65 protein-coding genes, 5 tRNA genes and 1 riboswitch (2 of these 71 only partly in view) are annotated in these 55,548 nt (G+C 54.3%); of the genes, 8 read left to right on the forward strand and 62 right to left on the reverse strand.

Annotated features, from left to right (window positions below; all coding sequences use genetic code 11):
* The 3 genes in view from E308F_RS08975 to E308F_RS08980 are tightly spaced (at most 17 nt apart) and all read right to left on the reverse strand, a layout consistent with a single transcriptional unit that may run on beyond the window.
* Positions 1-609, reverse strand: the 5' portion of a protein-coding gene (locus tag E308F_RS08975) for a hypothetical protein (protein WP_141264605.1). It extends 39 nt beyond the left edge of the window; the window shows 609 of its 648 coding nt (coding positions 1-609); it begins with the start codon at positions 607-609; its stop codon lies off the left edge, out of view.
* Between the two features lie 17 nt (positions 610-626).
* Positions 627-794 (reverse strand): hypothetical protein, encoded by a 168-nt coding sequence (locus tag E308F_RS15840; RefSeq protein WP_172613634.1) that lies wholly within the window; start codon positions 792-794, stop codon positions 627-629.
* Positions 784-1,125, reverse strand: coding sequence for a hypothetical protein (locus E308F_RS08980; protein WP_141264606.1), 342 nt, complete (start codon positions 1,123-1,125; stop codon positions 784-786). The genes E308F_RS15840 and E308F_RS08980 overlap by 11 nt, the downstream gene beginning before the upstream one ends.
* A gap of 128 nt (positions 1,126-1,253) precedes the next feature.
* Here E308F_RS08980 and E308F_RS15845 point away from each other — a divergent pair, with 128 nt between their 5' ends.
* Positions 1,254-1,424, forward strand: coding sequence for a hypothetical protein (locus E308F_RS15845; protein ID WP_172613633.1), 171 nt, complete (start codon positions 1,254-1,256; stop codon positions 1,422-1,424).
* A gap of 40 nt (positions 1,425-1,464) precedes the next feature.
* Here E308F_RS15845 and E308F_RS16730 read toward each other — a convergent pair whose 3' ends face one another.
* The 22 genes from E308F_RS16730 to E308F_RS09090 form a co-directional block, all read right to left on the reverse strand.
* Positions 1,465-2,166, reverse strand: coding sequence for a 3D domain-containing protein (locus E308F_RS16730; protein WP_141264607.1), 702 nt, complete (start codon positions 2,164-2,166; stop codon positions 1,465-1,467).
* Positions 2,167-2,287: 121 nt separating this feature from the next.
* Positions 2,288-2,926: an ATP-binding protein gene (locus E308F_RS08990; protein ID WP_141264608.1), complete on the reverse strand. Its 639-nt coding sequence runs from the start codon at positions 2,924-2,926 to the stop codon at positions 2,288-2,290.
* Positions 2,916-3,251 carry a hypothetical protein gene (locus E308F_RS08995; protein ID WP_141264609.1) on the reverse strand — a complete coding sequence of 112 codons (336 nt, stop codon included), beginning with the start codon at positions 3,249-3,251 and terminating at the stop codon, positions 2,916-2,918. The genes E308F_RS08990 and E308F_RS08995 overlap by 11 nt, the downstream gene beginning before the upstream one ends.
* The gene (locus E308F_RS09000) at positions 3,220-4,683 is read right to left on the reverse strand and encodes an ATP-binding protein (protein WP_141264610.1); all 1,464 of its coding nucleotides are present in this window, start codon (positions 4,681-4,683) and stop codon (positions 3,220-3,222) included. Before E308F_RS09000 ends, E308F_RS08995 begins: the two co-directional genes overlap by 32 nt.
* Before the next feature lie 23 nt (positions 4,684-4,706).
* Positions 4,707-4,973, reverse strand: coding sequence for a DUF3467 domain-containing protein (locus E308F_RS09005; RefSeq protein WP_141264611.1), 267 nt, complete (start codon positions 4,971-4,973; stop codon positions 4,707-4,709).
* Positions 4,974-5,006: 33 nt separating this feature from the next.
* Positions 5,007-6,503: a TROVE domain-containing protein gene (locus tag E308F_RS09010; protein ID WP_141264612.1), complete on the reverse strand. Its 1,497-nt coding sequence runs from the start codon at positions 6,501-6,503 to the stop codon at positions 5,007-5,009.
* Positions 6,504-6,626: 123 nt separating this feature from the next.
* A tRNA-Ile gene (locus tag E308F_RS09015) sits at positions 6,627-6,702 on the reverse strand.
* A gap of 535 nt (positions 6,703-7,237) precedes the next feature.
* Positions 7,238-7,312: transfer RNA gene (locus tag E308F_RS09030), tRNA-Trp, on the reverse strand.
* 5 nt (positions 7,313-7,317) lie between these two features.
* A tRNA-Arg gene (locus E308F_RS09035) sits at positions 7,318-7,394 on the reverse strand.
* Positions 7,395-7,431: 37 nt separating this feature from the next.
* On the reverse strand, positions 7,432-8,424 hold the full coding sequence (locus tag E308F_RS09040; protein WP_141264613.1) for a metallophosphoesterase family protein: 993 nt from the start codon (positions 8,422-8,424) through the stop codon (positions 7,432-7,434).
* A gap of 42 nt (positions 8,425-8,466) precedes the next feature.
* On the reverse strand, positions 8,467-8,769 hold the full coding sequence (locus E308F_RS09045) for a hypothetical protein (RefSeq protein WP_141264614.1): 303 nt from the start codon (positions 8,767-8,769) through the stop codon (positions 8,467-8,469).
* 103 nt (positions 8,770-8,872) lie between these two features.
* A complete protein-coding gene (locus tag E308F_RS09050; RefSeq protein ID WP_141264615.1) occupies positions 8,873-9,223 on the reverse strand; it encodes a hypothetical protein in 351 nt (116 codons plus the stop codon).
* Positions 9,207-9,368, reverse strand: a complete 162-nt coding sequence (locus tag E308F_RS15850) for a hypothetical protein (protein WP_172613632.1) — start codon at positions 9,366-9,368, stop codon at positions 9,207-9,209. Before E308F_RS15850 ends, E308F_RS09050 begins: the two co-directional genes overlap by 17 nt.
* Before the next feature lie 678 nt (positions 9,369-10,046).
* A complete protein-coding gene (locus E308F_RS15855; protein ID WP_172613631.1) occupies positions 10,047-10,190 on the reverse strand; it encodes a hypothetical protein in 144 nt (47 codons plus the stop codon).
* A 65-nt stretch (positions 10,191-10,255) separates the two neighbouring features.
* Positions 10,256-10,468, reverse strand: coding sequence for a hypothetical protein (locus E308F_RS09055; protein ID WP_141264616.1), 213 nt, complete (start codon positions 10,466-10,468; stop codon positions 10,256-10,258).
* Between the two features lie 15 nt (positions 10,469-10,483).
* Positions 10,484-11,059: a hypothetical protein gene (locus E308F_RS09060; protein ID WP_141264617.1), complete on the reverse strand. Its 576-nt coding sequence runs from the start codon at positions 11,057-11,059 to the stop codon at positions 10,484-10,486.
* On the reverse strand, positions 11,046-11,426 hold the full coding sequence (locus tag E308F_RS09065) for a hypothetical protein (protein ID WP_141264618.1): 381 nt from the start codon (positions 11,424-11,426) through the stop codon (positions 11,046-11,048). The genes E308F_RS09060 and E308F_RS09065 overlap by 14 nt, the downstream gene beginning before the upstream one ends.
* A gap of 19 nt (positions 11,427-11,445) precedes the next feature.
* A complete protein-coding gene (locus E308F_RS09070; protein WP_141264619.1) occupies positions 11,446-12,075 on the reverse strand; it encodes a hypothetical protein in 630 nt (209 codons plus the stop codon).
* Between the two features lie 85 nt (positions 12,076-12,160).
* Positions 12,161-15,331 (reverse strand): DNA polymerase, encoded by a 3,171-nt coding sequence (locus E308F_RS09075; RefSeq protein WP_141264620.1) that lies wholly within the window; start codon positions 15,329-15,331, stop codon positions 12,161-12,163.
* Positions 15,332-15,356: 25 nt separating this feature from the next.
* Entirely contained in the window at positions 15,357-17,375 is a 2,019-nt protein-coding gene (locus E308F_RS09080) for an ATP-dependent helicase (protein ID WP_141264621.1), read from the reverse strand.
* 15 nt (positions 17,376-17,390) lie between these two features.
* Positions 17,391-17,897 carry a hypothetical protein gene (locus E308F_RS09085; protein WP_141264622.1) on the reverse strand — a complete coding sequence of 169 codons (507 nt, stop codon included), beginning with the start codon at positions 17,895-17,897 and terminating at the stop codon, positions 17,391-17,393.
* 1,042 nt (positions 17,898-18,939) lie between these two features.
* Complete coding sequence (locus tag E308F_RS09090) at positions 18,940-21,987, reverse strand: DUF927 domain-containing protein (RefSeq protein WP_141264623.1); 3,048 nt, start codon at positions 21,985-21,987, stop codon at positions 18,940-18,942.
* 364 nt (positions 21,988-22,351) lie between these two features.
* Between E308F_RS09090 and E308F_RS09095 the strand changes: the two genes are divergently transcribed.
* Together E308F_RS09095 and E308F_RS09100 are read left to right on the forward strand one after the other, a co-directional pair.
* Positions 22,352-22,588: a ribbon-helix-helix protein, CopG family gene (locus tag E308F_RS09095; RefSeq protein ID WP_141264624.1), complete on the forward strand. Its 237-nt coding sequence runs from the start codon at positions 22,352-22,354 to the stop codon at positions 22,586-22,588.
* A gap of 15 nt (positions 22,589-22,603) precedes the next feature.
* Positions 22,604-23,020 carry a putative toxin-antitoxin system toxin component, PIN family gene (locus tag E308F_RS09100; RefSeq protein WP_172613630.1) on the forward strand — a complete coding sequence of 139 codons (417 nt, stop codon included), beginning with the start codon at positions 22,604-22,606 and terminating at the stop codon, positions 23,018-23,020.
* A gap of 489 nt (positions 23,021-23,509) precedes the next feature.
* Here the strand turns inward: E308F_RS09100 and E308F_RS09105 are convergent, their stop codons facing one another.
* The 6 genes from E308F_RS09105 to E308F_RS09130 form a co-directional block, all read right to left on the reverse strand.
* Positions 23,510-23,929 (reverse strand): hypothetical protein, encoded by a 420-nt coding sequence (locus tag E308F_RS09105; protein ID WP_141264626.1) that lies wholly within the window; start codon positions 23,927-23,929, stop codon positions 23,510-23,512.
* A 30-nt stretch (positions 23,930-23,959) separates the two neighbouring features.
* Positions 23,960-24,475 (reverse strand): hypothetical protein, encoded by a 516-nt coding sequence (locus tag E308F_RS09110; protein ID WP_141264627.1) that lies wholly within the window; start codon positions 24,473-24,475, stop codon positions 23,960-23,962.
* Positions 24,476-24,498: 23 nt separating this feature from the next.
* Positions 24,499-24,846, reverse strand: a complete 348-nt coding sequence (locus tag E308F_RS09115) for a hypothetical protein (protein ID WP_141264628.1) — start codon at positions 24,844-24,846, stop codon at positions 24,499-24,501.
* Between the two features lie 4 nt (positions 24,847-24,850).
* A complete protein-coding gene (locus tag E308F_RS09120; protein ID WP_141305178.1) occupies positions 24,851-25,411 on the reverse strand; it encodes a hypothetical protein in 561 nt (186 codons plus the stop codon).
* 318 nt (positions 25,412-25,729) lie between these two features.
* A complete protein-coding gene (locus tag E308F_RS09125) occupies positions 25,730-26,431 on the reverse strand; it encodes a hypothetical protein (RefSeq protein ID WP_141264630.1) in 702 nt (233 codons plus the stop codon).
* 22 nt (positions 26,432-26,453) lie between these two features.
* Positions 26,454-26,684 (reverse strand): helix-turn-helix transcriptional regulator, encoded by a 231-nt coding sequence (locus tag E308F_RS09130; RefSeq protein ID WP_069588148.1) that lies wholly within the window; start codon positions 26,682-26,684, stop codon positions 26,454-26,456.
* Positions 26,685-26,827: 143 nt separating this feature from the next.
* Between E308F_RS09130 and E308F_RS09135 the strand changes: the two genes are divergently transcribed.
* From E308F_RS09135 to E308F_RS09145, 3 genes are read left to right on the forward strand one after another with little or no spacing between them, the layout of a single operon-like run.
* Entirely contained in the window at positions 26,828-27,310 is a 483-nt protein-coding gene (locus E308F_RS09135; protein ID WP_069588146.1) for a helix-turn-helix domain-containing protein, read from the forward strand.
* Between the two features lie 46 nt (positions 27,311-27,356).
* Complete coding sequence (locus tag E308F_RS09140; protein WP_141264631.1) at positions 27,357-27,815, forward strand: ImmA/IrrE family metallo-endopeptidase; 459 nt, start codon at positions 27,357-27,359, stop codon at positions 27,813-27,815.
* A 48-nt stretch (positions 27,816-27,863) separates the two neighbouring features.
* Positions 27,864-29,075 (forward strand): tyrosine-type recombinase/integrase, encoded by a 1,212-nt coding sequence (locus tag E308F_RS09145; protein ID WP_141264632.1) that lies wholly within the window; start codon positions 27,864-27,866, stop codon positions 29,073-29,075.
* Positions 29,076-29,210: 135 nt separating this feature from the next.
* Here E308F_RS09145 and E308F_RS09150 read toward each other — a convergent pair.
* The 8 genes from E308F_RS09150 to E308F_RS09185 form a co-directional block, all read right to left on the reverse strand.
* Positions 29,211-29,286: transfer RNA gene (locus tag E308F_RS09150), tRNA-Lys, on the reverse strand.
* A 5-nt stretch (positions 29,287-29,291) separates the two neighbouring features.
* Positions 29,292-29,368, reverse strand: a tRNA-Arg gene (locus E308F_RS09155).
* Positions 29,369-29,563: 195 nt separating this feature from the next.
* Positions 29,564-29,758 carry a hypothetical protein gene (locus tag E308F_RS09160; protein ID WP_172613629.1) on the reverse strand — a complete coding sequence of 65 codons (195 nt, stop codon included), beginning with the start codon at positions 29,756-29,758 and terminating at the stop codon, positions 29,564-29,566.
* A gap of 5 nt (positions 29,759-29,763) precedes the next feature.
* Complete coding sequence (locus E308F_RS09165; RefSeq protein WP_141264633.1) at positions 29,764-30,090, reverse strand: hypothetical protein; 327 nt, start codon at positions 30,088-30,090, stop codon at positions 29,764-29,766.
* An 8-nt stretch (positions 30,091-30,098) separates the two neighbouring features.
* Positions 30,099-30,764, reverse strand: coding sequence for an ABC-2 transporter permease (locus tag E308F_RS09170; RefSeq protein WP_216364500.1), 666 nt, complete (start codon positions 30,762-30,764; stop codon positions 30,099-30,101).
* A gap of 9 nt (positions 30,765-30,773) precedes the next feature.
* Complete coding sequence (locus E308F_RS09175; protein WP_141264635.1) at positions 30,774-31,682, reverse strand: ABC transporter ATP-binding protein; 909 nt, start codon at positions 31,680-31,682, stop codon at positions 30,774-30,776.
* A 118-nt stretch (positions 31,683-31,800) separates the two neighbouring features.
* Positions 31,801-32,190: a GntR family transcriptional regulator gene (locus tag E308F_RS09180; RefSeq protein ID WP_011392679.1), complete on the reverse strand. Its 390-nt coding sequence runs from the start codon at positions 32,188-32,190 to the stop codon at positions 31,801-31,803.
* 118 nt (positions 32,191-32,308) lie between these two features.
* Positions 32,309-32,872: a Uma2 family endonuclease gene (locus E308F_RS09185; protein ID WP_141264636.1), complete on the reverse strand. Its 564-nt coding sequence runs from the start codon at positions 32,870-32,872 to the stop codon at positions 32,309-32,311.
* 202 nt (positions 32,873-33,074) lie between these two features.
* On the opposite strand from E308F_RS09185, the gene E308F_RS09190 reads away from it, so the two are divergent.
* Complete coding sequence (locus E308F_RS09190) at positions 33,075-33,893, forward strand: SPL family radical SAM protein (RefSeq protein ID WP_256370597.1); 819 nt, start codon at positions 33,075-33,077, stop codon at positions 33,891-33,893.
* Between the two features lie 265 nt (positions 33,894-34,158).
* Here E308F_RS09190 and asrC read toward each other — a convergent pair whose 3' ends face one another.
* The 23 genes from asrC to E308F_RS09300 all read right to left on the reverse strand — a co-directional run bounded on the left by asrC (position 34,159) and on the right by E308F_RS09300 (position 55,263).
* Positions 34,159-35,142 (reverse strand): sulfite reductase subunit C, encoded by a 984-nt coding sequence (asrC, locus tag E308F_RS09195; RefSeq protein WP_025774651.1) that lies wholly within the window; start codon positions 35,140-35,142, stop codon positions 34,159-34,161.
* Positions 35,143-35,156: 14 nt separating this feature from the next.
* Positions 35,157-35,957, reverse strand: coding sequence for an anaerobic sulfite reductase subunit AsrB (gene asrB, locus E308F_RS09200; protein ID WP_141264638.1), 801 nt, complete (start codon positions 35,955-35,957; stop codon positions 35,157-35,159).
* Entirely contained in the window at positions 35,954-36,976 is a 1,023-nt protein-coding gene (gene asrA, locus E308F_RS09205; RefSeq protein ID WP_141264639.1) for an anaerobic sulfite reductase subunit AsrA, read from the reverse strand. The genes asrB and asrA overlap by 4 nt, the downstream gene beginning before the upstream one ends.
* Before the next feature lie 454 nt (positions 36,977-37,430).
* Positions 37,431-38,216 carry an ABC transporter permease gene (locus E308F_RS09210; protein ID WP_141264640.1) on the reverse strand — a complete coding sequence of 262 codons (786 nt, stop codon included), beginning with the start codon at positions 38,214-38,216 and terminating at the stop codon, positions 37,431-37,433.
* A gap of 2 nt (positions 38,217-38,218) precedes the next feature.
* On the reverse strand, positions 38,219-38,851 hold the full coding sequence (locus E308F_RS09215; protein WP_172613929.1) for a phosphate ABC transporter ATP-binding protein: 633 nt from the start codon (positions 38,849-38,851) through the stop codon (positions 38,219-38,221).
* Between the two features lie 264 nt (positions 38,852-39,115).
* Positions 39,116-39,219: riboswitch (SAM riboswitch) on the reverse strand.
* A 258-nt stretch (positions 39,220-39,477) separates the two neighbouring features.
* Positions 39,478-40,845 carry an adenosylmethionine--8-amino-7-oxononanoate transaminase gene (gene bioA, locus E308F_RS09220; protein ID WP_141264641.1) on the reverse strand — a complete coding sequence of 456 codons (1,368 nt, stop codon included), beginning with the start codon at positions 40,843-40,845 and terminating at the stop codon, positions 39,478-39,480.
* 26 nt (positions 40,846-40,871) lie between these two features.
* Positions 40,872-41,609, reverse strand: coding sequence for a dethiobiotin synthase (gene bioD, locus E308F_RS09225; RefSeq protein ID WP_141264642.1), 738 nt, complete (start codon positions 41,607-41,609; stop codon positions 40,872-40,874).
* A complete protein-coding gene (locus tag E308F_RS09230; protein ID WP_172613626.1) occupies positions 41,579-42,445 on the reverse strand; it encodes a 6-carboxyhexanoate--CoA ligase in 867 nt (288 codons plus the stop codon). Before E308F_RS09230 ends, bioD begins: the two co-directional genes overlap by 31 nt.
* A gap of 60 nt (positions 42,446-42,505) precedes the next feature.
* The gene (gene bioF, locus E308F_RS09235; protein ID WP_253260434.1) at positions 42,506-43,711 is read right to left on the reverse strand and encodes an 8-amino-7-oxononanoate synthase; all 1,206 of its coding nucleotides are present in this window, start codon (positions 43,709-43,711) and stop codon (positions 42,506-42,508) included.
* 121 nt (positions 43,712-43,832) lie between these two features.
* A complete protein-coding gene (gene bioB / locus E308F_RS09240) occupies positions 43,833-44,819 on the reverse strand; it encodes a biotin synthase BioB (RefSeq protein ID WP_141264644.1) in 987 nt (328 codons plus the stop codon).
* A 74-nt stretch (positions 44,820-44,893) separates the two neighbouring features.
* Positions 44,894-45,019, reverse strand: coding sequence for an ATP-binding cassette domain-containing protein (locus E308F_RS16910; RefSeq protein ID WP_172613734.1), 126 nt, complete (start codon positions 45,017-45,019; stop codon positions 44,894-44,896).
* A gap of 147 nt (positions 45,020-45,166) precedes the next feature.
* The gene (locus E308F_RS09250; RefSeq protein WP_141264645.1) at positions 45,167-45,859 is read right to left on the reverse strand and encodes a class I SAM-dependent methyltransferase; all 693 of its coding nucleotides are present in this window, start codon (positions 45,857-45,859) and stop codon (positions 45,167-45,169) included.
* Between the two features lie 138 nt (positions 45,860-45,997).
* A complete protein-coding gene (locus E308F_RS09255; protein WP_172613625.1) occupies positions 45,998-46,324 on the reverse strand; it encodes a hypothetical protein in 327 nt (108 codons plus the stop codon).
* A gap of 96 nt (positions 46,325-46,420) precedes the next feature.
* Positions 46,421-47,203, reverse strand: a complete 783-nt coding sequence (locus tag E308F_RS09260; RefSeq protein ID WP_253256494.1) for an IclR family transcriptional regulator — start codon at positions 47,201-47,203, stop codon at positions 46,421-46,423.
* A 121-nt stretch (positions 47,204-47,324) separates the two neighbouring features.
* A complete protein-coding gene (locus tag E308F_RS09265) occupies positions 47,325-48,965 on the reverse strand; it encodes a glutamate synthase-related protein (RefSeq protein ID WP_141264647.1) in 1,641 nt (546 codons plus the stop codon).
* A gap of 219 nt (positions 48,966-49,184) precedes the next feature.
* Positions 49,185-49,994 carry an IclR family transcriptional regulator gene (locus tag E308F_RS09270; protein WP_141264648.1) on the reverse strand — a complete coding sequence of 270 codons (810 nt, stop codon included), beginning with the start codon at positions 49,992-49,994 and terminating at the stop codon, positions 49,185-49,187.
* 147 nt (positions 49,995-50,141) lie between these two features.
* On the reverse strand, positions 50,142-50,339 hold the full coding sequence (locus tag E308F_RS09275; RefSeq protein ID WP_141264649.1) for a hypothetical protein: 198 nt from the start codon (positions 50,337-50,339) through the stop codon (positions 50,142-50,144).
* 146 nt (positions 50,340-50,485) lie between these two features.
* Positions 50,486-51,100, reverse strand: a complete 615-nt coding sequence (pduL, locus tag E308F_RS09280; RefSeq protein WP_141264650.1) for a phosphate propanoyltransferase — start codon at positions 51,098-51,100, stop codon at positions 50,486-50,488.
* Positions 51,101-51,233: 133 nt separating this feature from the next.
* The gene (locus E308F_RS15860; protein ID WP_172613624.1) at positions 51,234-51,398 is read right to left on the reverse strand and encodes a hypothetical protein; all 165 of its coding nucleotides are present in this window, start codon (positions 51,396-51,398) and stop codon (positions 51,234-51,236) included.
* Positions 51,399-51,434: 36 nt separating this feature from the next.
* A complete protein-coding gene (gene feoB / locus E308F_RS09285) occupies positions 51,435-53,279 on the reverse strand; it encodes a ferrous iron transport protein B (RefSeq protein ID WP_141264651.1) in 1,845 nt (614 codons plus the stop codon).
* The gene (locus tag E308F_RS09290; RefSeq protein WP_141264652.1) at positions 53,260-53,538 is read right to left on the reverse strand and encodes a FeoA family protein; all 279 of its coding nucleotides are present in this window, start codon (positions 53,536-53,538) and stop codon (positions 53,260-53,262) included. Before E308F_RS09290 ends, feoB begins: the two co-directional genes overlap by 20 nt.
* Positions 53,539-53,682: 144 nt before the next feature.
* Positions 53,683-54,435: an ATP-binding protein gene (locus tag E308F_RS09295; protein ID WP_253256493.1), complete on the reverse strand. Its 753-nt coding sequence runs from the start codon at positions 54,433-54,435 to the stop codon at positions 53,683-53,685.
* Positions 54,436-54,522: 87 nt separating this feature from the next.
* Positions 54,523-55,263, reverse strand: coding sequence for a DnaD domain-containing protein (locus E308F_RS09300; protein WP_141264654.1), 741 nt, complete (start codon positions 55,261-55,263; stop codon positions 54,523-54,525).
* A 147-nt stretch (positions 55,264-55,410) separates the two neighbouring features.
* On the opposite strand from E308F_RS09300, the gene E308F_RS09305 reads away from it, so the two are divergent.
* Positions 55,411-55,548 carry the start of an Asp23/Gls24 family envelope stress response protein gene (locus tag E308F_RS09305; protein ID WP_141264655.1) on the forward strand. The gene runs 696 nt beyond the window's last position, so 138 of the gene's 834 nt are visible here — the first part of the coding sequence; it begins with the start codon at positions 55,411-55,413; the stop codon falls past the right edge of the window.

The following is a 55,548-nucleotide window of genomic DNA, read 5'->3' on the forward strand; positions in this document are numbered from 1 at the left end:
GGCCGCCTCCCGCGAAGACAAAATATCCTCTATACCTATACCATTTAATTGTGGTGCTATGTTGAAATCTACAGCATACAAATGACCCGCAGGAAGAAAATCGATGGCAAAAAGGGGGTATTTTATTGTGGGGTGATAACCGTCTTTTTCTTTACTTAAAATTTTAATCTCAACCTGACCGCAATTGGAACGCCAATCGTTACTACTAAAGTATTGAAGCCAAAAACGTTTATCCCCTACTTGCAAATACCGCCAACTATAACCGGCAAATGCTGGTAAAACTTGTATATATTCAATAGCTAAATGATCAGGATATTTTTCCAGAGCGTCCATGAGAGGCATCTTGATCTTTCCTTCTCCTCTGTGAGCCGTTTCGTCTAAATAAATTACGACGTCTGCTACTTGGGGATAGTTATCGATAAGCCTTGGCAAATCCTTAACTCTACCGAAAATTGGGACCCTCAGTCCCAAAGAACTCAGGTATTTAAGTGCTTCGCCCCGTTTCATACCGCTGTACGAAAACCGATTAAATGTTATACCTTCCAGATCAAACCAGTGATCATAGTAATCTACAAAATCGCTTAACAACTTAATTTTTACAAATTCCACCCTAATACCCCCTTGTTTCATCCGCTGTACCACTCGACAGCCAGCCGCTCTAATTGCCTGACGGCTTCGCGGTTGTCGAACGGAAAACAGGTCTTTTCCCAAACAAGAAATTCGATGGTAAAATCCGACACGTCCGGGAAAAGCTCGCGAGCTATTTCCCAGATATTATCTGATTTATATCGCATCACGCCGCGCCTCCTTTCCCGGAAAATAGAAAACAGGTTGAAAAGTGTCCAACCAAACTTCTCTGCCGCAATGCCAGCAGTATTCTTCTATTTCCCGCTCGGGACGTTTAGCCGTTGTTTTGATCAAACTGAAACATTCGGGACACGTGATTTCCCACTCTACGTTCAACCTGCCTTCGGCAGCCAGAGACAACAGAATTTCTTCTACCTCTTTTTTTGTAGCGCCCGGCACGGCTTTGCGCACGGCCGAGGGGCGGAAACCTGCGACAGCCGTCTTTTCTTTAGAACGGAGCCACGCTTCGATTTTCTCTTTTAGTTCTTCGTTACTCATTAGCCGAACACCACCTTCGCCAGACGGTCATCCGCTCCCCCACCGCGCCGCTGCGCCGCCTGAGACGCCGGGATCCGCACCACCGCCCCCTCGAGCACGTCGGCCCGCGAGACGCAGAAGGTAAAACCGTGAATGCCCTGCAGGGTAAGGTAGCTGTGCCCGACGTAAACCACCTCGCCGGCGGCGCCGTAACACGGTTTCGCTTCGTTGTCCGTGAGTTTTTTCGGCTAATCGACGCGGACCCAATCGCCGGGGCGGAAGCTGGAGAAAAATTCGCGGTCGCGAGGTATGGCATTTGAAATATCGATATATTTAGGCATAAGTCAACCAACTCCTAAATCAGTTTTTTCCAAATCGCTCGATCACTACTTTAACTTTCTTTACACCCCACCGCAGCGCCTCTTCCCGCGACGGGAAAAACAGGTCGACGCGGCGGCCTTTGATGGCCCCGCCGGTGTCTTCCGCCCTGGCCCAGCCGTAGCCCGGGACGTACATCTCGGAGCCGAGCGGTATCACCCTCGGGTCGACGGCGGCCACGCCCCTGCGGACTCTCGTTCCCGTCGCCGTGACGCCGTCTTCGGTGCCTTCCTCGCGGCTGGCCGAATAGCCCGTGGCCACTATTTCCATTTCCACCGGGCCGTCCCCCAATCCGCGGCCCGACGGCACGCCGCGGGAAGCGGCGGCTATGGCGACATGCTGGCCGTAGGCGTCGGCGTAATTGCGGCCGCCCGCCGGAGACGCTTCCGGCTTCCCGGCCTTTTCCGTGCCGCCCGTGCTCTCCGGGCGGTATCCCCCTTGTGCCGTTTCTCCCGCCCCACGCTGGCCGCAGGGAAAACTTTCGACGCTGACGACGGGCGAGCATGCCCCAGCACTGGGGCTGCCGACGAAAAACGAAGCATCGTATTGTTTTCCGCCGCCAGCCGAAAATAAAAGTGCCGCCGAAACGGCTAGGACGGCGATGCCTGCGATCTTCCGGCGTTTGGAATAGCCGCTGGTCCCCGGCCCGCTTCTTCGGGCCGGGGTTGGGTGGCTGTCCAGCATTTCCTCACTCCTTAAAAAACGGGTAAGACGGGTAAGGTCCTTGATTTTATTGGGTTTTTTAACGGGTAAGGAACGGGTAAGGAACGGGTAAGACGGGTAAGATCTTTGATTTTGCTATCCTTCAAACCGCCCTTACCCTGCTCTCGCCGCCCTCGATCTCCACCCGGAAAGTCCGGTCCGCCGCCTCGGCCACCCGCGGGTCGTGGGTCACGACGATAAACTGGCGTCCAGTCTCGTCCGCGATGGCTTTCAGCAATTGCCCCAGCGCCCGGCTGTAGCCTTCGGACAGGTGCTTGCCCGGCTCGTCCAGCACGACCGGCGCGCCGGGCGGCGTAACGGCGGCGGCCACGGCCGCCCGCAGCGCCAGGGACGCCACGTCGACCACGCCCCCGCCGCGGGCGTCCAGGACGGGCGTCTTTAGCGTGTCTCCGCCGTACTCGGACACAATGTAAAACTCGGCTTCCGGGCGGCCGCGCCGGTCGCCCACCTCGACGGCGAAAGAAACGCCGGGGCCGAAGACCGCACGGAGGGCGGACGTGACGGCCCGCTCCAGCCGCGCCCGGGCGTTCTCCCGGGCCGCCGCCGAAGCGGCGTAGAAGACGCGGGCCGCCGCTTCCACGGTCTCGGCCTTGCGCCGCGTCTCCTGAAGCCTCGCTTCCCGTTCCGCCTTTAGTTCCAGCAATTGGTCGCGCCGCCCCCGCCGCCGCTCGTACTCGGCGCGGACGGCTTCGAGGAGGGTGACCACGTCGTTAACTGGCATTATTTAACAGCTCCTCAAAGGGCCGGAGCAGTTCTTCCGCCCTGGCCAGGTTTTCGTCGATCTCGGCCTCCAGCCTTTCGATCTCGGCGTCGACGTTTTCAGGCTCGACGCCCATCTCCCGGATCTGGGCCTCGATCTCGGCTTTACGCTTCAGCGCCATCTCCCGCCGGGCTTCGGCCGCGGCGCGGGCGCGCTTTGCTTCTTCGAGCCGTTCCCGGAGCCGGGCCACCCTGGCCTCGACGTTGCCCGGCCCGGCCTTTGGGGGTACAGGAGAAGCCGGATTGACGGATGTTTTAGCGGTCGACAAAGTTTTTAATGATGCCATCGATTTCGCCCCTTTCAATCGTTCTGAAGCACACCGGGCACCGGCCCAGTTCGGCCAGGGCCGCCGCCAGGTCTTCCGTGGCCCGCCCCGCCAGGGACGCGGCTTTTTCCACCTCGCTTTGGGCTTCCGACGCTTCCCATACCGCCGCGGCGGACCCCTTGACTAAAGCGTAGAGGGAATCCAGGCGGCGAAGAGTCTTCAACGTGCCGTCCAGGAGCTCGCCGGCCTCCCGTAGCCCTTTGGTTGCTTCTGCCGCCCGTTCCGCGGACGACAATTCGCGGGACGCCTCCTTGACGGAGGCCGCCAGGGAGCGCAATACGCCCAGCCGGGACAGAGTTTCAGCCGCCGCCGCAAGCGCCCGCCCGGCCTCACCGGCCCCGGACGTAGCCCGCAGCCGCGCTTCGGCCGCCGCGAGTTCGGCCGCCGCGTCCCGCCGCCCGCGCCGCAATTCTTCCAGCCGCTTCATCCGGGCAAGGGCTTCCGCGGCGTCCCCGCACGTCCGGGCGGCTTCTCCCACGCGGAGCGTCCGCTCGAGGACCGCTTCAGATTCTCCTAACGCGGCCTCGTTCTCCATGTATGCCGCCCGTAAAGCCTTCAATGCCTTAAGATGCGCGGTCTTGCCCCCCATAGCCACTACTATCACGGCGGCCACGCCCACCCCCGCGGCGGCGTCCAGGACGGCTTCCGCAGCGACGATTTCCGTCAGGGCGTCCCGCCGGGCGGCGGCCAGGGCGAGGAGCCTTTCTTTGCGTGCCTCCGCCCGCCGGGCCGCGTCCAGAGCGGCCCCGGCCCCGGCTAAGGCTTCCTCCCACGCCGGAAGGTCGGCGAATTCTTCCAGCTGGCGACCGAAAGCGGCGATCTCTTCTTCCAGCGACCGTGCCTCTCGTTTAAGCCTCGCGGCGTCGGCGTTGGCGTCCCGCAGTGCGGCGTCGAACGTTTCCGCCCGCGAGACCAGCCCGACGACCGCCGCGGCGGTGGCCGGGGATTCCCCGATGACGAACGGCGGGTCCATCTGGTTGGCCAGAGACGGCGTGAGGGTCACGCCGTTCGCCTCGACCCGGACCGCCCCGGCGGCCCGCGCCGCCTCTTCAGGGACCGCGCTTCCGAAGCCCTCGTAGACCTCTTCCCGACCACCGGGGGTGACGACGCGGTACAGGTTGCGGCTTCCCTCGCGGGCACGCTCCACCGTTACAACCCCTTCATCGGTAGACGCGGTTCCGTCACCGAGCTCGGCCCGCACCCGGCAATTGCGGGTGCCGCGGCGGACGAAGCCGTCGCCCCGCGGCTCGTTGAACCAGAGCCAGCGGAGGGCGCGGACAACGGCCGACTTGCCGGAATCGGTCTCGCCGAGGATAACGTTCACGCCGGGGGAAAGGTTTAGTTCGGTATGGGAATGGGATTGGAAGTTTTCGATTGTGAGTTTGCGGATCATGGGCAGAACCCCACTTGCCGTAATTATTGAAGTTGTTTCGAGTTTATTTCGTCTTGCTGTTTCCCATTTTCTGTATACAATTCCGGAAGCTCACCAAACCTGGCTTCGTACTCTTTGACCTGGTGGCTTAAAGCTGTCGCGAATAGTTTTGCCGCCTGGGGGGAAAGGTGTACCTCATATTCGTTTACAACCTTTCCTTCAACGTCGAACATCTGAAAGTTAATCGCAAAATCCAATGCTCCGCTACGGATCTGCATCAAGTTGGCGTATACATACGTCTTTTCAGGCATTAAATGTTTCCGCCTTTCTTAAAATTTTTTTTTCTAAATAGCCGTTTTATTAACCATGTCCAACATGCCCCCGTACCCCTGGACCGCGAAAGAAATATATTGCAAAACCGTGTCGGACCAACCGTAAACGTAAAACGTCAACGGGTCGACCGGCGGTACCAGAGCGGACCTGTAGGGCGCCACGTCTATAACGAAAACCTTGACCCGATCGTTCACCTTCTGTCGGTATTTAACAAGCGCTTTATAAATGGGACCGCCAACGTTCTGCTGCTCATCAGTGATGACGATTATATTGTCGACGAACACCCTTCTCTCGACCAACCGCCGCACCGGCGCGGCCACGTCCGTGCCGCCGGAGGCCCGGAACTTGCTCGCCTGGGAGAGGATAGAATCGTGTATCGAGATATCTTCTTCCTCCACCCTGGTATTGAATGTCCAGAAAATGGAATTACCCCCGGTCTTCTTATAGAGAGCAAGGGCGAAAACGCTCCCGATAAGCAGGTATTCCCCGGCCATCGACCCGGACTTGTCCAGGAAGACCGCCGTCTTTCCGGGGATCTCCGGGAGGTTGCCGAACGTCGCTTCGACCGCTTCCCGCAAAACGTCTTTCAGCCAGGGTTGCTTGACTTCTCGGAACGCCTTGAGGAAGCGGAAAGGCAAAATTTTGGCCCTGCGCAGGGCTTCCCTGTCGGTCAGCCGTGCAGAAATATATTCCCTATACTCGTCCAGCACGCCGTGGCACTCCAGCGTGTTCAAATTCCGCAGAAGCGCAAAGGCGGGCAATTGCGGCACGAGGGCACGCCAGCATTCTTTGTCCAGGCCGCCGACCCCGGTGACGGCCTCGTGCGGCAAGCGGCCTTCCCCGATCAGCCGCGCCCGCTCTTCGGGCGTCTGTGCCCGCTTCAACGCCTCGAACGCCGCGACCTGGGGGAGCAGGGAGGCGTCGCAGTCCCGCCCGGCCAGGTAGGCGAACAGGGCGGATTGCTTCGCCCCGGCGGGCGCCGGGTGGACGGTCCGCACGACGTCGCCCAGGGAATAGCCCCGCCCGCGGCCGTTGTATTTCACGGCCCAGTATTCGGAGAGCTTGTTATTGAGCCACCGGGCCGTGGCCCGCTTGATAGCCCGGCCGCCCTGGCCGCGGCCTATAGACTTAAGGACGGTGAAGAAATCCTGGAGGTCGGACGGGATCAGGATTACCCGGTCGAACACGCGGGCGAACAGGTCAGGCCGCACGCCCGCCAGCTTGGCCAGGCCGAACACCGGCTGGAGCCGCATGAAGCCTTCGTTGCGGGCGAAGACCAATGCCTTTGCCGCAAACTCTGGGTCTTTTTCGAGCATGGCGGCGTGGACCTGCTCCGCTTCCTGGAGGAGCTGGTCGCTGGTGGCGTAATATGTATTGCCCAGGGTGTTGGTGAGGAGCACTTGCAAATACTGCTCTTCGAGCGGCCGTTCGTAGGCTATGTAGCCTTCGCGGTTGACCGTAGTCGGACAGGGGACGGAAGGGTTGAAAATGGAGGTAGCACGGGACATGATAAACACCTCCTGTTAAACTATGTATTTGCGAGGAATAGTCGCGGCAGGAACCATGTACAGCAAACCTCAACCTGTATGCGAAGCATCCCGCCGTCGGCGCCTCGCATTATTAACTTTTATTGGTGGGCCCGCCCGGATTTGAACCGGGAACCGTCCGGTTATGAGCCGGCCGCTCCAGCCGTTGAGCTACGGGCCCTCTATGGCAGGGGTAGCAGGATTCGAACCTGCAACCTCCCGGTTAACAGCCGGTCGCTCTACCGTTAGAGCTACTCTCCTGTTTATATCATTTTTTCATACTTTACATCTTTCATTATATCATTCTTTCATTCCATGTCAAGTCATAACCAAAAAAAATAAAGCGAGGGAAACCGATACAGGTTTTGCCAAACGACTTACCAGGTCGGAGCAACCCGTATCTGCGCCTCGCTTTATCTTCAAAATGATCACGGCGGAGAAAATGAGGGCAAGGTTTCGTCTGATTTCAAGTCAGATTCCGTATCGGAGTACCCCTGCCCGGCGCCCCGCCGTGATAAATTCTTACTTCGTGGGGAAAAAGCGGCGAGGATTATACGCTGAGGGACTCGAACCCCCAATAGTCTGATCCTAAGTCAGATGCCTTACCGTTAGGCGAAGCAACCCCGCCAAGCGCCCCACGAAAAATAACTTTCGTCATGTATTCCTATTTTACTATATTTAGATTATGAAAAACAATTCTTCTGTCATCGATACTCTGGCAGAGCGGGCGGGACTCGAACCCGCGTCGCCGGATTTGGAGTCCGGAATTCTGGCCACTGAACTACCGCCCCACGAATGGCAGGGGTGGCAGGACTCGAACCTGCAACCTGCCGGGTAGAAGCCGGACGCTCTGTCCGATTGAGCTACACCCCCAATAGGTTAAGAGTTACAAAGAAATGTTTACTCGCCGTCATAACCCCGCCATCGCCTCCTGGAATCTCCACCAGACCTCCGCCTCGACTTCCGGCCCTACGCCCATGCGGGCCATCGTCTCCCGCAGGACCTCTTCCGGATCGACGCCGTGGGACCCACCGCCGAACGCTTCCAGGCTCGCCAGGAATTCCGCCCGCGCCTCTTCCCTGGCGCGGTCGGCGTCCAGCCTGGCCGTGTCTAACACTTCCTCGCCGGGCCGGGCTGAGGAAAGCAGTATGTACCTGTGCCGTATCCCGTCCCGGCAGGCCTCGATGACCATTACTTGAGGCCGCCGGGCGAGTTCCCGTGCCTCAGACGTGACCCGCACCAGCGCGCCGGGGTTGACGGCCACCCTGCCGCCCGCACAAACCTCCCACGGCGAATGGTAGTGCCCGGCCAGGATGTAGTCGGCGCCCGTGACGGCGAGGACGTCTTCCGCCGCCGTTGCCGCCGGGAGAAATGGGGCGGACGAAATCTCCGCCCGCGGCAAAAGCATCCCGTGGACTACGTGGACAGCGTAGTCGCAGCCGTCCGCGGCGGCCGGGGGCACGGCGTAGTCCTCGGCCGGGCCGCGGCGGTCCATCTCGGGGTGGAACCCCTGGCCGGTGAGGCGGACGCGGACGCCACCGCCCTCGATAATTACGGGCTCCCGGCCGAGTATCTGCACTACGCCCACCCGCGCCAGCAGCCCCAGAAGCGTCCGGGGTAGCGTCGAGGGGTTGTGGCCGTAGATGTCGTGGTTGCCGGGCACGACGAACACGGGCACGTGCAGCTTGCTTAAAATTTCCAGGTATTCGCCGACCTGACCGACGCCCGGCTCCGGGAGGTCGAAGAGGTCGCCGCCGTGTACGACCGCGGCGGCGTTTAAGAATTCGGCGAGACCCACCACTTCCGCCAGCTTGGCCTTGACGGCGGCGGCGAAATCGTCCGTCCGGGACGCAGGGGCGGTTCCCCGGAGGTGGGTGTCGGTGAGGTAGAGAAGTTTTAACATGACGCTGTAAATTCCTTTCTAGAATAGAAGTTTGAATATTTATCACTTTTTATTCAGCAATCCCATCTCGTATAACCTTTTCGCAGTTTTATGATCTACCAGGCAATCTTTAAAAGTATTTGCTTTATCGCTTACCGGAGAACCCGGCTTGTACCAGCCTGTCTTTTTCTCCTCATCGGTAAGAATTCTGGCCTCGTCGTCAAACGGGCCTATTTCGCTCGCGCCGCAATTGGGACAATAATATGGCCCGCATTGCTGGTATCCAACCCCTACGTCGACCCAGTCCGCTTCGCATTCTGTACCGCAATAAGGGCACGGGCGAGTTGGGGTATCATACGCGCCCATGGGGCATCCCCTTTCCTTTATTATTTGAATCATTATTTTCGCTAAAATTTTTTTCAACCCAGACAGGAAAAAAATACCGCCTTATTTAAAGTCCCCGTCTATTCTAAGCCTGCTCACGCCGAGCATTTTCGTTAACAGCCGTTACCAGATCGTCGATCATTTTGACCAAGTTTTGATTCTCGCTCTCGTAATAAACATTTCTAAAAATTTTTTTAACCCATTTGGGGAAAAATATTACCTTAAAGAATTCATGATAGTTAGGATCAGCATCTAATTCGGGCAGATCATTAACGACGACGATAAAATGATCTTCCCATCCAGGCTTCAAAATTCGTTGGTTTTTAATAATGGCCGCATACAAATCCCCTTTCCACAATCTAGCGTCGCCAATTTCAACACGGCCGCCTGCGTACCATTTACCGGTGAGCTTATAAAAATCAACCTGAACTTCCACATCGTTCAACCCCTTTCAACCCTTTTACGTCAATCCGCAATACATTGTTAACCCAATACGCCGTAACTTCTGTGCCCTGCCACTCAAATTCCACTTTCTTAGCCCCGTCTTTGAGCAGGTTAATGGCTTGATCGATAATTGTCATTTCGTCTCTCTCCCATTTCTAAATATGTAGCGGGGCGGGCAGGAATCGAACCTGCGTAAACCTTATCAGGTTTCCCCGTGCCGTTACCTTCCGCGACGAGCATGCATCTTCGCGGAATGACCCGGGTCTCGCGGACCCTCGAGGACGCCCGCAAGCGTGACCAGCCACGCCGCCGCCCCACAAATGGACAACCCAAAGTTATCTTGCAATTAGACGCACCCTCGCATCCGGCATATCTTCCAGAAATTCGACGAATTTCTCCAAAGGCAAATCGTCCAAATCATCAATTCCAAAATATCTGCAGGCACCGCCCGACAAACGGTAGATTAACTAAGTTCAGCTTTAACGAACGGAAGCATTAATTTCCCCTCTCCTTTATCCTATTTTAACTATTCCAAGGCATAGGTACCCCGCTATACATATAACAACAATACTCGCTGCAAAAAGGCTCAATTCCAATCTCTTCTATTTCCCGGGCCTTATCTTCGGGTATTTCCTTGCCGCAATACAGACATTTTAACATGACAAACCACTTCCCACATTTTTTTTTGCTTTTGCCGCCCCGCCGCCTAGCCGCGCCTTCCCCTAACGCGGCCCCTGCCAGGACTCATACCCGGTTTAACCACCCACAAAGTCGCAAACGGGGTAGCAAAAAGCAAATTTATTCCAATAACCAGCTTATGCCTTTTCGATTTCGAGAACCCAACAGAGATTTCCGTCTGTAGCTTCTCTAGCCTTCCGGTTAAGATCTTCTAATTCGGCGATATCGTTGATTTCACGACTTTCAAAGTTCTCCGTGCCATCAGTTAAAACCACTTTCATCGGCACCCTCTCCTTTTATTATTTCATTCTATCATATATTCATTATATCATTCTTTCATTCGCTGTCAAGATCCCGCCGCCACTTTTTCAGCCGCTTTTCGTTCAGCATACGCCTTGACCGCCTCTTCCGCTCTCCTGACTTCTTCCTTGTCCGTGGTGAACGCCCAGCAGCCCCCTTCTTCCCAAATTTTAGAAGGATACTGGATGACCGGGCACCTCTTCTCCCCTCCCCTGCGGGCACATGGGAGGCATTTGAGGTGGATTATTTCGGAAGCCATAATTCCAACATCCTTTCAACATAAAAATTCAAACCGCGCCAAAACCTGAGTGCCGCCGCAGCAGACCAGGAAGACCACCCGCTCGCACAGGTCGATTTCCGGGCTGCCGTAAGTTTCGTGAAACCATTCCATCACGGGCTGCGGCGTGCCGCAGGCGGGGCAGCGGTCGTGCTTGACTCTGGCCAGCGGCACGACGGGCACGCAGAGGTGGGCGCCTTCCAGCAGGACGGTCTCCCGGTGAAATTCCGCGGGGACCACGTAGGCCCAATCGGAACGAAAGCCGTCTTTATCACGGCGGCGGATAAACGGCAGGTCTTTGGAATAGTCCTCCACGTCCGGCGACAAGAAATGAAGAGTCCCGTCTTTGTCCCGGTGGAAATCCCGGTACGGCGGCTTCCAGCCGAACCCGCCGCTGTACGTCACCACCTCGCCGGTGCGGAGCAAACGCAAAACCCTGCCGAGGAAATCGAGGTCGTCCAGACGCCGTTCCAACGTACAGACTCTTTCTTTCGCTTCAGACAGGGCGCCGCAGGTCTCTTCGCGTTGTTTTTCCAGCCAGGCAGGGTCGGCGACAAAATCAAGAAGGGACACCGAGGTCGCTCTCTCCTTTCCGCTCTTTCTTTTTTACCTCTACCAGGCCCCAGGCACGGCAAAGGGCTTTCCCGACCGCCCGCTTCCACCAAGGGGCGTCTACCCGTTCCAACTCGCTCCCGGGGAACACCCAGAAAGAAATGCCTTTGCCGCGCAATTCTTCGAACAAAGCCTGGACCGCTTCCTTTTTGTCCTGGCGAAATTCCAGGCCGGATGAAAAACGGGGCTGGAGGATTATCTTATACCACCCTTCTGGCACGCGCTGCAGGAAGGCTACCCCGTCGTCCAGAGGGAACACCGCCACCTCGCCGCGGTCGAGGTGGTAGAAAAGCTGGGTAGGTGTGGTGATTTTAGACCAGTCGGGCATGGAAGACACCGCCTTTTATTCAGAAAGTGAACCCTTCCGGCATCCACACGCCGACGCCTTTAGTTGGCGGGACGTAGACGGGCAGCATGTCCCATATCTCTTTCCGTGCCCGGTGATAAAACCCGGAAAGGACGCGGGACGGCGGTTTTTCTCCCGTCAAAAACCTCCAGCGGTTCGTCAGAGACTTCGCCACCGCGGCGGCGAACCACGACTCGGCCGGGTTCCAGAAGGGTTTCCCACCGTCCCGGAAAGCCAGTTTAGCCGCCAGCACGGGCGACGCCGTCTGGTACGCCGCCCGGTCCGACAGGGCTTCTTCCACGACCGCAGAGACGCGGAACGCCGTGCCGGCTATCTTAAGCTCACGGCTCTTCCGCAAGGAAGCCGCGACCTGTTCTAAGACGGACGTGAGGGCGGAAGAGAACCGGAAAGCCCACGCGCCGTTGCCTGAAGCCGCACCGTCTCGCCCGGATACGGGGTCGAGAGGCGTGAGGGCAAACGAGAACAGGCTGTATCTGGCCGAATGGATCTTTCCGCCGTCGTCGATAAAGCTGTAAATCAAAGGCTGCATGTAGTCGCGCCATTCCCAGGGGATCTCCGCCCCCGGGTCTGAAAGCAAAAACGCCATTATGCGGTAAGAAGGCAGATCCATTGGGGTCAACTCCGAAATTGAGGTTTAATCATTCTTTCATACTCTCATTTTATCATTATTTCATTCGCTGTCAAGATCTTTTTTGTCAGGCTTTATCAGCCCACGAATCGCCCACGTTGGCCTCAGCCTCAATCGGCGTCACGAAACCAAGGTCTTTCCCAGCGCCGACCATTACCGTCCGCAAAACCTCCAGCGCTTCCTCCGCCTTATCCTCCGGGGCTTCCAGGTGAAGCTCGTCGTGAAGCGTCATGATCATATAAACGTCTTCCCACCCGCGGGCCAAAAGTTCGCGGTACAAGTTTCCCATCGCTACCTTTAGAAGTTCAGCGGCCCCTCCCTGGACAGGAGAATTGTATATTTCTGTCAAAGGCCCGGCTTTGCGTAGGTACGTCCCGCTTCCGTTTCTCCGCTTTTCCTCGACCACCGGCCAAACCCGCATGTGGCCGCCGGGCATCCGCACGAAAGGGCGCTTTTCAACGTAATACCCCCGCACGCCGTCGTGCCGGAACACTACGCCGAAGCGGTCTTCGTATATTGAGTGCCGCTGCTTTTCGTGCCACCCGGCGATGCCGTAATAAAGCTGGAAAAATTTTTCACGGGCTTCCTCCGCTTCTTCCAATGTCATCTTGACGCCGTAACCGAGTTCTGCATATTCCTGTAACGTTTTTCCAGACATTCCAAATATTAATCCGAAATTCAAAGATTTGGCGAACTGTCGTTCGCTTTTCGTCACCTCGCCTACGGGCTTCCCGGCCACGCTCGCGGCCGTAAATCTGTGGACGTCTATCCCTTCCGTAAAAGCCTTTAACAGATTTTCGTCTCGCGAAACTTCGCAAGCCACCCTCATTTCAATCGCGCTGTAATCCGCCAGAACCAGCCTCCGCCCCTCCGGTACCCGGAAAAGCGCCCGGATCTCCTTGTCGCGCCCGGCCTGCTGCACGTTCGGGTTGCTGGCGGAAAACCGCCCCACCCCCTGGGGGTTTAGCTGCCGCAGGTCCGGGTGCAGCCGCCCGGTCGCGGGGTGGGTCAGCTCGATCCACTTCTTCAAAAAATCGCTTTTCTTTTTCTGCCCGCGGTATTCCTGGAGCAAACCGATAAACCGTTTTAAATCGCTTTCTTCTGGTAACGCGGCGGCCACCCGGGTGAGGGTGTCGTCGCGGCTTTCCAGGGGCAAGACCTCGCCACCGGGAAGGCGGAAGCCTTTGCCAGATCCTTCCATATTCACGAGGATCCCTTCCCGGCTGGCCAAAAGCTCCAAACAATCGACCACATCCACCGCGCTGCCGGGGTTTATATCGGGCGAGTACCGCTTACCCTCGTTCTTTTTCGGCCGTGCCCGGAAGCCGGCACCCCGCGCCAATTCGACCAATTCGATCCGGGCAGACTCGGCTGCGGCTTTTACGGCCGTCTCCATTTCCCACGCCCGCTTCGTGTCGAAAGGCATCCCGTTGCATTCGATTTCCACCGCCGCCGGGAGGCAGTCAAACTCGATCTTCGCCGCCCGCGCGAGGCGGTTTTTATAAATCAGATTCGCCAAAATCTCCCTCAGCGGTAGCAGCACCGCCGCGTCCAGCCCGGCGTACCGGAGTTGCCTTTCGGTAAGCTCGGGGGCCGACCAATCGCTGGCCTGCTCCTCTTTGTCCAGGACCACCTCTAAATGCCGGTGGGCGATTTCTTTCAAACTGTGGGTCGGGTAGACCGGCCTTATCTTCTTCTGTGTGTCGCGCTCAAACTTTATTTCGTGCCCGTGGCGATCGTAGTACCGTGTCGGCCCGTTGCCTTCCTTGACTATATGCACGCCGTGCTCCTCACGCCATTTGGAGAATTGGGCCTCGGGGATAAAGTCGCCCGCCGTAACCAGTTGGCTGGCGAGCATGGTGTCGAAAAGCCGTTCGCACGGGAGCCGCTTCCCCGGCCAGCAGGGCTTGCCTTCGGCCGCCGCCAGGGCCGACCGCAAGAATTTCAAATCGAATTTCAAGTTGTGCCCGGCGAAGCTCACTTCCGGGTCGGCCATCAAACCGACCACCCCGTCGAGCATCTCACGGCGGTCTTCCTTACCGAACCGCCACAGGTCGGCCACGTAGGCCACCGCGTTGCCTCCCGACTCCGGCCCTTTGCCGTCCTCGGCGACCAGGTTTTTCTTTCCGGCCGGGTAGACGGGCACGGCCAATTGCAAGAGGCGTATTTCATTCACGAAGGGGTCCAGCCCGGTCGTCTCGGTGTCGAAGCCGCACACCCCGGCGTCCCTGGCGGCGGCCAGGGCGGAACGCCACGTCTCCACGTCTTCCACGACTACGATTTTCACCCGATCGAGCCATTCCTGCCACAATGTCGGGGCGGGCTCTGCGGCAAAGGGGAGCCGGGGCGGGGCCGGGCTTCTGTCCTTTTCCCCGACCGTGCCCATTTCAGGAAAAAGGACGGTTTGGACGGGATCCGAGGAGGCCTCGTCCTGGCGTTCTGCTTTTACAGACATATCGTTTAGTGAAGTTTGCCCATCACCCCTCACAGAACCGCCGCTGCGGCCTTTATTTTGGCCTATAAGGGGCCGATCTCCCGCGGTAGGTAGTTTCCTACCACCACCGTCACGCGGTGTATACCCTCCGATCTTTTCGCCGCTTGATTCTGAAGGCATTTCGCCGTCTGCTGCCGTCTTTCCGTCGGCTATGGCCGCCGCTTTTGCCACTGTCTGGCTTGTATTTACCGTATGAGCAACGCCGCCGTTTTTATACCCATCCCCGGTATCTCCGGGGCACGGAAAACCCTCCCCAGCTCCCGCCGTGTCCGCACCTAGAGTCCGGCCGTCCTGGTGGGGCCGGCCGGCTTCCGCCGCTTTTTTGTAAGCCTCGAATACGGCCCTCCAGGCCGCCTCGTAGTCGCCCAAAGCCAATTCGAAGACCAGCGCGTCGTTGTCGGCCGCGGCCTCGTCCAAAAGAGCGGCGGCCTTGTCTACATTGGCCATTAAATCGGGCCGGTTCGCCGCGGCCCACTCCACGGCGCCGGGAGGGGCGGCGGCGTTGAGGCGGGCGGCGGTCTTCGACATGGCGGCGTCGAAGTCGAAGGGTTCTTCCTTCCTGCGGGCAGCCGCGCAGGCGAATACGGCTTCTACTGAAGCCGTGCCGCGTTTTGCCGTGTCAGCCGGGCCGGGCGTTTCGCCGCCTGGCGACACGGCGGCGGGTTTTTCTACAACCCCGGACAGAATGGATTCTGCCGGGTTAGGTCCAACGAAATCGCTGAAATGGAATCCTTTCTCAAACATTTCTACCGCTTTCCTTCGTTAAAATTTAAAGTTCCGCCGCAATGCGATCTGTCCACCTCGTGCCGGGGAGCCTCCGCTTTTCGAAAGAAGAATTGACCTCAAATCCCATCTCTTTCAAAAAACGCGACGGCCTGTTCCACGCCGTCCGGCCCCAGTTAGTCCTTTCGCGGCACCAGGTGACGTATAGGCAATCCTTCGCGCGGGTCGCGCCTACGAAACAAAGGCGTCTCTCCTCTTCCAGCGCCGGGCCGTAGCCGCTCTGATAATGCGGCAGATAACCTTCCTCCGCGGCGACCAGAAAGACCGTGTGGAATTCCAGGCCTTTCGCCTTGTGCAAAGTCATCAGCCGCACCGCGTCTTTCCCGCCGCCGTCGTCGCTGTCGCCGGACGCCAGGGCGGCCCTTTCCAAAAGCTCCGCCACGCCGCCGCCGGAAGCGTCTATCTCCGCCGCCGCGGAAATGAGGGCGCCGACGTTGGCGACCCGCTCCTGGCCCTCTTCGGACCGATCTTTGGCCAGCTTCGCCATATAGCCGGTCGATTCGGCAGCATACATGCAGAGTTCGGCCGCAGGTTTCTTTTCCCTGATGCCTGTTTCCAAAACCTCCAGGGTTTTTGCCAACCGGGCGAGAGACGAACGCGCCTTTTTACCGATACCAGGTTTTGCGGCCGCGCCCGATAGGGCTTCTGCCGGCGGGCGGCCGGCGAGAACGAGAGCCGCGACCTGGGCGGCGGTGGCTTCGCCCACGCCCGGCTGGAGGAAGCATATCCGACGCAGGGAAACGACGTCTTTCGGATTCACGGCTACCCGCAGATGGGCCAGGACGTCTTTTATTTCCCTGCGGCCCCAGAAACCCACGGAACCGACCACCACGTAGGGGACGCCGCGTTTCGCCAGCGCTTCCTCGTATGTCCAGCTCAAAGCGTTGACGCGGTAGAGCACCGCGAAGTCCGACCAGGAAAGGCCCTGGCCGCTGTGCAGGGCGGAAATTTTTTCCGCCAGGAATTCAGCTTCCGCGCGTTCGTCCGGGAAAGACAGGCATTGAGCCTCGCCGCCGTCCGGGCGGACAGGCAACAAGGTTTTTTCTTCGCGCCGGGTGTTGTGCCGGATAAGCCTGTCCGCCAGGGACGTCACCGCCGGCACGGAGCGGTAGTTTTTCTCCAGGGCGACTACTTTCGCTTCCGGGAAGTCTTCTTTAAAACGCAGGATGTTTTCGACGTCGGCGGCCCGCCAGCCGTAAATGCTCTGGTCGGGGTCGCCGACAGCGGTGACGTTGCGGCGCTTTTTTACCAATAACTGCAGCCATTCGTATTGCGCCCGGTTGGTGTCCTGGTACTCGTCGACCAGGACCCATTTCCAGATTTCCGCCCATTTCCGGGCCACGTCGGGCCTTTCCCGGAAGAGGCGGACGGCCTCAAACAACAGGTCGTCGAAGTCCAGGCCGTTTACTTTTTTTAACATCTCCTGGTACGCGGCGTAGACTTCCGGCACGGCGTCCTCGCAGCCGGAAACGGCTTCTGCCATTTTCTGAGACAGCAGGCTCCCTTCGCCGATCTTTTCCGCCATCCATTTTGAAAATTCGTCCGGCCCGACCAGACAGTTTTTCGCGAAGGATATCGCCTTTCCGGCGGCGGCCGCGTCCGGCGGGTCCAGGCGGAACTCTTTGGCGGCTTTCACCAGCAATTCGCGGCGTGCCTCTTCGTCGACGACGGCGAATTTAGGGTCTATTCCGATTTTCGTGCCGTCCCGGCGTAAGACGTAAAGGCACGCCGAGTGGAACGTCTGGGCGCGCACGCCGCCGGTTTCCCCCAGCAAATTCCTAATACGCTGCTTCATCTCGCCGGCCGCCTTGTTCGTGAAAGTGACGGCCAGGATTTCTTCCGGGCGGGCCAACCCCGACGTCACCAGCCACGCCACGCGGTGGGTCAGCACGCGCGTTTTGCCGCTCCCTGGCCCCGCCAATACTAAAAGGGGGCCGGGGCCGTGAGAGACGGCTTCTTTTTGGGCGTCGTTGAGGCCGGACAGAATTTTTGATTCGCGCGTCATTTTCAGAACCTTCTTTCAATCTTTCTGCGGGATAGGGATATTTACGGTTTCAGCCTTTACCGCCAAGCACCACTCCAGTGTACCGTTAAGCCTCAGCCGGACAGCGTTGCGGCTCCCTCTCCCGGTTGTCAATAGTGCACCTTTTTCCTTGAGACGTTCAACGCCGCCAGCGTAATCAAAACCTTTATCCTTAAAAGCCTTCCGCACGATAGAGGTGGGAATGGCGACGTACCGCACGCCGTCCTCCACGATAAGTTTGCCTTTCACCCAAGAAAGGTTTTCATTGCCTACCAGCCCCCCGATATATTTGATATTATCCACGACCACGGAGCGGAACACGTTTACGGCGTCGTAGGAATCAGGTTTTATGAGGCGGCGTTTTTTGGCTTTCTTATCTTTTTCTTCTGGGGGATTATATTTTAAATCGCCGTAAATGTAGGCGCGGCTGTTGAATTTTTTCTTGTATCGTTCCACCTTTTTGTCATCGAGATTACCGTGGATAAGGTCTAATAGAATTCCCATCTATTTACATCCCCTTTAGTCAAATGGATTTCTCTGCCTTTTTGAAAGCGGTCTTTCCGTGTAGATATATACCCGACAAAAATCGTCAACATTTAAAACCGCTGTTTTTGACGATTTTCTTCTCTCTTGACAGAGGTCTGGGAAAATGTGGTTTTTTTAGTGAGAACGGATTTTCCTTGATTCTTCGTTCGGGCCAAAAAAATTACAAATTCTCCCTGAGAACGGTTTTTCCTTGATTTTACGTTGACAAAATTTTACTGGGAACAGATTTTTGATTTAAGATAGATAAACGAGGAAAAATCATAAAGGGTTAAACAAGATTTTTCAACGGTTTTTAAATATGAGAACGGATTTTTAAAAAATAGCTCTAGGGTGTCATACCTAGATGAATTAAGATTTTACAAAGATTAATTCGTTCTCATTTTTATTTACGTATGACATCGTATGACATCCGTATGACACCCTTAAATGTTGATATACCTATAAAAACGCGATCTGTCATACCGTCATACCTAAAAAAAATTTTCCCTAAAGGGAGGAAAGAAAAAAATGCACGTTTTTTAAAAAGGCATTAAAATCCCTACTTATTAACTCGGATATTTTTGACTTTCTTTGACCAAAAACTCGTGCAAAAAAAAATCCCCTTTTAGGGAAAAAAAAATTTAGGTATGACGGTATGACAGATCGCCTCATCCTTAGAGTATCAAGGCTGGGGGGTGTCATACGGATGTCATACGGTGTCATACCAAAATGAACTTGAGAACATACTATCCCCTGTAAAACCTTAATTCATCTACGTATGACACCTAAGAACATTTTATTCGGGAGCCGTTCTCACCATCAAAAAACCCAAGAAAATCAAAAGGAAAATCAGGTTAAATTAAAATCTACTTTATCATTATTATTCAAAAATCCGTTCCCAGGAAAAACATTCCAACGTAAAATCAAGGAAAACCCGTTCCCAGGGAGAATTTGTTAATTTTTTAGCCCCGACGAAGAATCAAGCAAAATCCGTTCCCACTTAACCCTCCTCCTTCCCGTCCTAAAGTTCCACCCCGTCTTCTATCCCGGTGTCGTTTTCAGACATCAAATCTATTTCTTCCGCCCACATATCCGCGTCGTCTTCCAATAAGGCTTCCGCATCGACTAAAAGGCACCATTCCCTTTTTCCTCCGCCGAACCTCAACGAAGTGACATTTTTGTGTTTCTCCTTCATCTTTTCCGGGACCCATACCAGCCCCGCGTTCTTCAACGCCTTGGCTGCCGTCTCGTACTCGACGTCCGCGTTCTTCTTCAAAGCGTCCCGAACGGCATTGGCGTATAAGGCTACATACTTTTTGCCGTCCCGGCGTACTATTTTCCCCACCCACCGGGGCGGCTTGCCTTCCGCTTCCCGTAAGCCGTCGATGAGCTCGCGGTTCTCGGCCACGAACGAGCGCAAGACGTCCAGCACCGTGGCCAGCAGCGCCCGCCCGCTGGTGTTTGTCACGACGTTTTCCCACGCCGCGTCCAGGGCGGCGGCCGTGATCTCCGTGGCCTTTTCCCCGTCTTCGCCCAGGGAGCGCAGCAGCAGTTCCAGCCCGGCGCCGCACGCGGCCGCCCGCTTGGCCAGGCGTTTCAGGGTCTGGTTTTTTTCCGACGAACCGTCCAGGGCGTTCCCCGTGGCCGGGGAAACCCTGTCGGTCACCCGGTCGAGGGCGTCTTTCCACCGCCGGTAAGTCGCCACAATAATTTTCCGCCGCGCGTCTTCGGGGAACGAGAGCAGCCACTGCACGTACCGCCGCCCGAGGTGGCCGTAGTCGGCGGCCAAATCTTTGGCGATCTGCTCCGCCTCGACGCGGAACTGTTCCCGCTTCGCCGGGAACAGCGGCGGGAACGACAGCACCCGGTCGAACACGCCCTGCCGCCCCCGCACGACGTCCAGGATCGACCGCTCGGCGCTCACGACCAGCACCGAATACCACCGCCGCGTCTTGCGGGAGCCGCCGCTCTTCGCCCCACGCTCCTTGCCCATGCCGAGGGCGAGCGAATACACTATTTCCGCGACGGCGTCGGCGTACCGCACCAGCTGGCTCTCGTCGATGTGGGCGGAAATGTCGCAGTGTACGGAAAACAGTATCTCCGAATGCACCGTGGTCCGGTTGGCCGTCCTGATCATGTCGCCCAGGGTCGGCCTCCCCCAGAGGCCGGCGGGGAACATGTTGAGGGTGGTCTTGCCGCGGCCGCTCTCCGGGTCGGTCGATTCCACCACGAAGCCGCAGACGTCCGATTCCCCTTCTTCCACCAGGTAGCGTATCAAAGGCCCGGCCGCTCCGGCGCCCGTGAAGAAAGCCGCCAGGGGGTATTTCTCGAAGTATTTGAGGTACGTCCGCTTCTGGCCATCCAGGGTGCCGCGGGCCGTTATGGCCGCGAGCATCTGCTTTTCGCCGGCACCTATGCCGGACGACCACTCGCTCAAAGGGTGGTCCGATTCGGGCGCGTCGGCGGTTTCCCCCGCTTCGCCGTCCACCCGCCCGGCGGTCGTGAAGATGTCCCGCCCCACGGCAAACATTTCGCCCTTTATCCGCTCGCCCTGGGGCTTGTGCCAGCCGGAGCGCGCCACCAGGATTTTGACGGGGAGCGGGTGGTCGGGGTGGGTGAAGGTGTAGTCACGCAGCGCCCCCAGCCAGGTGATGACTTTCATGATGTTGGTGGAATCTACTGGCATCCCTAAATTTGCCAGGAAATCGACAGCTTTCGACACGTTGAAAAGCATGCCGCCGGCGGCCTGGATTTTGTTCCAACCGCCGTCTTTGTACCACCAGAGGTCGTATATCGTGTCTTCCCCCTGGTCGGCGGGGACCATTATCCCGGCCAGGGCCACGACGCACGCGATGACCGGATCGGCCTCGCTTTCCCCCGTTTCTTCGTCGAAAGTCTGGGTGCATATCTGCCCCAGGCTGTCGATCGTCCACCCTTCCGGCACGGGGAAATCGGCAAAGGGCGTCCCGGCGGCGGGCGGGAAGAGCTCGGCGATGGTTTTGACCTGCGGTTCGGGCTCCGGCTCTTCGGGTTCCGGCGGCCTCCGCGGCTCCTGCCGCTCCCGCGCCTGCGACAGGACCCTTCTGGCCCCGTCGAGTATGTCCTTGTGGTACCGTCTGATCCCCGCTCTCTTGAGCCTGGCCTTCACCACCGGCTCACTCTTCAGCAGCCCCAGCAGGGCCGCCGCACCCAGGATCTGCCGCTCTATGTCGCCGCTGGCGAGCTCCCGTGCCGCGAACGCCTCGGCACCGGCGCCGACCGGCAGCCACGCCGGGGCGTGCTCGACGAGGGAACGGAACCTGGCCGCGCCGTCTTCCCCGGCCCGTTTGTAGGCCACGAGGTAGTCGTCCAGCCCGACTTTTCCGTCTACGGCTTCCAGCTTCGGGAGGGTGATTATTTTGACCTCTTTTGCCCCTAAGCGGTACAGCTGCTCGGCCAGCTCCGGGAAAGCCGCCCAACGCTTGTGCCGCTGGTCGATGTCCGAATCGTAGACCAGGACGACCCTCTGGCCGCCCCAGTCGCGCTTCAACCGGCCAAGCAGCGCCTCGTCCGGCGGCAATTGCTCCCCTACAGCACTGCGTTCGCGCCAGGAATCGATGCCGGACACGCCGAAGCAGTTTATGCCGTTGTTAACGGCACAGAGGGCTTTCTTTTCGCCCTCGGTTATGACCACTTCCGGGGCGGTCATGTCGGCCCCCGGCGGCACGTAGAGGCGGCATCCGGCCCTGCGCGGCGAGACGTATTTCATGTCGCCCTTCGGCCGGTCGAGCCGCACCCGCACGAAGCCGTCCGGCTCTCCGGGGTACGGTATGGCGATACCTCCGCTCTCGACGTGCACGCCGGTCATGCGGCTCGCCTCTTCGGCCGTCACCCAGTAAAGCCCGGCGGCGTCGGCCAGGGCCGGAGGTATGTCGGATTCAGTCATGAGCTTGTGCTTTATGGCATCAGGCAGCGTCCGGCGAGGGGCACCGACCGGGGTGTCGCCGCTGTCACGGATGACAGTATTTGGATTGGAAGGCGTTTCGATACCACCAGTATTTGGATTGCTGTTGTTCGGGTAATCAGGCATACTACCGTCCCTTTCCGGGGTAATGGCAAAGGTAATGGCGAAAAAGCGGCCCTCCGGTTGCCCGGGGCCGCCTAAAAAATTTGGCCCGGCCGCTCGCCGAGCCGCCGGGCCGTACCGGAAAGGGAAGCTAAAAACGGTGCCTGATCCGTCTTTAGCCTAAAAAATTTGACCCGGCCGCAAGTCGTACAGCCGGGTCCCGGAAAGGGAGGCTAAAGTTTACAACCCTTTCAAAAAGTAGAAACTAAACTACGCCGCCCTTTCCCCTAAAAAAGCATCCAGCCTTATGACGATATTGATTTTTCTTTGGCGGCGTGTTATCTTTTAATAGTAATACTAAGTAATACTCCGACAGAGGTGACCAAAAATGCGTGAAACTGTTATTTGGACGATCTCCCTCCCTCCCCAGATAGCTCAAAAGGCGATGGAAACCGCCAAGAGAGAAAACCGTACTCGCAGCGAGCTTGTGAGGGAAGCTTTGCGCCGGTATATGGCGGCAACGGAATGGGAACGGGCGCAGGCCAAAGTTTCGCTCAGGGCCAGGGAAATAGGTATTTTAAACGATGCTGACGTTGAAAATGTAATTGACGAAATAAGGAAATAACCTATGAGAGCGACGTTGGACACTAACGTATTGATATCCGCACTTATTTTTCCGGGTGGCATTCCTGATCAAATTTTTAGGGCCGCCTTAGAAGGAAAGTATGAGCTTGTGATGAGCCCTTTCATATTACAAGAATTTGCCCGTATACTCCAGCAAAAATTTAAGTATTCGGAAGACGAAGCGATGAGCGTAACAGTATTGGTGCGAGATGCGGCTTCGTTAATTATAGAGCCGAAGACAATTCCGAAATTGGTCGCTTCTAAAGATGACGACAATCATATTTTGGCCTGTGCTCAAGCGGCCAACGTCGATTACCTCGTGACTGGAGATATGAAGCACATATACCCATTGGGAACAATAGGCAATACTAAAATTGTTACGCCCGCTGAATTTCTGCGAGAATTGGAAAAAAGCAAACACCCGGACAGTTGAGGAAGGAGTGCTGCTTGGGCCGTCTTGAAAAAAATGTGCCCGGCTGGAACGACGCCAGCCGGGTTAAATTGTGATGAGGTGAGTTGGTGAGTTGCCCAAAAAAAATCCCGGCCGGAGGTTTCCAGCCGGGTTCCAGGGAAGGAGAGGAAAACGTGGGGTGCCTGGCCGCACGGGCGGGACGGGTGAGTTGAGGCATCCACGCCCGTGCGGCCGCAAAAAATAAAAGCCCCGCCTGTGACGCGGGCGGAGGGGCTTGCTATCTGTTCTTAAACTGTTCTTAAAAATAACTGGTAAAACTGGTAAAACTGGTAAAACCCTTGATTTTATTGGATTTTTTAAGTTCTTTGCTCTGGTTTAGATCTGGTAAAACTGGTAAAGTCCTTTATTTTTGATTTAAGAAGTATTCTTGAGTATTTATACCACACTTCTTAAACCACTGCAACCCCTAATCGTAGCCCGCGCCCCGAAAAAGGCGCGGGCCGCCTTACGTCAAAGCGGGATATTTTCCGCTTCCGCTTCCTGGCTCGCCCGTTCGGCCAGCTGGGCTTCGACTTCCGGCTTCAGCTGGGCCTTCACCACATAATACCGCCGGCCCTGCTTGGACCGTACCTGTTGGAACGTCAGCGTCAATACGTCCCAATCGAGGCCGTCTTCGTCCAGCCCTTCCTGGAGGTCCTTGAGCTGGGCCACTACCGTCTCGCCGCCCGTGCGGTAGAAATGGGCGGCGTCGCCTTCGACGGTGAAGACGGCGTTTTCCTTCCCCTCGTAGAAGCGCGAGTCCAAAATGGCGATGTTTTCAATGGTCACCGGGCGGTTCAGCAAAGTGTCGAACTCGCCCTTTTCGCGGTTTTTGGTAAACTCCAGCCCGCCGCCCTCGTTCACCTTTTTGACGGCTTCATAAATGCCCATTGAATTATTCCCCCTTAAATTTAATAAAATTTAAATCGCCAATTCTACAGACGCTTTAACCAGCTTCCATCCCTTTTTCCCCTCGTCGTAGGCAAAAAACAAATGCACGTCCCGCACGACCCTCCCCTCCTCAGCACGTATTCTCGCCACCACGCCCTGGGCGCCGTCCGGGCCGCGCAGGGTGTCCGGGTCGCAAACTGCCGCCCAGTGTGCCAGGTACGTCCGGACGACGCCTTCGTGGCGGACGCCGGCCGCCGCGAGCAGGAATTCGGCTTCACTTTTGGTGAAAGGGCGGGCGTAGTAAGGATTCCCGGACACGGGTACCGGCCCCCTGGTCCTGATGCGGATTACCACTTTATCCCTGGCAGGTATGGTTTCCCCCGCCTCCCGCCCTGGCTGGACGGGGCGGCTCCGGGGCGGGGCGCCCAGGCGGTCTACGACACGGTCGAATTCCGCCTGGGCGTCCCAGTCTACCGCTTCAACCAGCGGGCCGGACGGTTCGGGGTAATCGTCTGTCAGCCATTTGCCGAAGGTAGGATTTCGCATTATTTTCTTCCCCCAGAGAAAGGTTAGGCCGTGCCGGAAGAGGCTTCGGTCCGGCCCGGCGTATATTCGTCAATTAGATCAAGGATTGTCCCGGCGATTTTATGGGCCGCTTCCGCGTGTTCCTCAGTCAGGTCTTTCGCCGCGTGGACCCGGAGCGCAGCGCGAATGACGGTGGAAATCGCCATGATGATCTGGTATTGCGTCTGTGTATTGAATTTTCCGGCTAATCGTTTTTCGGCTTCCGCCCGGACGCTCCCCCACACACCCGGCCTGGGCGGCGGGCTCGGCACGAAGCGGACTTGCTGCTTCAGTTCTGCCAGGATTTCTGCCCGTAATTCTTCTTTGAGCTGCTGCAGTTCGGCGTCGGTCATGATCTTAGTCACCTCCTCCGCTGGAACCGTAAGTAATAAGCAGTTTTTGCCCTTTCTGCCCCATCTCCGCGGCCCTAAGCCGGTTCCCGGAGTCTTCCATGCCGCGGCTGACCTCCTCTTCGAGAATGCCGGCCACCTCGCGGTCGGGCTCCCAATCGTCGTCCTCTCTTTTCGGTTCGTGGACGACGACTTTCCACCTCCCGGCCGGGCGGGTCGGGAGCTCGACGGGGCGGTATTCCGCCTCTTCAAGGATGCCCGGCCCGAGGCCCAGGGCGAGGAGGACGGCGTTCTGCTGCTCTTCCGGCAAAGTCATCAGCGGAACGAAGGAGCGGCAGGTTCTCCGCGCCACCTCGCGGCGGGCTTTGTCCAGCTCGGCTTCCAGGAGCCGCCGGTTTTCTGTTCGGACGACGTATTCGAGATCGGTGGTTAAGGCTTCCGCTTCGGCGTCGTAATAGCTGGTTGTGCGGCCGGCACGGAGGTCGTATTTGCATATTTGCGATGCTGACGCAGGGTAGGTTTGTTTAATGGATTTTTGATTATTGAATTCTTTTAATTTATTCCTCAATAGTCGAAGGGTTGGATCGACTTTTTCGGCGAATGATAGTTTGGACGATAGGCTGGAGGTAAATCTGCCGAGCACGTTCGTATGTACGTTCGAAACGAAAGGGTTTATAATTTTAGCCTTTGAAGAAGCATGTCGTTTCGCATGCCAGCCCATCTTTTTCCCCTCTGCGACAGTAAATTTTTTTAAAAAATGTGTAAGATGTGTGAGACCCTTGATTTTGCTAGGTTTTCAATGTGTGAGGAATGAGTGAGGAATGTGTAAGATGTGTAAGACCCTTGATTTTGCTAGGTTTTTTTACGGAAAACATGATAAAACTAGTTATGTTGTTAGGTTATCTTTAGGAATAGAAATGACATAAACCCGACGTGATTTTTGCATCAATGCGTCCCAGTATGTAGAACTATATCGATGTCGCTCACCTGGCTTAAGCCAGCCTTTCGTTTTCCAAAATTTTAATACCGCCCGACGTTCAGCTTCGTTCTTAATCCTTATATCCGCAAAAAACTTCGCGAAAGCTGCCACGTAAACTATAACTTTTATTTCTTCGTTTGAGCTTTCATCTAACTGACCCCAGAATCCTTCATCAAATTCTTTCTTGTTAACAAATACCCATTCGCAAAATTTCTCATAAATAGAGATCGCTTCTGGGTCAATCCCGGTCTCTCCCTCTTCATACGAACGGATATTTTGGATTAATTCCCTCCATCGGGTGGCTAGAATCTCATCAAAATACGCTCCCAGTTTTTTAGCGTTGGTCCATACCCCCGCCATCGCCACTGCGCGAGCAATCCCCAGCCCTCCTTCATGCACGGGGCTGCGGACTTCGCGGTTTATTGGCTCCCCAATTTGGGCAACATACCAATATCGGTCGCGTTCGCGATCTACTTCGAGCGCGGTAATTTCTACCGAGACCGGGCAGACGCATTGTCGGTTGCCGTCTTCGTCTTCTATCCAGATGCCATTTGTTTCTTTAGCATTAAGAGTATCGATATTGTAGGAGTTTTCAGCGAGGGTTTCCATCAATAGATGCCTCCCTAAAAACTTAAGCAATATTTTCCTTGTGTATTTCGTTTGAAGGAGAATTAATGTTTGAGAAAAGATCTTCTACAGAAGAATTAAAGAATGCGGCTATACGCAAAGCTAATGCTAGAGATGGATCGGTAGTGCCGCATTCAATTTTGCAATAAGCTGGTCTACTAATATTTAAAGCATTAGCTACCTCTTCTTGAGTAAGGTGAGCTTCTTTCCTTTTATTTCGTAGAGCGTATCGCATGGGTTCCCCTCCCTTCAACCTTATTATACGTGGGGATACAGAACAAAGTCAATAGTTGTGGCTTAAATAGAACGTGCTAAATCAGAACATATATGATATAATCTCCTTAGATGTTCACATTAAGAACATGGAGGGATTTGGTAATGCCAACTTTTGGACAAAGATTAAAACTGCTAAGAAAGGAGAATGGTTGGACACAAGACGTTTTAGCCGAAAAGCTTGGCTTAACTAGATCGGCTATTGCCGGTTATGAATCCCCTAGTAAAGGTTATATTCCCTCTCCAGATATTTTAAAAAGACTAGCTGAATGTTTTGGGGTATCGGTAGATTATCTTTTAGGCCATACTGACGATAGAACACCTTATACTCCTATTCCTGAAACTATCTCCCTCGAAGAAGCTCTCCAAGAGCTCTTAAACTCCGACCACGTCATGTTTAACGGCCTCCCCGTCGGCGAACTCGACGAAGAAACCAAAGAAGACCTCAAAACCGCCGTCCTCGCCATCATGGAATATAAAGCTAAACACGGAAAATCCCAGCAGCAGCCAAAAAAAGCCGCGGCCGCGGCCAGAAAAAACGCGATGGTTGACGGCGGTACCATTCTTCTGTCCGCGGCCGTGTCCTAATAAATGTTAAAGAAATACATAAGCTTGCGGCAAAGAAGGTGATCGGATGGCTGTAGTGGAGAAAATAATCCAAAAAGTTAACGAAACTGTTGATAAACACGGGTTATTGAGTCCGGAGAATCTTGCAGATAAATTGTTCGAAGCTGTTTTAAAGGTTTCCATGCCCAACGGCAAAATTCGCGGGGTGATTTACAATAATCTTCTAATTTTAAATCAGAATCAACCTTCATGGTACTTGAACGGCTCAATAATCCATGAAATCGGCCATCACGAACTCCATGCCGGGATTAATCAAATGTTTTACCATAACTATACATATTTTACCAACGGCCGTTACGAACTAGAAGCTGACATTTACGGGCTTATCTATGCCATTCGCTGGTATGAATACGGGTTAGAAGGTTTCGCCAGCAATTTGTACGATTTCGCCAAACTGCTGGGGTTTCAACCCTATGCGGCTCACATGCTGGTAGAGCATTGTGCCCAAGGCAAACGGTTGTGGTGAGCTTGAAGGTAAATTGAATTAATTGGTGTGCAGAGGGGAGAACCTGAATTGGCAAGAAAACGCGGCAACAACGAAGGCACTATAAGCAAGCGCAAGGACGGGAGGTGGTGCGCGGCAATTACTGTGGGAAGAACAGAGGAAGGTAAGCAAAAAAGGATTTTTTTCTATGGTAAAACCAGGCAAGAAGTCGCTGATAAGTTGGCAAAAGCCTTAAATGATATTAAGCAGGGAACCTTCGTAGAACCGGATAAGTTAACTGTAGGGGAATGGCTGGATACTTGGCTTAATGAATACGTAAAGCCTCATGTTCGACCCACGACCTGGGGAGGGTATGAATATATTGTTCGCCAGCATCTTAAACCGGCTTTAGGAAAAATACGTTTGAAAGATTTACGGCCGGACCATTTACAAAAGCTGTATAATGAAAAGCTGGCGGGCGGGCGTGTTGACGGCCAGGGGCAGCTTTCTAACCGAACGGTGCGGCTTATGCATGTAGTTATACATGCAGCCCTCAAACAGGCTATGAAGAATCAATTAGTGATTCGCAATGTGGCCGACGCTACTAAACCGCCAAGTTTAAAGAAAAAAGAAATTCGGGTGCTTTCCCCCGAAGAACAGGCCAGGTTTATAAGCATTTTAAAGGATGATCGGTTAGGGGCGGCTTTCCTTTTGGATCTGGCCACCGGCTTGCGGCGTGGCGAACTTTTAGGGTTGCGCTGGCGGGACGTAAATCTCGAAGAAGGGACCATCACTATAAACCAGTCCTTGGTTGAAGTCAGGACCGGTAACGCAGAAGGTAAAAAGACTATGCTTATGTTCCAGGAGCCAAAGACCAAACAAAGCAAGCGGACGATACCAATTCCTAAAAGTATCTTGACAGAACTAAAAGCCCATAAGATCCGGCAGGATCATGAGAAATCGCAGGCAGGCCCGAAGTACCAAGATAACGATTTAGTTTTTGCCACGGCTGAAGGGAAGCCGATTAATCCTCGAAACTTTAATCGTAGTTTCTACCGATTGGTAAAGAAGGCCGGACTACCGCCTATAAATCCCCACGCTTTGAGGCATACCTTTGCCACCAGGTTGTTGGAAGCTGACGAACATCCTAAAGTAGTACAGGACCTACTGGGCCATTCCCAAATCAGCCTGACGTTGGATACTTATTCCCACGCGAGCATGGATCTGAAACGTCGGGCGGCCGAAAAACTTGATAAGATCCTAGAGGTAAAGAAAAATTCCTCCGACGAAACGGAGGAATAGAAAAAGGGCGCTTGACTTAAACAAATGCCGGGGTAATTATCCCCGGCAAATTTATTTTTAGGGCCGGTAGTAGTAGGGTAGTAGTAAATCGCTTTTTCGTGGTACCCTCCTAAACCCGCGAACCCTTGATTTTCTTGGTGCGCCAGGTAGGCTTCGAACCCACGACCCGCTGATTAAGAGTCAGCTGCTCTACCAACTGAGCTACTGGCGCATAGATGGCGCGCCCGGCAGGATTCGAACCTGCGGCCTCCGGACTCGGATTCCGTTACTCTATCCACCTGAGCTACGGGCGCTCACCAATTGCAATTGTTATTATAGTACAGAACGCAATGGAAGTCAACAATTTGTGGGCTCTATAATAAAAAAGTATGGGATAGGATGGGTAGAGATGGAAGGACAGGGTCTTATTTGCTGCCTATCAGGAGCAGGCACCGGATACCCAGGTAAAAAGCTATAGCTGCAGCCATAATACCAAAAACTAATCCCACCTAGCCAATACCGGTGGCCAGTCCCAGGGCCACCTGGATATTCTTGTAGGTCATGTAGGCGCTCAGGCTTAGAATAAAGATCTTCAGGATCAGCAGGCTACACAACGTTACCATACGCACTGCCTCGGCCGTTGCCGGCTGGATCTTTTTTCTTTCCTTCTCCGGCGCACTTATAATCCGGCGGGGGTCGTCCACGGCGGCTATCCAGAGGGAAATGCCGGCAAACAGGAGATATATGACAACCCCCAGCCGTCAACAATGCGGTAAACATAACGCTGGCCCTTTTCTTCCTGGACGGCTTCGAAGGGGATGGTCAGGGCCCGGGGTTTGCTGGCGGTAGTAACTTTTAGGTCGACACTATGACCGGGTTTGAGCAGGGGCGCCGGCCCGGCCAGGGCGATAACGACCTCCACCGTCGTCTCCGAACTCTGCTGGGACTGCCGAGTCACCGCCGCCGCCGGGGCCACCCGAGCTACTTTTCCCGTGTAGGTCGTGCCCCAGAAGGCGCGGCCGGTGATGGCCACCATCTGTTCGGCTAACGCATCTCCCGGCGGACAAAGGCCCGCCGGGCCAGGACCAGGAAAAAGACAAAGCAGGCCACTGTCAGCAAGGCCAGGAGTACCCCGGCTGCTACCAGGGATAAAGGAAACGGCCCCATAGAACCCATGTAGAGCTTTTGCCAGAGGGTGACGATGGTAAACCTTTGCCAGAGGGTGACGATGCCAAACCAAAAGGCAAACCAGGTGATAAAGGAAGCGATCCTGGCAGCCTGCATACCGAAACGGAAGAATAGCCACAGGGTTGGACTGTAAACAATAGTAATAATAGCCAGGGAAGAGATAATGCCCCAAATGACCTCCGGACCGGTAATTGTTTTTAAGCCAGTGACACTAATAAAGGCTACTATAACTAATCCACAGACTTCACCCAGGAGACCCCCCAGCACCAGTTGCATAAATTTGGCATCCACTATCGCCCTGGCCGGCATGGGTAAGAGCCGTAAGAAGCTGAGACTATTGTTTTTATCCTCGATTGACAGGGAACTGAGGACCAGGAGATAGGCGGTGATCCCGCTGCTAATGGTCAGGACCGCCGCCGCTCCGCCACGGAAGCCGAAAAAGTAGCTAAAAAATAGCAGAACTAAAACCCACCAGGCCTGCCGCCGTAAGAGATAATAATCCTTCGTTACTAATCCCCACATAATTATCATCTAAGCCTCCTCTGCCTTCGGCCGCTCGTTACCAGCCAGGATAAGCATAATCTCTTCCAGGCCCAAAGGCCGGCGGGTAACCTCGCCTACCGCTAAAAGCCGCAGTTCCTGCAGCAAGCGCGGGTTGTAAGCGCCGGTAACGGCCGCTACCTCCAGGCCGCTTTCTTTAACGTAGGGCACCAGGCGCTGCACCTGCCGGAGCAGGTCGGCGTCTTTTAACCGGAAAGTAAGCTCCTGCCACTGCTCCAAGATGGTTTCCTTGTCGCCGGCTAGGGCTATCCGGCCACCTGCGATATAGGTCACCCGGTCGGCCACCTTCTCGATATCCTCGATAATATGGGAGGAAAAGAACACCCCCCGGGTCTCGTCCTGAATTACTTCCAGCAGTTCTTGCACCAGGGTATGACGCACCACCGGATCCACCCCGGAGGTGGGTTCATCCAGGATTAAAACCTCGGGCCGGTGGGCCAGGGCCAGGGCTACCGCCAGCTTGGTACGGTTGCCCTTGGAGAGCTGCTTGACTGTTTTATTGCCGGGAACATGGAATTTTTCCAGCAGGATGCGGAAAAAGGCGTCGTCCCAGGTGGGATAATAGCGGCCCAGGAAATTGCCCAGCCAGTAACCGGTGGCTTCTTCGTACAGCTGGTTATCCTCCGGGACATAACCCAGGCGGGACTTGATGGCCACCTCGTCCCGGTCCCAGGTCCGCCCCAGCACCTCTACCCTGCCGCCGTCCGGCCGGATCAGGTTGGTGATAATACGGATGGTGGTAGTCTTCCCGGCGCCGTTGGGACCGGCGAAGCCCAGGATACATCCCGGTGGTAATTCCAGGTTAATGTCCTGGAGCTGGAAACCGGGATACCCCTTGCTTACTCCCGACAGGCGGATAAGCGGTTGCGTTGCACTCAAATCAGGCACCTTCCCTTAATCGAATAGTCATTTTTGCCACTCACCCTGTCCTCCCACCGGGATTGCCGGAGGGCCGCAGGGTGGTACGTGGTAATAGGAGCATTTGACTTTGCTGCCTTTACCCTGGTGGTTCCCCTCCCCATTCAAGAAGTTCCTCCAAGAGTGCCCGGAGCTCTTGATCCTGCATACCTACCCGCCTGGCTTCCTGGATGGCGGCCTGGAGGTGTTCCTTTACCCGGGCCTGCTTCAGGGAGGCTACCATCTCCGGCCGGACCCCGGCTACAAAGGTCCCCAGGCCCGGGCGGGTAATAAGCAGGCCTTCCTTTTCCAGCTCCAGGTAGGCGCGTTTGGTGGTGATCATGCTGGTGGTCAGCTCTTTAGCCAGCTCGCGGATGGAGGGCAGCTGGCTGCCAGGGGGGAGTTCACCGGCCAAAATTTTGGCTCGTATCTGTTCCACTATTTGCTGATAGAGGGGAACCGGGTTCCGTGGTGAAATGGAAAATAGCATCTTTTTTACCTGCCCGCTTTATTCTAACCCTGTTATCTGTATAGCACCGTGTATATTATATATATACATTATAGCTAAAAAAATAGCCCTGTCAAGGGGGGAACGGATAACTAGAAACCTAAAAGATACTTTCTACTTGCACTTCCAACCCGGCTATCACCCGCGACCTTACCGTCCCCTGCTGCTCCGCTTCCTGGTCCAGGACGAACTTCCCGTCCCGCAAACAAAAGACTTGCACCGATTTTTGCTGGGGATCGACAATCCAGTATTCCCTGACACCACTCTTTTCATAAACCTTATATTTACTGCGCAGGTCGTAATAGCCGGTACCGGGGGAAAGAATCTCCACCACCAGATCCGGGGCGCCTTTAATGCGCTTCTCTTCTATAATGTCCAGCCTCGAGTTGGCAATGAAAATAATGTCCGGTTGGTAGGTTTCTTCTTCATCCAGGTAGACATCAACCGGGGCATCTAGAACAATACCCAGTCCTTTATCCAGGACAAATCCTGCCATTTGTAATTCCAGTTTTATGGATACCATCTGGTGATAGGGTGTCGGTGAAGGCGTCATTACCAGTTCCCCCCCGATTAACTGATAGGGTGACCCTTCCGGTAAGCGGCAATAATCCTCATAGGTATACCGTTTCCGGCCTGCCGCCAGTTCCGCCAGGGTAAGGCTCATCTCCTGCACCTCCTCATCTGGTAGTTGATTTTATTCCTGGTAGCTTTTTCTTTATTTTACTACGGGGGTTAGCAAACAGGCAAGGGATAAAGGGGCGTGGTGGCAGCGGTAGGTTTTATCCTGGGTCTGAATAGCAAGGACTTGGGGTCAGGCCTAGTATCTGGTATAATGAGGCCTTGAAAACGATGCAAACAATTCTAAGATGCCCACTCGGAATGGAGAAAGGCAGACCGTCGTGTTTAAAATATATGAGACCGCCTGTCGCAGCGCCCTCAACCGTTCCCGCATTCCAGGCATTGATTACTGTTTGAACCCTTACACCGGGTGCAGCCATAGGTGCATCTATTGTTACGCCAGTTGCATGGCACGCTTCAGTGGCCATCAGGAAAAATGGGGTTCCTTCGTCCAGGTCAAGACGAATTTTATCGAAGTACTGGCCGCCCAGTTACGGCGGCCTAAAAAGGGAAAGGTTATGCTGGCCAGCGTTACCGATGCCTACCAGGCTATCGAAAGAAAATATGGCCTGACGCAAAGGTGTTTGGAATTATTAACCGCGAGTGGATTGGAAGTATCTATCCTTACCAAGTCCGACCTGGTCCTCAGAGATGCAGAGCTTTTAAAAGCAATGCCCGCCGAGGTCGGCTTTACTATTACTACCCTGGATGACAAACTGGCCCGGCTGTTGGAGCCCGGCGCGCCGCTTCCCTCCCGGCGCCTGGCGGCCCTGGAAAAGCTGGCCAGGGCCGGCATCAGGACCTGGGTTTTTGTCGCCCCGGTGATACCCGGCCTGACGGATGCTCCTGAAGACCTGGCCGCCATAACAAAAGCGGCCACCAGGGCCGGCGCGCAGGAAGTAGACTTTGACCCGTTAAATTTTTACCCTGCAGCCGTATCTGGTATAAGAGAACTCATTTCCAGGTACTGGCCCCAGGCTAAGAGCGCTTTTGATCATGCTTGCCGCCACCCGGCTGCCTATCGGCAGCTGCTAAAAGAGATAATCAAGCATAGCAAATCCTGTTGATAGGTGCCGCAGCGCCTTTTTAAAACGTGGTATCGGCAGGGATATCACCCCTGTACCTGCGGAGCCCCGGATGGTTTTCCATCCGAAGCCGGGGGTGTCAGGGGTACTTCAGGAGCCGCCAGGGCCTCGTCCTGCAATTTTCCACGAAACTGACGAACTGCCCACCGTCGCCGCCGCTCTGTATGCCGTTATTTAATAATTACCTCACCTCTCTACGGTTGCCAGTAGGTCTTGAAGTCATATCATGGTACAACTGGCACCCCAACTATTTGCTCCACAGCAAGTCGCGGTCGTAGCTGTAGCCGTAAAAGGGCAATTCCCGGGCCACCCGGCCTTTCGGACCCAGATCAACACCATCCAGGAGTTCATCCCTAAAGACCTGGTAGCCCGTGCGGTCGACGATATAGCCAACGTGCTCCTTGGGCAGGGAGCGATCAATGTGCCGCTCAATGTAACGGTACAGGTTGGCGATTACCTGCAGGACGGCCTTTTCATCAATCCATTCCAGGAAGTTGGCCGCTAGGCGCGGGCTCTTTTTCCCGGTGCGACCCAGGGCCACGATCCGGTAGTACTGGCGCCCCCTGGTCCAGGCCGCCATGGGACATTGCAGGATACACTCGCCGCAGCCCAGGCAGCGCTTGCCGTCGCGTTCCACCTGGTAATTGACCAGCTCCAGGGCGCCGACGATAAACTGGCGGCAGTTCTTGACACAAGCCTGGCAGGCGATACAGCGGCCGGGATCATACTCCGGCTCCACCTGGCCGATGATGCCGATGTCCTGGAGGTGGGCCTTGATGCAGTCGTTGGGGCAACCGGTAATGGCAATCTTGACGTGGTAGTGGTTGGGATAGATGAGACCTTCGATTTTTTGCGCCAGGGCCGTGGTGTCAAAGTTGGCAAAGGGGCAGACTCTGCTGCCAATGCAGGCCGTGACGTTCCGGGTGCCCGCCGCCGGGTAACCGGCATGGATATTCTCGATGGCCACTCCCAGGGCGGCCTCTTGTTGCAACATAGGTGCCAGCAGTTGGTTTACCTCCGGTACTTTGTCAAGGGGTATGCCGGGGATTTCAAAACCCTGGCGGGTAGTCAGATGAACGGTACCGTTGCCGTAGCGCCGGGCTATATCCTGGATTAAGCCTAAATATTCGGCCGCCAGGTGCCCGCCGGGCACCCGGAGACGCAGGGCCGTATAACCCCTGCGGCTGGTAATGCGGTAGGCGTTCTTGATCAATTCTTTCGTATTATACATGGCTCCCTCCTCCTTCAGTCGACCAGGTCCCGGGCCCGGCTATAGTTAAACACCGGCCCTTCCAGGCAAACGTATACGTCGTTGATCTTGCAGTGACCGCACTTGCCCAGGCCGCAGTGCATCCGCCGCTCCAGGGAGACCCAGATTTGCTCCGGTTTGATCTGGCATTTAATAAATTCGGCCACGGTAAATTTAATCATCAGAGGCGGCCCAACGACAATAATCCTGGCATCATTTTTCAGGGGGATTTCCTTAACGAATTCCGTTACCAGGCCCACCTTACCCAACCAGCCGGCCTGGCCCTGATCAACCGTGAGGATGGTGGGAAAAAGGCCTTGCCAGCGTTCAATATCCGTGCGGAACAGGATATCAGCCGGCGTTTTGAAGCCCAGGAGAAGGTTAAGGCCAGCCAGCTCTCCCGGGTGGCCCGCATAGTAGTTGATTAAGCCCTTCACCGGGGCTACCCCGGTACCACCGGCGGCAACCACCAACTGGTGCCCGGCAAATTCATCCCTAGGGAAGCCGCTGCCATAGGGCCCGCGGAGGTAGACGGTATCTCCCGGTTTTAGTTGGTGTAAAGCAGTGGTTACCTTGCCCACCCGGCGGATAGTTAGCTCAATATAGCCCGGACCGGCGTCGCTGACGGATATAGGTGCCTCCCCAACCCCCGGCAAGGAAATCTCCACGAACTGCCCCCAGGCCGGTTCTATATCCGTGGCCAGCCGGAAGGTATAGTCCACGCCGGTCTGGGGCTGGATGGCTAACACCTGCGCAGGTGCGGGAAGATAAGGATTGGCAATCTGGTTGGCAATCACGCCCCGGCACCTCCGTTCATTAACTGGCTTAAAGTATTGACACAGCGAGCGAAAGAGATGTATTCCGGGCAGACTTCTTCACAGCGGCCGCAGCCGACGCACATATTGATCCCAAACCGGCGGCGGAAGTCATCGATTTTATGCAAGACTTTGAAGCGCATGCGTTCGCCCCGGTCCTCCCGTACTTTGTGGCCGCCAGCCATATCGGTAAAGCCGTCGATCTGACAACTCGCCCAGACCCGCCGGCGTTCCCCCCGTTCCGGGTTATCCCGATAAAATATATCCTGGACGGAAAAGCAGCTACAGGTTGGGCAGGAGAGGGTGCAACGGCCGCAGGCGATACAGCGGGAGCTATATTCCCGCCAAAGTTCGTGTTGAAAAAGGCTGGTATCGACTCGGTCCGGCACTTTAACAGTCAGGGAATTCTTCTGCACCCAAACCGGTTCTACATCAGCCGGCTGGCCGTAGCGCTCCCCCAGGGAAAGCCACGGCTCGGCCAGGGCCTGGAGTAGGTAATAACCGCCTTCCGGGCGCAGGGCCGCCTGGTGGCCGGTAGCCCTGTTCGTGCCCATAGAGACACAGAAACAACCTGGGAAGCTCTCCTGGCATTCCATCAGTACAAAATGGGTGTGCTGGCGCCGCCGGGCATAATAATTGTCCGCTGCGGGGCCGTTTTCCAGGAAGATTTTATCCAGACGGGTAACGGCGTTGAGGTCGCAGGCGCGGAGAAAAACCACAGTTTCCAATATTTCTGAGGCTTTCAGGGCGGATTCGGTTATTTCCCCATGGGAGAAATAAAAGAGGCTCTCTTTAACCGGAAAGAATACTTCCTTGGGCGAGAAAGTTGTCCTGGCATCCCAGACCACATCGGCCAGGCCCTTTACCGGGCCATAAGTAATTAGATCCGTACCGGCCAGGCGGCCTTTACCGGCGTAACGTACCGGCCCGAAAACCCGTCTGCTGGTAACCAGTTCGTCCAGCAGGGCCGCTAACCCCGCCGGCGTTAATTTGTACCCCATGTCTCACTCCCCCGAAAATATGGTGCTGTTTGAGCTGATTTTGTTCTGTTCCCATTGTAATCCAGAAGGTACCCATATAAAAATGATGTATATCACAAATCGTAAAAATAATCCTTGCCCGGCCGGAACTCCTTAAGTAAAATCATGAAAAGAAAAACAGGAGAAACCGCCAATGCCCGTTGATCACGACCGCCTGTTCAAGGAACTGCTGACCACACTTTTTCCGATCCTTGCAAGAGAAGTTGTCGGTAGAACTCCAACCCGAGGAGGTGCAAAGGGTCAGTGCATGCGGGTGGTAACCAGTTCGTCCAGCAAGGCCGCCAACCCCGCAGGCGTTAATTTGTACCCCATGTCTCACCTCCCCGAAATGGGAAATGTGAGGTAGCAGTCCATATCAAGGACGGCGATGGTACCCTCTCCCCTGCTGACGAATGAGGTATCAAACTGGAAATCGTCAGCGCTGGGACGGCGGTTTCAGCTGGTGGTTGGGCGTAAAGTAATAGCGGTAGGCCAGCAGGGTGGCGGTAATGGTAGTCAGGGCCGTAGCGGCGGCAACCATATAAGTGACGACGACCTGGTACCTGACAGCTGCCGCCGGGCTGGCACCGGCAATGATCTGACCGCTCATCATTCCTGGCAACTGGACAATACCCACCGTCATCATAGTGCTGATGGTCGGTAACATGGCCGCTCGCAGGGCCGAACGCAGGTAAGGCAGGACTGCCAGGTAGGCAGTCGCCCCCAGGGATAGGGCCGCCTCGATCTCCTCCCGGTGGGCATTGATCTCCCTTGTTAAACGGTTGATGGCCAGGGCGGCACCGATCATAGCGTTGCCCACAATCATCCCGGCGATAGGGATAATATACTGGGGCTGATACCATGGTTTTACCTTTAAAACAATACCGATGACAATGGCCAGGGTTATAATCCCGCCCAGAGCTATGGCCAGGAGCATAATGAAAAATAAGCCGGGCCAGCGCTCCTGTTGCCGGCGGTAGGCGTTGGCGGCAGCCACCAGTAACATGATGCCTAAGGCCAGTATCACCAGATACCAGCGGTTAAGGTTAAAGATCACCTGCAAAAGGTAACCGACGGCCGTGAGCTGGACAAAAGTCCTGAGGGTACCGATAAATAGATCCCCGTGGAGGTCCAGGCGCTGCCACAAGGAAACGGCCAGGGTAATTCCTACGAGGATCAGGGCTAGGAGGAGATCGCCGTAGCCGATATTGATATACTGCATCCTTATCCCTCCAACTGCCCGGACAGGAAAAGCCTGCTGCGGGGGTTTTGCGGGGCAGTAAAAAACTGCTGGGCCGGAGCTGCCTCGACTACTTCGCCGTGATGCAAAAAAAGGACTTCATCGGCAACCTGGCGAGCCTGGTCCAGGAGGTGGGTAACGAAGATGATGGTCAGTCCCAGGCGAGTTTTTAGGTCGACCATCAGGTGCAAGATGTTGGCCGCCGCTGTGGGGTCGAGGGCCGACGTCGGCTCATCAAGGAGCAAAACCTCCGGTTCGTTGGCCAGGGTCCGGGCCAGGGAAACCCGCTGCTGCTGGCCGATGGAAAGGCTGTCGGCCCGGCGGTTCAGGAATTCTGTTCCCAGGCCTACCATCTGGATTAATTCCTCGCTCCTGGTCCGGGACAGCGAGATGCCCCGCAGGCGAGGACCGTAGCTGATGTTCTCCAGCACCGTGCCGGGAAAGAGGGTGGGTAGCTGCCAGACCATTCCCACCCGCCGGCGCAGGGTAAATATATTGAGGCTCTTTAAGTCCTGGCCATCAAGGGTAATACGGCCGGCAGCCGGATCCTCCAACCGGTTTAGAAGCTTGAGCAGGCTGGATTTACCGGAACCGGAGGGCCCGAGAACGGCGGTGATTTTCCCTTTAAGACAAGGATGTAGTTATTCTGTTCAGGATAATGATAGTCGTTACGTCCCCGGCGGTATTACGGCCGGGACGCTTCAGGGTTACCTCACTTAGCTCAAATTTTGCTTCCCCCATATATACTCCCTTCCCTGGGGACCGCTTCGTCCCGGGCAAAAGTTCTCCCCCACCAATTATAAATACAGTTCAGGAGATCTTCCACTCCGGGGTAAAATAAAAACCCCTTCCCGGATTTAAGAAGAGGTTGGACAAGGGTCAATTTATCTTCCAGGAGGTTTCCTGAGGCACCTGGCACCTTCCGGTTAAATGCCGAGGTTGCCGGGTTTCTTTGTGGCCCTCCCTCCACCTCTCGCGATAAGCCGTGGGACGATTTGCGGTTTTGCTAATGAATTAATACCATTACCTGGTTGCAGTGTCAAGATACCTTCGGGGGAACTATCCCTCCATCTCACATTGGATGGGCTGAGAAAACTTTAACCTGCCCGCCTTAAGCTGCAAAACTATTCAAGGGTGCGGAATATAGGCAGCGACTTAAATTACCGGCTGGGAGCTTTTTATCCGAAGGCGGGAAAAACAAAACAGCCGTAGGCTCAGATCGTGAAGGGCCTAACCCCTCTATTTACCTGCCCGTTACTGTGGCGATAGATTCATAGGTGATTTCTAAAACCCGGTTAAGCTCCGCGTCAGACATCGACAGCACGGGCATGAGGACAATTACATTATCCAGTGGGCGTATAACGAGCCCTCTTCGCCGGGCCTCCATAATAACCCGGTGACCTATCTGCTCCTTCATAGCATAAGGCTCCCTGGTCTCTTTATCCACCACCAGTTCAATGCCTACCATCATCCCGCGCTGGCGGATATCTCCCACGTGGGGTAAATCCAAAAAGTTCTGCAGGCCCCGGCGCAATAGCTCTATTTTGGACTGCAGCGAGGCCAGCAGGCCTGTTTTTTCAAAGAGTTCAATACTGGCCAGGGCCGCTGCACAGGCTAGGGGATTGCCTGTGTAGGTGTGCCCGTGGTAAAAGGTCTTGCATTCCTCCGGCGCCCCCAAAAAGGCCTCGTAGATCTCGTCGCTGGCCAGGGTGGCGGCCAGAGGAAGGTATCCCCCAGTTATTCCCTTGGCCAGACACATTAAGTCGGGGGTGACGTCTTCGTGTTCGCAGGCGAAGAGACGGCCCGTGCGGCCAAACCCCACTGCTACCTCGTCGGCAATAAGCAGGACGTTGTATTTTGAACATAAGTCCCGTACCCGGCGAAGGAAACCGTTTGGAGCGGTGATCATGCCCGCCGCCCCCTGGACAAGGGGCTCGATGATGAGGGCAGCAACCTCCTCACAGTGCTTTTCCAGCAACCCCTCTAGCTGGTTGAGGCAGGCCATTTTACAGCTTTCTTCTTCCAGGCCCAGCGGGCATCGGTAACAATATGGTGCCGGGGCGTGCAAGCATTCAAAAAGTAAGGGCTTGAAAATACTGTGGAAAAGAGGTATGCCCCCTACACTTACTGAGCCGACAGTGTCGCCGTGGTAGGCGTTAACTAGCGAGATGAACCTGGTTTTTTTATGATAGCGCCCACCCTCTTTTTGTTGCCAGTATTGAAAGGCCATTTTGAGGGCAATTTCCACTGCTGTGGCCCCGCTGTCAGAGTAAAAGACTTTGTTTAACCCCGGTGGAGTAATTTCCACCAATTTCCTGGCCAGCAATATGGAAGGTACATTGGCAAGTCCCAGAAGGGTGGAATGGGCAATACGATCCAGTTGCTCCTTGATGGCCTGGTTTAACACCGGGTGGCAGTGGCCGTGGACGGTAACCCAAAGGGAGGATATACCGTCCAAATAGCGGTTTCCCTCAACATCGATCAGGTAGCTACCTTCCCCCCGCATGATGATCAGGGGCTTTTCCTCAAGGTATTGCTGCATTGGGGTAAAAGGATGCCAGACATACTGCTTATCCCATTGTTCGAGGAGTGAGGGATCGTAGCTGCTCAACAGGAGCACCTCCAAATCTTTTATGTTTAAGGTTTAAGCCAGGGAACCAGTTGACGCCAGGAAAGGGACTCCTCCACAGCTGCCAAAAGTCCCTCCGCAACCCCGCCTTCCACGCTTATCCCAGTGAGGTGGGGCAAAATACCCAGCACCGGCACGCCGGTCATCCGGGCTACAACTTCGGGATTGTCCCTTTCAGCGGGACCTAATTCTTGCTGCTTTAAGCCATTAAAAACTATCCCTGCTATTTCTAGTCCGAGGCTTTTGGCGTAAGCCAACGTGAGCACCGTGTGATTGATGGTACCTAAACCTATTCTAGCCACCACAATTAGGGGCAAGGAAAGTTCGCGGGCCAGGTCGGCCATGGTAAAGTCAGGGCCAGAGAGGGGCACACACAGACCCCCGGCCCCCTCAATGAGAGTCAACTGGTGGCGCAGAAGAGCCCGCCGGCAAAAATCTATTACTTTTGGGGGCTCTATCTTTTCCCCGCAAAGCTTGGCCGCCAGGTGAGGTGATAACGCCGGAGTAAAGCGATAAAGGTTTAACTGGTAAAGGGGCTGGGAAAGGCCGGCTGCCACCCGGTAAAAATAAGCATCTTCAGGAACTAGTTCCCCATTTCTAGCAAGCGCCCCGGTTTGCACCGGTTTGATGGCCACGGCCTCAATACCATGCCGGCGGAGAACGCCCGCCAGACCGGCGGTTACTATCGTTTTTCCCACGCCGGTATCCGTTCCGGTTATAAAGTAACCTTTTCTGGCATACTCCATTGGCTATTCTCCTCCAGTATTGAGGTAAGGTCTGTTACTCCATTTATAGTGCTGATGTGCGTTATCAAAACGGGTTCCTCCTGCAGCCTGGTGAGGTACTCTGCAAAATTTATATCCTGGATACGGACAAAGAACACCCGACCTCCTTTAAAGGAAGGGTGCTTCAAATAAGGTATGCGTACATAGCCCAGGGACCGGGAGGAAACATAACCAGTGGTATAATGGGGGTCGTCCGAACAACATATTTCGGCCAGGGTTCCGGCCCAGATCACCTTGGAGGCCAGGGCCAGGGCTTCCTTAATCCGGAAATGGTTTAAACCCAACTGTTCCAAGAGGCGCGATAACTCTTTAGCCGCCCGGAGAGTATAATCCATGCGGGAGACGCGCACTCCCCGCCACGAGTCGGGCTCCAGCCGCCTGCAGCTGTGGGCATCCATGATCACCGCCCCTCGCATGTTGCCACCGCCAGGCGCAGGACCCCGGGCGAGGAGACTTATGGCTTCGTCCACAGCCTGCTCCCATACCCCGCTGGCCAAAAGAAGCTGGCGGGCGCAGGAGAGCGCCTGCTCATTATTGCCAGCTTTTACCGTGACCAGCGGCAGGGCGGTAATCCCCTTTATTTTAGAAGCCTGCAAACGCTCGATGCTGATATTGATAAAATCAGGTTTGCCGAGGGCATGGTTTCTGGCCCGGCAAAGCATTTGCCGGACGGCAGCAGCCACCTGCTGCGAGGAGACTATCCTTTCCGCCCCCGATATGTGCCGGCCCTCCTTATCGTGGGGAGCCCCCTGGGCAGCCCTCATCCGGACGCTATATACCTCTTCCTGCAGAAGCAATCCCTCCCTCAATTTGCGTCTTAGTTTTAGCTGTGATTTTCCCATCATCCCCATGCATTTTTAAATGAGTCCCAACATTTTTCCCGCCGACAGAAATGCTTCTAGTGCCCTTTGCAGTTCTTCCGGTTTATGGGTGGCCATGACGGTAATCCTTAAACGGCTGGTGCCTTCCGGCACCGTAGGCGGACGAATGGCCGGCACAAACACGCCCTTTTTCGCCAGGGCTGCCGCAAGGACCATAGCGTGGTGGGCATCCCCTACCATCAGGGGAATAATGGCTGATGCCGTGGGCAAAACCCTGAAGCCCATTTCTTTCAAGCCTCTGTAAAGCCGCTGGACGTTGGCGTGAAGCTGGTCGAGAAGGTGGGGTTCTTCTTCCAGGACTTCCAGGGCCGCCATGGCCGCAGCAACTACTGGCGGGGAAGGGGCGGTGGAAAAGATAAAGCTACGGGCGCGGTTACGCAGGTAATCAACTAAAATGGCATTACCGGCTACATAGCCGCCCTCACTGCCGAGGGCTTTGCTTAAAGTGCCCATTTGGATGATGCCCCGGCCTTCCAGGCCGAAATGTTCCACCGTTCCTGCCCCCTTTTTGCCCAAAACCCCGGTGGCATGGGCGTCATCTACCATGAGCAGGGCCTGGAACTCTTCGGCCAACTGCAGCAATTGGGGCAGGGGAGCTATATCTCCGTCCATACTAAAAACTCCGTCGGTAACGATAAGGCACCGGCGGTGTGATTTGCGTTCGGCCAAGAGAATATCCCTTAAATGGGCTGTGTCCCTATGGTGGAAAACTTTAACCGTGGCCCGGCTCAAGCGGCAACCGTCGATTATGCTGGCATGGTTTAACTCGTCGCTGAGCACCAGGTCCCCCCGACCCACCAGGGCCGAAATAACCCCCAGGTTGGCCAGGAAACCGGAACTAAAGACAATGGCATCTTCCGTACCCTTGAACCTGGCAATGCGCTCCTCCAACTGGCGGTGCAAAACAAAATTACCAGAGGTCAGGCGGGAACCTCCGCTTCCCGTCCCCCACCTTTCCACCGCTTCTACGGCCGTAGCCTTGACACGGGGATGTTGGGCCAGGCCCAGGTAATTGTTGGAGGAAAAGAGCAGTACATCATGTCCGTTTATGATCGTTCCTGGTCGAGGGGGCTTCTCCAGTGGCCCGGGTAACCGGCGATAAAGGTGGATCGCCTTTAACAGCTCCAGTTCTTTAGCTAGAAAATCAACCAAATCTATCCCTCGCCTGGCAGGTTTATTCACTATTGTAAACTGCTATTCATTATCAATGTTGACATTTCCTGCATAGGAAAAGCCGCAAACAGCGCCTATCCTGGGCATACCCGCGGCATTCAATTATAGCTCCTACCTATATTTCGGTATATCAGTATTCTAATTGCAGATCCTCCAGCATTTGTAAGTCCTTATTAGCACCTTGGCCCGGCGTCGTCAGGTAGTTTCCTATAAGCATCCCGTTTAACCCGGCGATAAACCCCAACGGCTGCAGGCTCCTCAGGTTAACCTCCCTACCACCTGCATATCTTATGTTCTTGTCCGGTAAAATGAACCTTATTATTGCGAAGGTCTTAATTATTTCCATTGCTGATAAAGGTTTTGCGCCTTCTAGCCTTGTACCTTTAATTGGATTTAATACATTTACAGGTACTGCGTCCACATCCAATTCTTTTAACAAAAACGTATGCTCGATCCGCTGTTCCATGCTCTCGCCCATGCCGATTATCATGCCGGAACAGACTTCCATTCCCGCTTCTTTAGCATATCTGATGGTCTCAATCCTCTCGTCATACGTATGGGTTGTAACTATATTATGGAAAAAACTCCTCGCCGTTTCTAAGTTGTGGTTATAGCGCACCACCCCTGCTGCCGCTAACTTTTTTGCCGCCTTCCTTGTAAGGGTGCCAAGGCATGCGCACAGTTTAAGATTGGTCTTCTCTTTCATTTTTGTAAATGCTCTTATGATTGCCTCGAACTCTTCTTCATCGCCGTTATACCCCAAACCGCTGGTAGCTATATCACAGTGTTTAGCTCCGTTCTTTTCCTTTTGAATGGCCTGTTCTACAATCTCGTCTTCGCTCATTAAAGGGTAACGACTTATATCGGTGTTATGATGGGCCGACTGCGAGCAAAATGCGCAGTCTTCAGGGCAATTGCCCGATTTAGCGTTGATCACGGAACACAGGTCTACCTTATTGCCGGCAAATTTCTCCCTTATCTCACTGGCAAATCCGCACAGCAAAAATATATCGCTGCCCCTGGCCTTACCCAGCAGGACGGCTTCTTCATATGTAATATCCCCACCTGCCAGTATCCTGTCACCGATCCTTATTATGTCGGAATAGTATTGTCCCATATAAACCCCTCCTGTATTTTCTCTTGATCATATAAGACCTTTTGATAATTGTCAACTTAAAATGATGATTTGGTTTACAAATGGCCGCTCTCGTTCCAGCCGGCTTTTAATCGGCTGAGGCCGGCAATGATCTTCAGGCAGGTGGACTTACCGTCGCCGTTGGGTCCGGAGAGACCGGTGAGCTTGTAGGTGGGGTAAATTCATTCAGGTCCCGGGTGAAGCCGAAGGTTCCCAACCCAGATCGGGAAAGGTGTCAAGGTTAAATAACTCCGAAAAGGCAAAAAAATACCCCCTCCGTGGAAGTATTCTAGAAGGGGTAATACTTTGATGATCACTGCCCGGCATCTTTAGGCTTTATAACTCACCGCTACAATAAACCCGCCATCGGTGCGGCCTTCTTTAGCGGCGGCAGCTTCGATGGCCAGGGCCTCTTCTACTTTTGTGCCATCAAAGTCGGGACCGAAGAAGAGAACGGCTTTACCCTTAACGTTTTTACCGGGCATGGCAGCCAGGAGTTCGGGCAGGGTATAAAATTTTGCATACCGGAAGAGGCTGTCTGGCTCCCGGGCGGCCCGGGCCTCATAATGGCGGCTCCAGAGACTGTTGCCGCCGATGAGGCCGATGACCATCCTTCCCCCTGGCTTTAGCACGCGGTAACCCTCCGCCAGGGCGGCCTTTAAATCCGGCGCAAATTCCAGGGCCGTAACCGAAACTATCTTATCAAAGGTGTTATCGGCAAAGGGTAACTTCATGGCGTCGGCATGGAGAAATTCGATTTCCAGCCCTGCTGTAGCGGCCTTGCGACGCGCCGTGGCCAGCATGGGCTCGGAAATGTCTATGCCGGTCACCTTTACCCCCAACCGGGCCAGTTCTAAGGAAAAATTGCCGGTACCACAGCCGACATCGAGAATATGTTCACCAGCCCGGGGTTCTAAATAAGCATATACAGGCTCTTTTTCTATGCGGTCCACCAGGGCCCCCAGGGGACGGTTGTACCAATCGTCATAATCGCTGGCTTTATGATCAAAAATTTCAGCCATCGCCAGGCTCTCCTTTCCTAACTTAATTTATGGTATACCATATTCGCCATTAATGGCTATTTTCCTTTTTGTATTTAGTTTTTCTTTACCTGAACATCCACAAGAAAAGGACCCTTGCGGGTCCTTTTCCAAGCAACTTTAAGCCAGCTCCTGATTGACAATAACCTGGTCTGCATCCAGCTGGACTTGATACTGACCTTTGTGAAATCCTCGCTCCACCAGCCACTGGGTCAGATGTTTGCCTCCTATTTCCCCGATTTTACCTTGGGCTGCGAGCCTTAATTTTAAATTAGACGGGTCATCGCTCTTCTTTAAGATTAACTTCTTACCATCAACGCCAATCATAATGTATTGACTACCACGTAAATGCTGGAAGGCAGCACCGCGGAGCCGGATACCGTTACTGGAAACGCTTAAATCACCTCTAGCGTTACGATTAAATCGACGGGCACGATAAATTTCCACTAACATCAAACCCTCCTCTGGATAATTTCAGGTTTGATGTTAGTATTACCCAATTAAGCCCGTAAAATACCCTCAGCAATAAACCTTTATTAAAGTTTATCGATGTTGATAACCTAAATGCTGGCCAATTTGCAGGGCAACCTGAACAACAGCGGTAGCCAGTTTACCTGCCATCAACTCTGGCGGCATCCGGTTGGCTGGACCTGCAACACTTACGGCGGCTATAACTTTATTTTCATGGTTAAATACTGGGGCGGCAACGCAACGAACCCCTTCCTCCCTCTCCCCGTGATCCAGGGCAAAGCCCTGGCGGCGGATTTTTTGCAACTCTTCCCGCAGCTGGATAGGATCGATGATTGTTGTGGCAGTATAAGGGAAGAGGGGAACTTCCCGGAGAAACATATTTAACTGGTTTTCACTTAAATAGGCGAGGAGGACTTTTCCTGCGCCGGTACAGTAAGCTGGGGCGCGGGTACCCGGCCGCGCCAGCATCTTGATGATGTTACTGGACTCGACCTGGTCAATATAGACGACTTCATATTTATCTAAGATCGCCAGGTTGGCCGTTTCATTAAAATCGTCTACCAGCTGGTGTAATGCCGGCCGGGCTATGGACCGGATGTCCAGGCTGTAAAGGGCGCGGTTGCCAATCTCAAAGGCTCTGATTCCCAAGCGGTAGCGGCCCTGGTAAGGTTCCTGCTCAACCAGACCATGGGCCGCCAGGGCATTTAACAACCTGTGAACAGTACTTATATTCAGCCTGAGTTCGGCACTGATGGCCGAAAGCATCATGGGGGAGCCTTCCCGGGCTAGGGTTTCCAGGATGGCCAGGGCCCGGTCAACGGCCTGGACTCCCTTTGTTTTATTAACCCTCGTCACCGGTATATCCCCCCCATGTGAAGATTAACGCATCGGCATCCAAGATATTTCGACTATCTTTCCGTGTTTCCAGAAAACCAGAAACTCCGGTCGGACAACCCGAACAAAGCAGTATTCTCTACTAACTGAGCAGGATCTTTCGGGCAAACTCATCTTGGATATCGGTGATAAAAGGAATGCCGGTTTCGGCCTCAGTTTCCCGGTTAGCAGAAGCGATGTCATTCCTGGTGATCTGATCCAGAGAGAATTTGCGGGCTCCGGCCATTAATTGCTGCAATCCTGCTGTCAGCTTATCGGCCAGAGTCCAGAAGGCAATGGCACCGTAAGGAATATTTTTCATTTCTTCAGCGCCGACTTTCTTCTGAACATCATAGTAGCCGGCAAAAATCTCCTCAGCTTTCGTACCTAATTCAGCCACAGTTTTGGGTAGACTCTCCCAGTTACCGTTGACTTTTGCGCGTCTTTCGGGATGGAGTACACCTTCAATATTGGACCCGACAAAACCAGGAATCATTAAGGCTCGTCCCATACATACCAGCTTAACGTAGGGCGCACCCAGAGCTAAAGCTTTGAAAATATGGTCTTCCCTGGCCAATCCGCCGGCAAAGGCCATATCGACAACTTTCTTACCCCTGGCAGCTAACAGGCTGGCATATTCATAGGCTTTAGAATGAAGCAGAATGGAGGGGACGCCCCAGGTCTCCATCATGTTCCACGGGCTCATTCCGGTACCGCCGCCTGAGCCGTCTACGGTAAGCAAATCAAGTTTCGCATCAGTAGCGAGCTTGATAGCCATAGCCAGGGCTTCCATACCATAGGAACCGGTCTTCAAGGTAATCCGCTTGTAGCCCAACCCACGGAGGTACTCAATGGCTGCCATAAAGTTTTCTCTTACCTGGTCAAAGCTGGTGAGATCTGTATAGCCTAGGCGGCTGTGGCGGGCGAATGATTTGAGGGCTCCACTCTTAAAGGCTTCTTGCACTTCCGGAACGGTCGGATCCGGATCGACTACATAGCCCCTGTTCTTTAAGAAGATAGCATAGTCGAGATCGGTAACCTGAATTTCTCCGCCGATATCCTTGGCGCCCTGACCCCACTTCAGTTCCAGAATGACCTTATCGCCGTATTTCTCAATGACGTATTCAGCAACACCGTTGCGGGTGTCTTCTACGTTCATTTGGACAATTATGGCGCCATATCCATCATAGTATTTCAAATAGGTCTGAATACGCCGATCTAATTCCGGGGCTTTAACAATCCTACCATTTTCAATAACGGCTTCCTTGTCAATCCCGACGACATTTTCCCCAATAACGATCGGGATGCCCACTAAGGCAGCACCGATAGAAAAGGAATCCCAGTACTTCGCGGCGATAAAGGTAGAGCCTAATGCTCCCGTCATGATCGGGACTTTGACTTTGGTTTTTACCTCACTACCAAATTCTGTCTCCACGTTTACATTGGGGAAAATACAGTCATCCGCACTATTAGAGAGGCCCTTTGTCAGGCCGTATGCGCCGTAGTTGTATCCAAGGATTCTCAAGGAGTTATAAGAAATTCCTACATGGGTTGTGTTTGAGCTTCCGGCCGTAACAGTACCAAAATCCCGCGGATAGAGGAGCTTGCGTCCAACAATACTGGCCATCCAGGTCTCGCATTTCCCCTGGCAATCTGCCCGGCACAATGTACATAAACCTGATTCTGCCGGATTACCGCGATTAACGGTTCCCAGGACATCATTTTGTTTTGGCCACTGAATCATTGCTTTTTATCCCCCGCTTCCAATAGGTTTTTGCTTTCACCGCTCCGATGCCAATTATCATACGGTGAAAGCCGCTTTCGCAGCCTCCGGATTTAATTTTAGTAGGGGGGATCATGCTTGTCAATGAAAGATTCTTTCACTATGTAAAAAAGAAAAGTACCCAGAATATTGTATACATAATAGCTAAATTAAAACTGATTTAACCTATGAAACCAAATTTCATTTTAAATCATTACCTGCGTACCCCAAACGTTTAGACATCTCCCGGGCTACGCTAAGGACGATATCTACCAGCTCATTATTTAAATAATAGTTTGTAATCCGGGTATCAGGCCCGGAGACACTGATGGCAGCTACCACTTTACCCTCATGGTTACGGATGGGCGCAGCCACACAGCGGACATTTTCATCCCTTTCCCCCAGGTCAATGGCATAACCCTGGCGCCGGATGCGCTGCAGTTCCTTTTTTAGGATGGCTACATCGGTAATTGTCTCACTTGTATACTGCTCCAGCTGGACGCCGGCAAAGAGCTTATCCAGCTCTTCATCAGTTAATGAACTGAGAAGCATTTTGCCGGAACCGGTGGCGTGGGCTGGACCACGGCTGCCCACCCTGGCAAACATGCGGACAATTACAATATTGTTGGATTCCACCTGGTCGATGTAAACTACGTCCCGGTCGTCGAGGATGGCCAGGTTGGCTGTTTCATTGCAGCGCCGTACCAGTTCTTCCAGGAAGGGCCGGCCGATGGTTTGCAGGTCCTGGGCATAGAGGGCGGTTTTACCCATGGCAAAGAGTTTTAAGCCCAGTTTGTAACGGCTTGTTTCTGGTTCCTGCTCGATGTAACCCTTGACGATAAGGGTGCTCAGTAGACGGTGGACGGTGCTTATATTTAACTGGACTTTATCAGCTAAGTCGCTAATGGCCATGGGTACGCCGGCTTCGGCCAAGGCATCCATAATGGCTAAAGCCCTTTCTACTGCCTGAACGGTCTTGCTCTCTTCAGCATTGTTTTTTTCTCTGGCCATTTAAATGATCTCCTTTAAAAGTAATATGATGGCAGTCTTATCAATAGTTATTTTTTAAATGATGAAAAAGGTTTTCACTATGTTTTAATTTTAGTTCGCTAGAGGTTAACATGTCAAGAGAAAAATAAAAAACCCGCTTACAGCGGGTTATTTGCGGGTGAGAAGATCGCACTGAATCATGCCCTCATAACATTCGTTGCACAGGAACTGGCCGCAGGTTGGACAGATACGCATATCAGGAGGATTGGTTTCCAGGCAGTCGTAACAATAAGCAGTATCGCAATGGTGACAGATAATACCCTCCACGTTCCTGGCTTTACAGCGGTCACAAACTGGTATCTTCATAACTGACCGCACCTCCTTCTACATTATTTTTATTTCGCTGTAATGCTGTTAAGTTCCTGCCGGTAGCTATCAAACCCCGCAAAAACAAAAAGCTCCTCTCAAGGAGCTTTACGAACCTTAATTTAAAGTTTACAGTCAAGCTGCTATTAACCCACCATGCTTAGTACTTTTTCTCCTGCGGGGGCTAGCACCTGAACGATGTCGTCGTTATTTAACAGACAGGCGTTGGCTTCGTCGGTATCGACGTGGAACTCAAGACGGTAATTGGGATGGACACGTACTAGGACGTTCTGGAAGACCAGCCCGCGTTCGCCTCCTACCCGTACATTTACCCTATCCTTATCCTTCAGACCATAACGCCTGGCTTCATTAGTGGGCATATGAATGTGGCGTAGGGCCATGATGACGCCGTGATTAAGGGTTACTACCCCTGCTGGTCCGACTAGGACACATCCGGGAGAACCTTCATGATCTCCTGAATCGCGAACGGGAGGGTTAACACCCAGTTTAAAACAATCGGTCCGGGATAATTCCACCTGGCTGTACGAACGAAGGGGACCGATGATCCGGACTTTTTCCAGCACACCCTTGGGTCCTACTACGGTAACTGTTTCTTTGGACGCAAATTCACCCGGTTGGACCAGATCCTTTACTTTCGTTAGTTCATAGCTTGGGCCAAAGAGAGTCTGGAGATGTTCCCTGGTGAGATGCACATGCCGTCCGGATACGCCTACCGGCACTTCAAACAGGAATTTTTGCATTTTAACTCCTCCCCCTTACTCATCCCGGATGTCCGTAATAACCATTCGAGGCTAAAATTCTACCGTTCAACCTTATTATAGAACCATTCGGCGGCAGACGCAAGGGGGATGGTATATATTCGCAATCTTAAATTTATGTGGCCTTCTTTTTGGCTTGCCGGCCCTTTAAGATGCAACCCTGGCAGTGACCTTGACAGTTGCCGTTGAGCAGGGTCCGGCAGCGGGGGCAACGCATCAGCCGGGGGGTATGCACCGGGTAGCCGCACCGGGGGCATTTCTGGGAGCAACTTGTTACCATATCTCATTCCTCCTTACCGGCTGGCTTACTGGCTGGTTAAATCAAAATCTGGGATATTAGTCCACCAATCAGGAAGGCCAGGAAGAGGATTGACGGCCAGATAATGATTCCTTCACGCCAGCCGCGCTCTTTAAAAATGACCAGGGCCGAGGCAATACAGGGGACGAAGATAGTGATGGTCACCAGGGCTACCAGGGACTGGGGCGGTGTCAGAGGAAGGCTATATAGACCGGCAGCCCCGAAATCCCGACGGACAAAACCCATGATAAAGGCGGTGGCCGTTTCTTTGGGTAGTTGCAGCCAGTTTACGGTAAGGGGCGAAAGCCAATTTTGCAAAGTATCTAAAAGGCCGGTAACCTGCAAAATACCGATGAGAAGGGCACCGCCGGCAAATAAGGGGGTAGCTTCCTGGATAAAGTTCCTGGTCCGGGTTGCCGTCTTTTTCAGGACATTAACAGGCTGGGGTAACCTTAGGGGCGGTATGTCAATTAAAAGATCGCTGGGTTTCCCGGGCAACAGCCGGTTTAAAACCGTCCCGGCGAGAACCAGAATGCTGGCCACGATGATGACATACAGGAAGGTATAGCCGGGTCCCAGGCGTCCCAGCATGCTGGTGATTACCGCCAGTTGGGCTGAACAGGGTATGGCCATGGCCAACAAGAAGGTGGCAATGCGGCGTTCCCTTGGACTGGCCAACAAACGAGTGGTAATGGTAGCCGCGGTGACACAGCCAAAGCCCAGGATTATGGGAATAATCCCGCGACCATTTAATCCCAGGCGCATGAGCACCCGGTCCACCAGGACGGCTATCCGGGGCAGGTAACCGGAATCCTCCAGGGCCGACAGGCTCAGGTAAAATCCCAGGACCAGGGGAAGCAGCAGGCCCAGGATATAAGTTACCGTCATGGTAAGGATACCAAATTCACCTATTAAAAGGGTTCCCAGGATGGAAGATAGTGGTATCCTGGAACCAATAAAATTACGGATAAATGGTTCATAATAGCCCTGCATGATGCCCTCTTCAGTGATGCCCACCACTGTCTGGGCCACAAAGACGCCGATAAATTCATAGAGTATCCACAGGGTTAAAATTAACAAAGGAATACCCGTAATGGGCAGCATCATCCAGCGGCTGAGGCGGGTACTCCAGGAAGCCCCGGCGTTAGTTTCCTGGACTACTGCTGCTACTATGGCATCAACCCGGCGCCGCCGGGCCAGGTAGATCTCTTCCTGCCTGTCCATGGGTTTCACCCGGTGGCGGGCGGCAACAAAGGGGTCGCCTTCAAGGATAAGTAAAGCTTCCGCACGGTTGCGGGTCTTCTTTTCCAGCAGGGGCAACATTTTTTCCAGCTCGGGCAGGCTGTGGCCTTTGCGGGCGCGAGCAACGGCCTGTTTGATTTCCTCAAACCCCTGCTTTTTTATCGCTACCGTAGGGATAACGGGTACCCCCAGCAACTCCTCCATTTTCTGAACATCGATCTTGATTCCCTGCCGGGCGGCTTCATCGATCATGTTCAGGGCGACTACCATGGGAATACCCATGTCAATGATCTGCTGGGTGAGGAAAAGGTCCCGGTCCAGGTGGACGGCATCAACGACATTAATGACGATGTCGGCTGCCAGGATGACGTCCCGGGCCACTTTTTCTTCTTCATTAAAGGAAGAAACGCCGTAGACGCCGGGCGTGTCCAAAATAAAGTCATTCCCTATCCGGGCATGACTGATTCCCAGGGTGGTGCCGGGAAAGTTGGAAACATCCACGTAAAGGCCGGTGAAGGCATTGAAGAAGACCGATTTGCCGACATTAGGATTACCGGCCAGGACTATCTTGCGCGCGCCTGCGGGTATATTTAACTCACAATTAAGATCGTGGCAGGCCATAGGCACGCCTCCTTACCGGGGATTTGACCGGATACGGGGCGGAGACAGGTTCAACGGTTATCTTTTGGGCCAGGCCCCTGCCGATGGCTATTTCTTGGCGGTTTTTGGCCACGATAATGGGGCCGCCAGGAATGACACTGGTACAGGTGATGAGTTCCCCTTCACTGATGCCGAAACGGATGGCCTGGGCGCGAATGCCCCGCCCCGGCAGGGACAGGATGCGACAACGTTGTCCTTCCCGTGCTTCATCCAGAGTCATGATCTTTCCCTCCCTGCTACCAATTTTTATGCGCGAATCCCTGCTTGATGCTGTCCGAGTAAATGATAAAGATTATCAATGGGCTTCTATAAATATCTTAAGACAAATGAGAATCAATGTCAATGGGGTGGCAAAGAAAAAGGCTCACTTTTTGGTGACGCCTTCGCGGCTGATAACACAGCGGATGTCTTCAGCCACAGGTAAGTGATAGGACTGGCAGAGCTGGACCAGGCGGGAAGTTGTCCGTTCCCCCAGGTAATCTTCCAGAGCCTTTAAGTCGAGATTGCTGGTTATTACTGTCGGTAGTTCGTTGATTAAACGATAGTTTATCAAGGAATAAATTTTATTACATGTCCACTCGGTATAATTATGGGCACCCAGGTCGTCTAGGATCAGGACAGCCACTTTCCGGGCCGTATCGATGAGTTCCAGCTCCGTCTGGTTGCCTTCCTGGGGCCGGCGGTCATAGGTGGCCCGGATGGCATCCAGCAAATCAGGAACAACGGTAAAAAGAACTTCTCGGCCAGCAGCCGTTAAAGCATTGGCAATGGCAGCTGCCAGGAAGGTTTTGCCGCTCCCTACGGGTCCAAAGATAAAGAGGCCGCGACCACGGGTTTCCTGGCGGTAGGTGGCGACAAAACGCCGGGCAGCTTCCAAGCAGCGACGGGCGCTTTCGTAGTAAGTGGTACCCGTAAGTTCGTCGTTTAAGGTACGGGAGTAATACTTAAGGTCAAAGTTTTGAAAGGTATACCTGCTCAACTGGGGTGCCAGGTTGGCTGCCCGCAGGCGGTTTTGCCAGGCCCTTTGCTGCATGCAGCGGCAGCGATAAGCCCGGCCGTCGCGGATGATAAGGCCCCGGTCCTGGCACAGGGGGCACTGGAAAGTCGGTAACTCCACTGGTCCTTCCTGGCCTTTATTTTTAGTTATTAATTGAGGGGGAATATGTATCCTTTCCATGGGCTGGCCTGTACCCCTCCCTTAACTTTACGGGTTAAGCCGGTAGAGCTCACGGTATTTATCCTTCCGGGTGGATGAGCTGGAAGGGCGGGTAGAACGGGTTTTCTTTGTTTTTAGTTTTTCATCGTAGGCCATAGCTTCGGCAACGGTACGGATATTATGGCGTTGCCAGTCCTTTAAAATGGAGTCAATATAACGAAAGTTAAGGATGCCTCGCAATACAGCCCGTCGCAGGGCTTCCTGTAATAATTCAATGGGTATCTGGTCGTCCTGGCACCAGGCTTTCAGTTGCTCGCTTTCCAGGGGAGACAGGGGGCGGCCGAACTCCTTTTCAAAGGCTTGGTACAATTCTCCCTGCCGGGCAGCTGTGGCAGTCGTTTCCTTTTGTACCTCTGTAACTGTGTTGTAATCATCCAAAGCTACTTGAATTAATTTAGTCCAGAGGGGTGTAAAGGAAAAGATATTTTGCCAGCGGCCCAGGGAATGATGGTAATAGGGTTCGACAGCTAGGAGTTTTTTTTCAATAATAGAAGCGATTAAATTCTTTACTTCTTCACTATCCAGGTTCATGTACTGGCTGATTTTTTCCGGGGTGGGAAAACGTTCATCTTCCACCTGGCGCCAGTGCAGGAGATGGATTAAAACCATCATTTCCGCTTCTGTCAGGCCCAACCGGGCATAAAACTTGATAAGCAGGTCAGGGATAACCAGGCTGCCTGCTTCTAACAGGGCTGTTGCCAGCGTCTGGAAATTATTATTACTAGCCATACCTACCCTCCCCCTGGTAACTCCTAGCAGTACTCTATTATACCATCGACCAATACTTCTGGCCAAATTTAATCAGGGATTGTTAAAGGCATTGCTCATAGCTAAATATGGATTATAATTATCTTAGTTAAGTGGAGGTAAAATCCCATGGAAGTTGTTGCCCTCATTGGTCCCAGCGGCAGCGGCAAAAGTCACCGCGCCCTGGCAGTTGCCCGGGATTATGCCGCCGAAGCCATAATTGACGACGGCTTGCTTATCCAGGGGAGTCGTATTCTGGCGGGAGTT

Origin of the sequence: Moorella sp. E308F (assembly GCF_006538365.1) — a bacterium.
Classification (GTDB): domain Bacteria; phylum Bacillota; class DSM-521; order Neomoorellales; family Neomoorellaceae; genus Neomoorella.

Bases quoted from the DNA above. Each gene is read 5' to 3' on its own strand.
- E308F_RS15840 (WP_172613634.1), bottom strand. From the start codon at position 794: ATGCGATATAAATCAGATAATATCTGGGAAATAGCTCGCGAGCTTTTC.
- E308F_RS08980 (WP_141264606.1), bottom strand. From the start codon at position 1,125: ATGAGTAACGAAGAACTAAAAGAGAAAATCGAAGCGTGGCTCCGTTCT.
- E308F_RS16730 (WP_141264607.1), bottom strand. From the start codon at position 2,166: ATGCTGGACAGCCACCCAACCCCGGCCCGAAGAAGCGGGCCGGGGACC.
- E308F_RS08990 (WP_141264608.1), bottom strand. From the start codon at position 2,926: ATGCCAGTTAACGACGTGGTCACCCTCCTCGAAGCCGTCCGCGCCGAG.
- E308F_RS08995 (WP_141264609.1), bottom strand. From the start codon at position 3,251: ATGGCATCATTAAAAACTTTGTCGACCGCTAAAACATCCGTCAATCCG.
- E308F_RS09000 (WP_141264610.1), bottom strand. From the start codon at position 4,683: ATGATCCGCAAACTCACAATCGAAAACTTCCAATCCCATTCCCATACC.
- E308F_RS09005 (WP_141264611.1), bottom strand. From the start codon at position 4,973: ATGCCTGAAAAGACGTATGTATACGCCAACTTGATGCAGATCCGTAGC.
- E308F_RS09010 (WP_141264612.1), bottom strand. From the start codon at position 6,503: ATGTCCCGTGCTACCTCCATTTTCAACCCTTCCGTCCCCTGTCCGACT.
- E308F_RS09040 (WP_141264613.1), bottom strand. From the start codon at position 8,424: ATGTTAAAACTTCTCTACCTCACCGACACCCACCTCCGGGGAACCGCC.
- E308F_RS09045 (WP_141264614.1), bottom strand. From the start codon at position 8,769: ATGGGCGCGTATGATACCCCAACTCGCCCGTGCCCTTATTGCGGTACA.
- E308F_RS15850 (WP_172613632.1), bottom strand. From the start codon at position 9,368: ATGACAATTATCGATCAAGCCATTAACCTGCTCAAAGACGGGGCTAAG.
- E308F_RS15855 (WP_172613631.1), bottom strand. From the start codon at position 10,190: ATGAAAGTGGTTTTAACTGATGGCACGGAGAACTTTGAAAGTCGTGAA.
- E308F_RS09055 (WP_141264616.1), bottom strand. From the start codon at position 10,468: ATGGCTTCCGAAATAATCCACCTCAAATGCCTCCCATGTGCCCGCAGG.
- E308F_RS09065 (WP_141264618.1), bottom strand. From the start codon at position 11,426: ATGCCCGACTGGTCTAAAATCACCACACCTACCCAGCTTTTCTACCAC.
- E308F_RS09070 (WP_141264619.1), bottom strand. From the start codon at position 12,075: ATGGATCTGCCTTCTTACCGCATAATGGCGTTTTTGCTTTCAGACCCG.
- E308F_RS09075 (WP_141264620.1), bottom strand. From the start codon at position 15,331: ATGTTTGAGAAAGGATTCCATTTCAGCGATTTCGTTGGACCTAACCCG.
- E308F_RS09080 (WP_141264621.1), bottom strand. From the start codon at position 17,375: ATGACGCGCGAATCAAAAATTCTGTCCGGCCTCAACGACGCCCAAAAA.
- E308F_RS09085 (WP_141264622.1), bottom strand. From the start codon at position 17,897: ATGGGAATTCTATTAGACCTTATCCACGGTAATCTCGATGACAAAAAG.
- E308F_RS09090 (WP_141264623.1), bottom strand. From the start codon at position 21,987: ATGCCTGATTACCCGAACAACAGCAATCCAAATACTGGTGGTATCGAA.
- E308F_RS09095 (WP_141264624.1), top strand. From the start codon at position 22,352: ATGCGTGAAACTGTTATTTGGACGATCTCCCTCCCTCCCCAGATAGCT.
- E308F_RS09105 (WP_141264626.1), bottom strand. From the start codon at position 23,929: ATGGGCATTTATGAAGCCGTCAAAAAGGTGAACGAGGGCGGCGGGCTG.
- E308F_RS09110 (WP_141264627.1), bottom strand. From the start codon at position 24,475: ATGCGAAATCCTACCTTCGGCAAATGGCTGACAGACGATTACCCCGAA.
- E308F_RS09115 (WP_141264628.1), bottom strand. From the start codon at position 24,846: ATGACCGACGCCGAACTGCAGCAGCTCAAAGAAGAATTACGGGCAGAA.
- E308F_RS09125 (WP_141264630.1), bottom strand. From the start codon at position 26,431: ATGGAAACCCTCGCTGAAAACTCCTACAATATCGATACTCTTAATGCT.
- E308F_RS09130 (WP_069588148.1), bottom strand. From the start codon at position 26,684: ATGCGATACGCTCTACGAAATAAAAGGAAAGAAGCTCACCTTACTCAA.
- E308F_RS09135 (WP_069588146.1), top strand. From the start codon at position 26,828: ATGCCAACTTTTGGACAAAGATTAAAACTGCTAAGAAAGGAGAATGGT.
- E308F_RS09140 (WP_141264631.1), top strand. From the start codon at position 27,357: ATGGCTGTAGTGGAGAAAATAATCCAAAAAGTTAACGAAACTGTTGAT.
- E308F_RS09165 (WP_141264633.1), bottom strand. From the start codon at position 30,090: ATGGTGGCCATCACCGGCCGCGCCTTCTGGGGCACGACCTACACGGGA.
- E308F_RS09170 (WP_216364500.1), bottom strand. From the start codon at position 30,764: ATGTGGGGATTAGTAACGAAGGATTATTATCTCTTACGGCGGCAGGCC.
- E308F_RS09180 (WP_011392679.1), bottom strand. From the start codon at position 32,190: ATGCTATTTTCCATTTCACCACGGAACCCGGTTCCCCTCTATCAGCAA.
- E308F_RS09185 (WP_141264636.1), bottom strand. From the start codon at position 32,872: ATGAGCCTTACCCTGGCGGAACTGGCGGCAGGCCGGAAACGGTATACC.
- E308F_RS09190 (WP_256370597.1), top strand. From the start codon at position 33,075: ATGCCCACTCGGAATGGAGAAAGGCAGACCGTCGTGTTTAAAATATAT.
- asrC (WP_025774651.1), bottom strand. From the start codon at position 35,142: ATGTATAATACGAAAGAATTGATCAAGAACGCCTACCGCATTACCAGC.
- asrA (WP_141264639.1), bottom strand. From the start codon at position 36,976: ATGGGGTACAAATTAACGCCGGCGGGGTTAGCGGCCCTGCTGGACGAA.
- E308F_RS09210 (WP_141264640.1), bottom strand. From the start codon at position 38,216: ATGCAGTATATCAATATCGGCTACGGCGATCTCCTCCTAGCCCTGATC.
- bioD (WP_141264642.1), bottom strand. From the start codon at position 41,609: ATGGAGTATGCCAGAAAAGGTTACTTTATAACCGGAACGGATACCGGC.
- bioB (WP_141264644.1), bottom strand. From the start codon at position 44,819: ATGGGACAATACTATTCCGACATAATAAGGATCGGTGACAGGATACTG.
- E308F_RS09250 (WP_141264645.1), bottom strand. From the start codon at position 45,859: ATGGCTGAAATTTTTGATCATAAAGCCAGCGATTATGACGATTGGTAC.
- E308F_RS09265 (WP_141264647.1), bottom strand. From the start codon at position 48,965: ATGATTCAGTGGCCAAAACAAAATGATGTCCTGGGAACCGTTAATCGC.
- E308F_RS09270 (WP_141264648.1), bottom strand. From the start codon at position 49,994: ATGGCCAGAGAAAAAAACAATGCTGAAGAGAGCAAGACCGTTCAGGCA.
- E308F_RS09275 (WP_141264649.1), bottom strand. From the start codon at position 50,339: ATGAAGATACCAGTTTGTGACCGCTGTAAAGCCAGGAACGTGGAGGGT.
- pduL (WP_141264650.1), bottom strand. From the start codon at position 51,100: ATGCAAAAATTCCTGTTTGAAGTGCCGGTAGGCGTATCCGGACGGCAT.
- E308F_RS15860 (WP_172613624.1), bottom strand. From the start codon at position 51,398: ATGGTAACAAGTTGCTCCCAGAAATGCCCCCGGTGCGGCTACCCGGTG.
- feoB (WP_141264651.1), bottom strand. From the start codon at position 53,279: ATGGCCTGCCACGATCTTAATTGTGAGTTAAATATACCCGCAGGCGCG.
- E308F_RS09290 (WP_141264652.1), bottom strand. From the start codon at position 53,538: ATGACTCTGGATGAAGCACGGGAAGGACAACGTTGTCGCATCCTGTCC.
- E308F_RS09300 (WP_141264654.1), bottom strand. From the start codon at position 55,263: ATGGCTAGTAATAATAATTTCCAGACGCTGGCAACAGCCCTGTTAGAA.